At 39.2% G+C, this 57,671-nt stretch carries 43 protein-coding genes and 1 tRNA gene; 20 read left to right on the top strand and 24 right to left on the bottom strand.

All coding sequences use genetic code 11. The features are described 5' to 3' along the window. Positions 1-131: 131 nt before the first annotated feature. Positions 132-2,924 carry a leucine--tRNA ligase gene (gene leuS / locus BLR27_RS13260; RefSeq protein WP_090705632.1) on the bottom strand — a complete coding sequence of 931 codons (2,793 nt, stop codon included), beginning with the start codon at positions 2,922-2,924 and terminating at the stop codon, positions 132-134. Positions 2,925-3,122: 198 nt separating this feature from the next. Here leuS and BLR27_RS13255 point away from each other — a divergent pair, with 198 nt between their 5' ends. Genes BLR27_RS13255 through BLR27_RS13235 form a run of 5 tightly spaced genes read left to right on the top strand, consistent with a single transcriptional unit; the run spans position 3,123 to position 6,737 of the window. After that, complete coding sequence (locus BLR27_RS13255) at positions 3,123-4,001, top strand: cell division protein FtsX (protein WP_090705630.1); 879 nt, start codon at positions 3,123-3,125, stop codon at positions 3,999-4,001. Next, entirely contained in the window at positions 4,001-4,237 is a 237-nt protein-coding gene (locus BLR27_RS13250) for a DUF3098 domain-containing protein (RefSeq protein WP_090705628.1), read from the top strand. The genes BLR27_RS13255 and BLR27_RS13250 overlap by 1 nt, the downstream gene beginning before the upstream one ends. Further along, entirely contained in the window at positions 4,237-5,031 is a 795-nt protein-coding gene (locus BLR27_RS13245; protein ID WP_090705626.1) for an undecaprenyl-diphosphate phosphatase, read from the top strand. The genes BLR27_RS13250 and BLR27_RS13245 overlap by 1 nt, the downstream gene beginning before the upstream one ends. Continuing rightward, positions 5,031-5,756, top strand: coding sequence for a tRNA pseudouridine(55) synthase TruB (gene truB, locus BLR27_RS13240; RefSeq protein ID WP_090705624.1), 726 nt, complete (start codon positions 5,031-5,033; stop codon positions 5,754-5,756). The genes BLR27_RS13245 and truB overlap by 1 nt, the downstream gene beginning before the upstream one ends. A gap of 36 nt (positions 5,757-5,792) precedes the next feature. Further along, the gene (locus BLR27_RS13235) at positions 5,793-6,737 is read left to right on the top strand and encodes a bifunctional riboflavin kinase/FAD synthetase (protein WP_090705623.1); all 945 of its coding nucleotides are present in this window, start codon (positions 5,793-5,795) and stop codon (positions 6,735-6,737) included. Positions 6,738-6,827: 90 nt separating this feature from the next. Here the strand turns inward: BLR27_RS13235 and BLR27_RS13230 are convergent, their stop codons facing one another. The 11 genes from BLR27_RS13230 to BLR27_RS13180 form a co-directional block, all read right to left on the bottom strand. Then, a complete protein-coding gene (locus BLR27_RS13230; RefSeq protein WP_090705621.1) occupies positions 6,828-7,367 on the bottom strand; it encodes a YceI family protein in 540 nt (179 codons plus the stop codon). Between the two features lie 228 nt (positions 7,368-7,595). Then, on the bottom strand, positions 7,596-8,015 hold the full coding sequence (locus BLR27_RS13225) for an OsmC family protein (RefSeq protein ID WP_090705619.1): 420 nt from the start codon (positions 8,013-8,015) through the stop codon (positions 7,596-7,598). Between the two features lie 782 nt (positions 8,016-8,797). Continuing rightward, the gene (locus BLR27_RS13220; RefSeq protein WP_176767705.1) at positions 8,798-10,051 is read right to left on the bottom strand and encodes a sulfate adenylyltransferase subunit 1; all 1,254 of its coding nucleotides are present in this window, start codon (positions 10,049-10,051) and stop codon (positions 8,798-8,800) included. A gap of 1 nt (position 10,052) precedes the next feature. Next, the gene (cysD, locus tag BLR27_RS13215; protein ID WP_090705616.1) at positions 10,053-10,958 is read right to left on the bottom strand and encodes a sulfate adenylyltransferase subunit CysD; all 906 of its coding nucleotides are present in this window, start codon (positions 10,956-10,958) and stop codon (positions 10,053-10,055) included. Between the two features lie 49 nt (positions 10,959-11,007). Next, the gene (locus BLR27_RS13210; protein ID WP_090705614.1) at positions 11,008-11,706 is read right to left on the bottom strand and encodes a phosphoadenylyl-sulfate reductase; all 699 of its coding nucleotides are present in this window, start codon (positions 11,704-11,706) and stop codon (positions 11,008-11,010) included. Between the two features lie 10 nt (positions 11,707-11,716). Further along, on the bottom strand, positions 11,717-12,886 hold the full coding sequence (locus tag BLR27_RS13205; RefSeq protein ID WP_090705613.1) for a trans-sulfuration enzyme family protein: 1,170 nt from the start codon (positions 12,884-12,886) through the stop codon (positions 11,717-11,719). A 74-nt stretch (positions 12,887-12,960) separates the two neighbouring features. Beyond that, on the bottom strand, positions 12,961-13,644 hold the full coding sequence (locus tag BLR27_RS13200; protein WP_090705611.1) for a precorrin-2 dehydrogenase/sirohydrochlorin ferrochelatase family protein: 684 nt from the start codon (positions 13,642-13,644) through the stop codon (positions 12,961-12,963). A 6-nt stretch (positions 13,645-13,650) separates the two neighbouring features. After that, entirely contained in the window at positions 13,651-14,442 is a 792-nt protein-coding gene (gene cobA, locus BLR27_RS13195; RefSeq protein ID WP_090705609.1) for a uroporphyrinogen-III C-methyltransferase, read from the bottom strand. Between the two features lie 2 nt (positions 14,443-14,444). Next, positions 14,445-16,538 (bottom strand): HEPN domain-containing protein, encoded by a 2,094-nt coding sequence (locus BLR27_RS13190; RefSeq protein WP_090705608.1) that lies wholly within the window; start codon positions 16,536-16,538, stop codon positions 14,445-14,447. A 208-nt stretch (positions 16,539-16,746) separates the two neighbouring features. Next, positions 16,747-17,190: an RrF2 family transcriptional regulator gene (locus tag BLR27_RS13185; protein WP_090705606.1), complete on the bottom strand. Its 444-nt coding sequence runs from the start codon at positions 17,188-17,190 to the stop codon at positions 16,747-16,749. A gap of 166 nt (positions 17,191-17,356) precedes the next feature. After that, positions 17,357-18,610 (bottom strand): MFS transporter, encoded by a 1,254-nt coding sequence (locus BLR27_RS13180; protein ID WP_090705605.1) that lies wholly within the window; start codon positions 18,608-18,610, stop codon positions 17,357-17,359. A 181-nt stretch (positions 18,611-18,791) separates the two neighbouring features. On the opposite strand from BLR27_RS13180, the gene BLR27_RS13175 reads away from it, so the two are divergent. Further along, positions 18,792-19,889, top strand: coding sequence for an SGNH/GDSL hydrolase family protein (locus BLR27_RS13175; RefSeq protein ID WP_090705603.1), 1,098 nt, complete (start codon positions 18,792-18,794; stop codon positions 19,887-19,889). A gap of 635 nt (positions 19,890-20,524) precedes the next feature. On the opposite strand, the gene uvrA is transcribed toward BLR27_RS13175, so the two are convergent. Then, the gene (uvrA, locus tag BLR27_RS13170; protein ID WP_090705601.1) at positions 20,525-23,329 is read right to left on the bottom strand and encodes an excinuclease ABC subunit UvrA; all 2,805 of its coding nucleotides are present in this window, start codon (positions 23,327-23,329) and stop codon (positions 20,525-20,527) included. A gap of 239 nt (positions 23,330-23,568) precedes the next feature. Between uvrA and BLR27_RS13165 the strand changes: the two genes are divergently transcribed. The 4 genes from BLR27_RS13165 (at position 23,569) to recA (ending at position 26,405) form a co-directional block, all read left to right on the top strand. Further along, on the top strand, positions 23,569-24,165 hold the full coding sequence (locus tag BLR27_RS13165) for an RNA polymerase sigma factor (protein ID WP_090705599.1): 597 nt from the start codon (positions 23,569-23,571) through the stop codon (positions 24,163-24,165). Positions 24,166-24,231: 66 nt separating this feature from the next. Then, entirely contained in the window at positions 24,232-24,423 is a 192-nt protein-coding gene (locus BLR27_RS13160) for a hypothetical protein (RefSeq protein ID WP_090705597.1), read from the top strand. 86 nt (positions 24,424-24,509) lie between these two features. After that, on the top strand, positions 24,510-25,262 hold the full coding sequence (nth, locus tag BLR27_RS13155; protein ID WP_090705595.1) for an endonuclease III: 753 nt from the start codon (positions 24,510-24,512) through the stop codon (positions 25,260-25,262). A 132-nt stretch (positions 25,263-25,394) separates the two neighbouring features. Next, complete coding sequence (gene recA / locus BLR27_RS13150; protein WP_090705593.1) at positions 25,395-26,405, top strand: recombinase RecA; 1,011 nt, start codon at positions 25,395-25,397, stop codon at positions 26,403-26,405. A gap of 60 nt (positions 26,406-26,465) precedes the next feature. On the opposite strand, the gene BLR27_RS13145 is transcribed toward recA, so the two are convergent. Together BLR27_RS13145 and BLR27_RS13140 are read right to left on the bottom strand one after the other, a co-directional pair. Further along, the gene (locus BLR27_RS13145; protein WP_090705591.1) at positions 26,466-27,770 is read right to left on the bottom strand and encodes an acetylxylan esterase; all 1,305 of its coding nucleotides are present in this window, start codon (positions 27,768-27,770) and stop codon (positions 26,466-26,468) included. Positions 27,771-28,247: 477 nt separating this feature from the next. After that, positions 28,248-30,092, bottom strand: a complete 1,845-nt coding sequence (locus BLR27_RS13140) for an outer membrane protein assembly factor BamB family protein (RefSeq protein WP_090705590.1) — start codon at positions 30,090-30,092, stop codon at positions 28,248-28,250. Positions 30,093-30,209: 117 nt separating this feature from the next. On the opposite strand from BLR27_RS13140, the gene BLR27_RS13135 reads away from it, so the two are divergent. Then, positions 30,210-30,500: a hypothetical protein gene (locus tag BLR27_RS13135; RefSeq protein ID WP_090705588.1), complete on the top strand. Its 291-nt coding sequence runs from the start codon at positions 30,210-30,212 to the stop codon at positions 30,498-30,500. A gap of 55 nt (positions 30,501-30,555) precedes the next feature. Here the strand turns inward: BLR27_RS13135 and BLR27_RS13130 are convergent, their stop codons facing one another. From BLR27_RS13130 to BLR27_RS13120, 3 genes are all read right to left on the bottom strand, one after another. Beyond that, entirely contained in the window at positions 30,556-32,460 is a 1,905-nt protein-coding gene (locus tag BLR27_RS13130) for a SusD/RagB family nutrient-binding outer membrane lipoprotein (protein WP_090705587.1), read from the bottom strand. A 17-nt stretch (positions 32,461-32,477) separates the two neighbouring features. Next, positions 32,478-35,588 (bottom strand): SusC/RagA family TonB-linked outer membrane protein, encoded by a 3,111-nt coding sequence (locus tag BLR27_RS13125; RefSeq protein ID WP_090705585.1) that lies wholly within the window; start codon positions 35,586-35,588, stop codon positions 32,478-32,480. 128 nt (positions 35,589-35,716) lie between these two features. After that, a complete protein-coding gene (locus BLR27_RS13120) occupies positions 35,717-36,820 on the bottom strand; it encodes an ROK family protein (protein ID WP_245704514.1) in 1,104 nt (367 codons plus the stop codon). Between the two features lie 679 nt (positions 36,821-37,499). Here BLR27_RS13120 and BLR27_RS13115 point away from each other — a divergent pair. Next, positions 37,500-37,910: a hypothetical protein gene (locus BLR27_RS13115; protein WP_143007750.1), complete on the top strand. Its 411-nt coding sequence runs from the start codon at positions 37,500-37,502 to the stop codon at positions 37,908-37,910. Between the two features lie 178 nt (positions 37,911-38,088). Here BLR27_RS13115 and BLR27_RS13110 read toward each other — a convergent pair whose 3' ends face one another. Both BLR27_RS13110 and BLR27_RS13105 read right to left on the bottom strand, forming a co-directional pair. After that, positions 38,089-38,346 (bottom strand): GIY-YIG nuclease family protein, encoded by a 258-nt coding sequence (locus BLR27_RS13110; RefSeq protein ID WP_090705581.1) that lies wholly within the window; start codon positions 38,344-38,346, stop codon positions 38,089-38,091. A 126-nt stretch (positions 38,347-38,472) separates the two neighbouring features. After that, positions 38,473-38,546 (bottom strand) — tRNA-Met (locus tag BLR27_RS13105). A gap of 633 nt (positions 38,547-39,179) precedes the next feature. Between BLR27_RS13105 and BLR27_RS13100 the strand changes: the two genes are divergently transcribed. The 3 genes from BLR27_RS13100 to BLR27_RS13090 all read left to right on the top strand — a co-directional run bounded on the left by BLR27_RS13100 (position 39,180) and on the right by BLR27_RS13090 (position 42,384). Beyond that, complete coding sequence (locus BLR27_RS13100; RefSeq protein WP_090705579.1) at positions 39,180-39,560, top strand: START-like domain-containing protein; 381 nt, start codon at positions 39,180-39,182, stop codon at positions 39,558-39,560. 27 nt (positions 39,561-39,587) lie between these two features. Continuing rightward, the gene (locus BLR27_RS13095; RefSeq protein ID WP_090705577.1) at positions 39,588-41,012 is read left to right on the top strand and encodes an LptF/LptG family permease; all 1,425 of its coding nucleotides are present in this window, start codon (positions 39,588-39,590) and stop codon (positions 41,010-41,012) included. A gap of 166 nt (positions 41,013-41,178) precedes the next feature. Further along, a complete protein-coding gene (locus BLR27_RS13090; RefSeq protein WP_090705576.1) occupies positions 41,179-42,384 on the top strand; it encodes a bifunctional 3,4-dihydroxy-2-butanone-4-phosphate synthase/GTP cyclohydrolase II in 1,206 nt (401 codons plus the stop codon). A 3-nt stretch (positions 42,385-42,387) separates the two neighbouring features. Here the strand turns inward: BLR27_RS13090 and BLR27_RS13085 are convergent, their stop codons facing one another. Next, entirely contained in the window at positions 42,388-46,836 is a 4,449-nt protein-coding gene (locus BLR27_RS13085) for a translocation/assembly module TamB domain-containing protein (protein WP_245704513.1), read from the bottom strand. 92 nt (positions 46,837-46,928) lie between these two features. On the opposite strand from BLR27_RS13085, the gene tsaD reads away from it, so the two are divergent. Both tsaD and BLR27_RS18545 read left to right on the top strand, forming a co-directional pair. Then, entirely contained in the window at positions 46,929-47,930 is a 1,002-nt protein-coding gene (tsaD, locus tag BLR27_RS13080) for a tRNA (adenosine(37)-N6)-threonylcarbamoyltransferase complex transferase subunit TsaD (RefSeq protein WP_090705572.1), read from the top strand. 57 nt (positions 47,931-47,987) lie between these two features. Beyond that, positions 47,988-48,158 (top strand): hypothetical protein, encoded by a 171-nt coding sequence (locus BLR27_RS18545; RefSeq protein WP_176767704.1) that lies wholly within the window; start codon positions 47,988-47,990, stop codon positions 48,156-48,158. Positions 48,159-48,329: 171 nt separating this feature from the next. On the opposite strand, the gene BLR27_RS13075 is transcribed toward BLR27_RS18545, so the two are convergent. Both BLR27_RS13075 and BLR27_RS13070 read right to left on the bottom strand, forming a co-directional pair. After that, positions 48,330-49,637, bottom strand: a complete 1,308-nt coding sequence (locus BLR27_RS13075; RefSeq protein WP_090705571.1) for a hypothetical protein — start codon at positions 49,635-49,637, stop codon at positions 48,330-48,332. Positions 49,638-49,850: 213 nt separating this feature from the next. Further along, positions 49,851-51,926, bottom strand: coding sequence for an alpha/beta hydrolase family protein (locus BLR27_RS13070; RefSeq protein ID WP_176767703.1), 2,076 nt, complete (start codon positions 51,924-51,926; stop codon positions 49,851-49,853). A 451-nt stretch (positions 51,927-52,377) separates the two neighbouring features. Between BLR27_RS13070 and BLR27_RS13065 the strand changes: the two genes are divergently transcribed. From BLR27_RS13065 to BLR27_RS13055, 3 genes are all read left to right on the top strand, one after another. Then, positions 52,378-52,938: a hypothetical protein gene (locus BLR27_RS13065; RefSeq protein WP_090705567.1), complete on the top strand. Its 561-nt coding sequence runs from the start codon at positions 52,378-52,380 to the stop codon at positions 52,936-52,938. A gap of 224 nt (positions 52,939-53,162) precedes the next feature. Then, entirely contained in the window at positions 53,163-54,143 is a 981-nt protein-coding gene (locus BLR27_RS13060) for a hypothetical protein (protein ID WP_221406341.1), read from the top strand. Between the two features lie 2 nt (positions 54,144-54,145). After that, positions 54,146-55,699 (top strand): phosphatase PAP2 family protein, encoded by a 1,554-nt coding sequence (locus BLR27_RS13055; RefSeq protein ID WP_090705566.1) that lies wholly within the window; start codon positions 54,146-54,148, stop codon positions 55,697-55,699. Between the two features lie 106 nt (positions 55,700-55,805). On the opposite strand, the gene BLR27_RS13050 is transcribed toward BLR27_RS13055, so the two are convergent. Then, positions 55,806-57,443, bottom strand: coding sequence for a S8 family peptidase (locus tag BLR27_RS13050; protein ID WP_090705564.1), 1,638 nt, complete (start codon positions 57,441-57,443; stop codon positions 55,806-55,808). Positions 57,444-57,671 lie beyond the last annotated feature (228 nt).

The raw sequence follows: 57,671 nt of genomic DNA, 5'->3' as shown, positions 1-57,671 counted from the left end.
CTCCTCATTATTGGAAAATCCGAAAGGCTGCGTTTAAACTGTACAGCTAATTACGGTTGTACTTACCCATCAATTTTGGTAATCGGTGGTAACTCTACCAGTAGGGAATGATCCTATAAAAGTAAAGAATATTAAACCACGATATTAATTATTTTACCCTTTACGAAAATAATTTTCTTTGGAGTTTTATCGTCTAAATATTTCTTCAGATCAGTGTTTGCCAGTACGATCTCTTCGACTTCTGCCTGACTTAAACTCAGAGAAATATTCAGGTTCATTCTGGTTTTTCCATTCACAGAAACCGGATAAGAGAATTCATTTTCCACCAGGTATTCAGGATTAAACACAGGGTAAGGAGTTACAGAAAGTGTTCCCGGAGCGTTTCCAAGCAGGGTCCATAGCTCTTCGGTAATATGAGGAGCATAGGAAGCAAGAACAATGACCAAATCCTGAATGATCTTTCTCTTATTACATTTAAGATCAGTTAATTCATTCACGCAGATCATAAAACTTGAAACTGAAGTATTGAAAGAAAAGCGTTCAATATCTTCTTCTACTTTCCGGATGATCTTATGCAATGCTTTATATTCTGCCTTTGAAGGTTCATCATCAGAGACATTAAAATTAAATTCATCGTCGTGGGATAGCTTCCAGAATTTGCGGAGGAACTTAAAGACTCCTTCAATTCCATTTGTATTCCATGGTTTACTTTGTTCCAGCGGACCGAGGAACATTTCGTACATCCTTAGGGTATCGGCGCCATAACGTTCTATAATATCATCGGGACTTACGACATTGAATTTAGATTTCGACATCTTTTCAACTTCTACCCCGCAGATGTATTTGCCATTTTCGAGAATGAATTCCGCATCAGCAAATTCAGATCTGAAAGCCTTAAACTTTTCGAGGTCAAGTATTTCGTTAAACACGATATTGACATCAACATGGAGTGCTGAAGTAGTATATTGAGATTTCAAGCCATGAGAAACGAAGGTATTTGTTCCGCGCCCATCTTCATCAATGATTCTGTAGACAAAGTTAGACCTTCCCTGGATCATGCCCTGGTTGATCAATTTTTTGAAAGGCTCTTCTTCCACTACATAGCCCAGATCCTTTAAAAATTTATTCCAGAAACGGCTGTATAGCAGGTGACCGGTTGCATGTTCTGATCCGCCAATATAAAGATCGACGTCTTTCCAGTACGAAATTGCATCAGCAGGAGCGAAAACGTCCTGCTTTCTGTCTTCCTGTGAAGCCATGTAACGATACCAGTACCAGCTTGAACCCGCCCATCCCGGCATGGTGCTCAGCTCATAGTCAAGCTCTCCTTTATATTTCCAGTTTTCAGCTCTGCCCAATGGGGGCTCTCCGCTCTCTGTAGGTAGATATTTATCAACTTCGGGTAAAACAAGCGGCAGGTCTTCCATCGCGATAAGGTGTGGAAGTCCCTCTTTAAAATAAACTGGAACCGGCTCACCCCAGTAACGCTGACGGCCAAAAATAGCATCACGCAAACGGTAATTCACCTTCGCTTTACCAGCGCCAAGCTCTTCAAGTTTAGCAATCATAACCGATGTTGCTTCCTTATATTTCAAGCCATTGATAATTCCTGAATTGATATATAAGCCATCTTTTGTGGGATCGGCCTGAATATCCAGATCAAGCTGCGCATCCGAGATCGCCACAATTGGCAATCCGAATTTTGTAGCAAACAGCCAGTCGCGCTGATCACCGGAAGGAACAGCCATAACGGCACCTGTTCCATAACCTGCAAGAACATAATCTGCAATCCAGATTGGAACCGGAGCTCCACTGATCGGATGTTTAGCATAACTTCCCGTAAATGCACCTGATACAGTCTTTGTATCGGCCATACGGTCAAGCTCGGTTTTCTTTTTTGTCTGATCTATATAGTTCTGAATTTCCTCAATATGGTCAGGAGTAGTTAAACCTTCAACAAGTTCATGCTCTGGTGCCAGTACAAGAAAGGTAGTTCCATAAAGTGTATCCACACGGGTAGTGAACACTTCAATAAAGGCTCCTGAATTTAAACTAAATCTCACCAACGCACCAACACTCTTCCCGATCCAGTTACGCTGCATCTCTTTTAATGGATCAGGCCAGTCGATGTTATCCAATCCCTGAAGTAAACGATCAGCATAAGCCGTGATGCGCATACTCCACTGCATCATTTTCTTTTGCTCAACAGGGTGTCCGCCACGTTCTGAATAACCATCCTTAACCTCGTCGTTTGCAAGAACAGTACCCAAAGCAGGGCACCAGTTCACTGTACTTTCACGCAGATAAGTAAGCCGGTATTTAAGAAGTTCTGTTTGCTTATCTGTATCCGACTTCAGCTTCCATTGTTCCGCAGTAAAAATTTCGGCATCATCATCAGAAACAGCCTTAATACCAAAAGAACCTGAATTTTCAAATTTTCTGATCAGTTCTTCAATACTTTCCGCTTTATTAGTTTCCAGGTTATACCATGAATCGAATAAAAGCATGAAGATCCACTGGGTCCATTTGTAGTATCCAGGATCACTGGTTCTAACCTCTCTGCTCCAGTCGTATGAAAAACCAAGGTTATCAAGCTGCTCGCGGTAACGGTTTATATTTGTTTCAGTGGTGATTGCCGGATGCTGACCAGTTTGTATAGCATATTGTTCTGCAGGCAAACCAAAAGAATCGTATCCCATAGGATGCAAAACATTAAAACCTTTCAGACGCTTATAACGGGAAAAAATATCAGAAGCTATATATCCCAGCGGATGACCAACATGAAGTCCGGCACCGGATGGATAAGGAAACATATCCAAAACGTAGTATTTTGGCTTTTCTGAATTATTATCTACCTTAAAGGTATGATTCATGGCCCAGAATTTTTGCCACCTCTTCTCTATATCTCTGAATTGATAATCCATCTTCAAACTGAATAAGTTGCGAAAATACTAAAATCCGCGGTTTTTTAGAACCACTGGAGACAGCAAATTCCTTTATAAACTTGTTCAGAAGGCAGAAATAAAATTTTAACAAAGTTTAACTGCTAAATACAGGCAGATAAACGCATATTATTTACCTTTACAGCTGAAATCTTTATTTTCGTAACATAAAATTTGCTCATGGAAGAATTTGAAAGAAGTACCTCATCAGGAAAAACTAAAACTATTTACGTTTCAACGGTGATCAGCATTGCTCTGGTTTTACTTATGACGGGACTGCTGGGACTGATTCTGGTGCACGCTAAAAATCTTTCAAAATATGTTAAAGAGAATATTGTACTTAACATTATTGTAAATGAGGGTGCAAAAGAGGTAGATGTCACTGCGCTTCAAAAACAGCTGGATGCTAATCCGTATGTTCTTAAAACGCAATATGTTAGTAAAGAGCTGGCTGCCAGAAATCTAACCAAAGATCTGGGAGAAGATTTTGTTGATTTCCTGGGATATAACCCTCTATTATCATCTATTGATGTTTATTTAAAGGCCGATTATGCTAATAATGCCAGCATTCAAACATTCACAGCCACCGTCAACAAAAACCCACTGGTAAAAGAAGTAGTATACCAAAAATCATTGATTGACATGGTCAATCAGAACATTAAGGGCATTGGTTTGGTTATCCTTGCATTTGCTTCAATATTACTGATCATTGCAGTTGCCCTGATCAATAATACGATCCGACTGGCTATTTATTCACAGCGATTCCTGATAAAAAGTATGCAGCTAGTTGGTGCGACCAAAAATTTCATTCGCAAGCCCTTTTTAACCTATGGTGTTCTTCATGGGTTATTGGGAGGCTTAATTGCCGTTATTTTATTACTTCTTACCTTATATTTTGCACAGCAGCAGGTCCCGGAAATGATCATTCTTCGTGATTGGTTTGAGTTCAGCCTTGTGTTTATCGGGGTTATCGGAATTGGAGTCCTGATCTCGGGCTTAAGCACCTACTTTGCAGTAAGCAAGTTTCTTCGTTTAAAAATTTACGACCTTTATAAATAATGGCACAGAAAAATACACCTCTAAAGGAAACCCAGCATGAAGCATTTGTGTTTGGAAAAAATAATTACAGACTACTGCTTTTAAGTATTGCTCTGGTAGTTTTGGGATTTATCCTGATGGCCGGCGAAACTGACATCTATGAGTTCAAAAAGATCGTCCTTGCCCCTATAATTGTTTTAGCCGGCTTTGCTGTTGGTTTTGTTGCAATCCTTAAAAAACCTGCCCATAACAACTAATGACTATATTTCAGGCGATCATTCTGGCCATTATTGAAGGCCTGACTGAGTTTTTACCGGTATCATCTACCGGACATATGATCATTGGATCGTCCCTCATGGGTATACAATCAGATGAATTTGTGAAGTTGTTCACTGTAGCCATTCAACTGGGAGCAATATTGTCAGTGATTGTCCTCTATTTCAAGCACTTTTTTCAGTCTTTCGGATTCTATTTTAAACTATTGGTCGCTTTTCTTCCGGCAGTGTTTTTCGGCCTGCTTCTCAGTGATAAGATCGACCAGCTTTTGGAAAGTCCCCTGGGAGTTGCAATTGCGCTCCTGCTGGGAGGTATCATCCTGCTATTTGTAGATAAATGGTTTAAAGATGGAGAGATCGACAACCATAATGACATTTCCTATAGCACTGCCTTTAAGATCGGATTGTTCCAGTGTATTTCAATGATTCCGGGAACTTCAAGATCTGCCGCAACAATTGTTGGTGGAATGTCGCAGCGCTTATCCAGAAAAGCGGCTGCTGAATTCTCCTTTTTCCTGGCTGTTCCAACGATGTTTGGAGCAACAACGAAGAAACTCTACGACTTTTACAAGGATGGATTTGTGATAAGCGGAGATCAGGTCAACCTACTGATCATTGGAAATGTTGTGGCATTTATTGTAGCCATGCTTGCCATTCGCTACTTCATAACATTCCTTCAAACCAAAGGCTTCAAAATTTTTGGTTGGTACCGGATAATCGTGGGTGGCATCATTCTATTGCTGCTTGTTTCGGGATATGATCTCCACGTCATCTGATGAGCGAAAATAAAGGAAAAGTATTCCCCGAGTTTAATTTTACCGACGGCGAAATGCTGCTCATCAATAAACCCTATACATGGACTAGCTTTGATGTAGTTGGAAAGATCAGAAACTCCTTCAAACCATTGAAGTTAAAAGTTGGCCATGCAGGCACTCTGGACCCCTTAGCGACCGGATTACTGATCATCTGTACTGGAAAATTCACAAAAAAGATCGATGAATTTCAGGCACAGGAGAAAGAATATACCGGAACAATGATACTTGGAGCCGGCACACCATCCTATGATATGGAGACAGAGGTCGATGAAACATTCGATATCAGCCATATTGATGAAGAAATGATCCGAGCGAATACTTCACAATTCATTGGCGACCTGGATCAATATCCACCGGCACATTCCGCAGTTAAAGTTGATGGTGAAAGATTGTACATGAAGGCCCGCAGGGGAGAAAATGTAGAGTTAAAAACACGAAAAGTCAGTATAAGTCAGTTTGAAATAACCCGTATTGAGCTCCCTGAAATAGACTTCAAAGTAGTTTGCAGTAAAGGCACTTATATCCGTTCACTTGTGCATGATTTTGGAAGATCACTGCAAAATGTGGCCTATCTAAGTGCATTGCGCCGCACCAAAAGCGGCGATTATGATGTCAATAATGCTTTTGAAGTAATGGAACTGGTTAATCATATCCGGCACTTGAAAGAGCAGGGAACTTTAAAATAACAATTAATTTTTAATTTTGCCTCTCTATCCCCGAAAATGAAGGTCTATAACCATATTGACGAATTCAAGCAGATCAAAAACGCTGTGGTTACCATAGGCACATTTGACGGTGTTCATATCGGGCATCAGAAAATAATCAGCCGCCTGCAGGAAGTAGCCCGGCAAAAAGGTGGCGAGACCGTCATTCTGACTTTTTTCCCGCATCCGCGAATGATCCTTCATCCTGATGATCTGAACATAAAGCTGATCAGCACCATGGAAGAAAAAGCTGAACGTCTTGATAACCTGGGAATAGATCATTTAATAATTACTCCATTCACCCGCGATTTCTCAAATCTGAGTCCGCAGGAATATATCAGAGAGGTACTTGTTAAAAAGATAGGAACTACTCAGATCATTATTGGCTATGACCACAGATTTGGAAAAGACCGTAGCGGAGGATTGAAAGAACTACAACATTACTCATCAGAACTTGGGTATGAGGTTGAAGAAATCCCGGAACAGGATATTGATGATGTTGCGATCAGCTCCACAAAGATCAGAAATGCAATCCTGAGCGGTGATGTCAAAACAGCTGAATCTTTTCTGGGATATCCTTTTCACCTCACAGGAAAAGTGATCAAGGGGGATCAGATTGGAAGAAAACTAGGCTATCCAACAGCTAATCTATTCATTGAAGAAAGTTATAAACTTATCCCGTCTGATGGTATTTATGCAGTAAGTGTAGATTTCAGAAATGGAGAAACAAAACTAAAAAGTGCTAAAGGAATGACCTATATTGGCCATCGCCCTACAATAAATGGCATGAGCCGCAATATTGAAGTGAATATATTCGACTTTACAGAAGATATTTACGGACAAACGATTCGCATAAATTTTCTGGAATATATGCGTGGCGATGAAAAATTCAATTCACTGGAAGAACTAAAAGAACAACTGGGCCTGGATGAGGTCAAAGCCCGGGGCATCCTATTTCCATAAAATCTTTCCATTATTTATGGGGAGATAAAAAAGAAAGACAAAAAAAGCCATTCCTTTCAGAATGGCTTTCTCATGTATTATAATTGGTTATTATGCTTGTTTAGCAAGTTGAAGGTTAATATTCAATTTGATATCGTCACCAACAACAATGGCTCCGGCTTCTGTAATTCCGTCCCAGGTAAGTCCGAATTCTTTGCGGCTTATCTTTCCGGAAACTTCAAAACCTGCCTTTTCATTTCCATAAAAATCAGTAGCAATACCGCCAAATTCAACTTCCAACTTTACTTGTTTAGTTACATTCTTAACTGTAAGATCACCAACAAGAACAAAATCATCACCGTCCTTTGTGAATGAAGTAGATTTGAAAGACATTTTAGGGAATTGCTCTGCATCAAAGAATTCTGCTGATTTCAAATGTACATCACGCTGCTCCTGATTGGTATCAATGCTATTCACATCCATTGAAAATTCAATTGATGCATCTTGAAAATCTGAATCTGATGTTTCAAGTGTTCCTTCAAAAGATTTAAAAGTACCTGTAACGGTTGAAATTACAAGATGCTTCACCTTGAAATGCACCTCTGAATGCATTGGGTCAATAACCCATTTTGTTTTTACTGCTGATTCCATTTTTATATTTTTTTTGTTTTAGGTTCTGTTTAGATTACAAAGGTATAAAATTACATGTTTAAACATGTAATTTTAAAGTCATAACAGAAAATGACGCAAAAAAGCCTTATACATCAGTATAAAGACCTTTTACTCCAATATTAAAACGGATTTTTTTGGGTGGCAGTCCCGAATATCATGATTAATCTCAGAATTTACACCTATTCTGAAATGTCCTGATACTGCGTACTATTTTACAATTTCGATTGAGTAATTGATTTCAACCCCACCTGCAGAAAGCATATCATGTACTGAGCAGTATTTCTTTACGGCCAACTCTGCTGCGCGTTCCGCTTTGGCAGGATCAATTTCCCCTGTGAGGTTAAAATGCATATGGATCTTTGTGAATACCGGGGGAGTCTGCTCCCTGCGTTCTCCCTCTACACTGACAGAAAAATCTTTCAGATCCTGTTTTTGTTTTTTAAGAATAGATACCAGATCAAGTGAACTGCAAGACGCCAGGGCCATAAGTACCATTTCCATTGGCCGAACACCAAGTCCCTGACCACCAATTTCAGGTGAACCATCTATATGAACCTTAACTGTTGAAGAGGGGGCTGAGGCTTCAAAATGCACGGCATCATTCACCCTTTTTAGTTCTACTTTCACGCTAATTATTTTTATGCAATTTAGGTATTACACCGCTTAATTTCAAGGTATAATAATGTCACCCCTTCGGGGTTAACTCGAAATATGAATCTATTCTAAAGTAATGACACCCCTTCGGGGTTTGTTAAGCTAAAATTTGAGTTTACCAAAAAATACAGGATTGAAATCATTAGACCAATGGAATAGATAAAAAATCAGAATGGCCAAAAAACAATAGAAATAAAAATATTATTACCAGAATCATAAAAGGGTGACATCATTATAATCCAAGAGCAAAAAACAAAAACCCCGAAGGGGTGATATTATTCACGCAAAGATAACCCCAAGCATTTAGCATTCTATCACCACAAGAACCCCGAAGGGGTCACATTATTAAAGAAGAGTAACCCCAAGCATTTAGCATTCTTATCACCACAAGAACCCTGAAAGGGTGACATTATTAAAGCAAAGAATTAACCCCAAGCATTTAGCATTCTTATCACCACAAGAACCCTGAAAGGGTGACATTATTAAAGCAAAGATAACCCCCAAGCATCTAGCATTCTTATTACCACAAGAACCCTGAAAGGGTGACATTATTAAAGCAAAGATAACCCCCAAGCATCTAACATTCCTATCACCACAAGAACCCTGAAAGGGTGACATTATTAAAGCAGAGATAACCCAAAGCATTTAGCATTCTATCACCACAAGAACCCTGAAAGGGTGACATTATTAAAGCAAAGATAACCCCAAGCATTTAGCATTCTTATTACCACAAGAACCCCGAAGGGGTGACATTATTATTCTTCGGCATTTGCACGAAACATCAAAGCTCCAACCGTTAGGTTAGTCCGGGGATCGATCAAAATAGCACCACCATTCAGTTTATTATCCTGATAAAGATCAAAAGCAAGAGGTTCCGCTGTTCTAATTACGATCCTGCCGATATCATTTAACTGGAAAGTATCCGTTTCTATTTTTTCAAGGGTATTGATATTCACCTTATGCAGAATATCTCTGATCTTACATTTTGTAACCTTGCTATTATGCTGCAACAGGTACATGATCGAAGTATCCAGCGGTTTGGTATCCATCCAGCATAGATCTGCTTCAATAGACTGTGAAACAATAGGTTCATGAGAAGAATTAACGAGAATATCTCCACGACCTATATCAATATTATCCTTCAGGTGAAGAGTGACCGAAGTTCCGCTATAAGCCTCATCCTGTTCCTGCATATTGGTCTCGATCTTACTGATCTCAGACCTTATGCCTGAAGGTAAAACTGTGATCTTATCATTCACACGAAAACTTCCGCTTAAAACCCTGCCTGCATATCCGCGATAATCATGCAACTCATCTGTCTGAGGCCTGATTACCCATTGTACCGGCATGCGTGCCTGGACTGATTTTTCATCCTCATTTACCTCAATGGTTTCCAAATGATCAAGAAGGCTTTTACCAGCATACCAGGACATATTCTGGGATCTGTTGACAATATTATCTCCCTTAAGGGCACTTACCGGGATATAGGTTACCTCTTTAAGATGAAGTTTCCGGGCAATTTCTGAATAAGCTTTATGGATCTTATTGAATGTATCTTCGCTGTACTCAACCATATCCATTTTGTTGATACAAACCACCACATGTTTCAGCTCTAAAAGTGAAACAATGAATGAGTGTCTGACGGTCTGTTCAACTACCCCATTTCGGGCGTCAACAAGAATAATGGCCAGGTCAGAATTCGAAGCTCCGGTAACCATATTTCGGGTATATTGAATATGTCCCGGGGTATCGGCAATGATAAATTTCCTTTTGTCTGTTTGAAAATATTTATAGGCAACGTCAATAGTAATTCCCTGCTCACGTTCTGCTTTCAGCCCATCTGTTAAAATAGCAAGATCAATAGTCCCGTCATCATTTTTACGGTTTGACTGCTGCAAAGCCTCCAGCTGATCTGCAAGAATGGATTCACTATCATAAAGAAGACGGCCAATCAATGTACTCTTGCCATCATCAACACTTCCGGCGGTAAAAAACTTAAGTAAATCCATATTAAAAATAGCCCCCCTTTTTGCGGTCTTCCATTGCAGCCTCTGATACTTTATCATCAATACGGGCTCCCCTTTCACTAATTTTTGACATTTTAATTTCTTCGATGATATCATCGATCTGATCTGCATCCGACTCAACAGCTGCGGTACAGGTCATATCTCCTACTGTTCTGAAGCGAACATTCCGACGTTCGATCTTATCATCTGCATCCATATTAAGACAATCAGCAGCTGCCATTAGCTGCCCATTACGGGTGATCACATCACGCTCATGTGCAAAATATATCGATGGCAATTCTATTTTTTCTCTGCGGATATAATTCCAGACATCCAATTCTGTCCAGTTACTGATCGGAAAAACCCGAACGTTTTCGCCTTTATGAATCTTTCCGTTATAAATATTCCATAATTCAGGACGCTGACGTTTTGGGTCCCATTGACCGAATTCATCACGAACTGAAAATATTCTTTCTTTGGCTCTTGCCTTTTCCTCATCTCTGCGGGCACCACCAATACAAGCATCGAACTTGCCCTCAGCAATGGTATCAAGCAAGGTAACAGTCTGCAAAGCATTCCTACTGGCATTCTTTCCCGTTTGCTCAATAACTTTTCCCTGATCGATAGAATCCTGAACATGTCCTACGATTAATTTTTCACCGATCCTGGCAATCATATCATCTCTGAAACTGATCGTCTCAGGGAAATTATGGCCGGTATCAATATGAACCAGCGGAAAAGGAAACTTACCCGGTCGGAAGGCCTTTTCTGCCAGCCTAACGAGTGTGATAGAATCCTTCCCTCCGGAAAAAAGAAGGGCTGGTTTTTCAAACTGACCGGCAACCTCACGCAAAATAAATATTGCTTCGGCTTCCAGCTGGTCTAAATAAGTAGTGTCTTGTTTATTCATAAATTAATTATCAAAAGCGCATAAATGCGTAAAATTGTCATTGTCGTTATCAGGAAGAGTGCAGGCCACATTCTTTTTTATCCTGGTCTTCCCACCACCAGCGTCCAGCTCTGAAATCTTCACCTTCCCTAACTGCTCTGGTACATGGAGCACAACCTATACTCGGAAAACCCTTGTCATGCAATGGGTTATATGGAATATTATTCTCCTTAATATAGGCTTTAACCTGGTCCAGCGACCAGTCGAAAATTGGATGAAACTTATGCAGCTGATTAGATTCATCCCATTCAACAGCATTCATATCCTCCCTGTTCATTGATTGCTCAGCGCGTATTCCGGTGATCCATAATGAATTCCCGGCAAGTGCACGTTTTAAAGGCTCTACCTTTCTGATTCCGCAGCATTCTTTTCTGTTCTCCACCGACTCGTAAAAACTACTCGGTCCTTTTGTACTAACCATCCGCTCAACCGCCTCTGTATTAGGATAATATGCATGTACCGGCATTCCATACATTTCAATGGTGCGGTTCCATACGTAATAGGTTTCAGGAAAAAGCCTGCCTGTTTCAAGGGTAAAAACTTTTACGGGCAGTTTGTTTGAAAAAATAATATGAGATATGACCTGATCTTCCCAACCAAAACTGGTTGAAAAAACCACTTTCCCAGGAAATCGATTGACTAGCATTTCAAGGGATTGTTCTATACTTAACCCCGCAATTTCCTGTAGTATCTCAGCCGACCTGTTCATGTTATCAATATCAGTTTATAGAATTATTAAGTGCTTCGGTCAGGTCTGTAAGGATATCATCAATATCTTCTAAACCGACAGAAATCCTGATGCTTCCCGGGAATATTCCAATCTGCGCACGTTCCGCATCACTTAATTTGGAATGCGTTGTTGAGGCTGGATGTGTAGCTATGGAACGGGTATCACCCAAATTTGGCGACAACATGATCATTTGCAGGGCGTCCATAAAACGCTTTGCACGCTCAAAACCACCTTTGACAATAAATGTAACTATTCCACCACCCTGTTTCATCTGGCGTTTTGCCAATTCATATTGGGGATGCGATGGAAGGAAAGGATATCTTACTACTTCTACTTCGGGATGCTGTTCAAGCGTTTCTGCTACTTTCAGGGCATTACTGCAATGCCTGTCCATACGAACTGCAAGGGTTTCAAGACTTTTTGAAATGGTCCATGCATTGAAAGGAGACATCGCCGGACCAGTATGCCTGATAAAAAACATCAGTTCTTTCATCAGATCTTTACGGCCCACTACCACTCCCCCAAGTACTCTGCCCTGTCCATCCATATATTTAGTGGCCGAATGACTTACCAGGTCGGCACCAAACTGAATTGGTTTTTGCAGATATGGCGTTGCAAAACAGTTGTCAACATTCAGGATGAAATTATGTTTCTTCTTTAAATTACCTAACCATTCAAGATCTACCAGCTCTAAACCTGGATTTGAAGGAGTTTCCAGAAATACCATTTTAGTTTCCGGACGTAAAGCTGCTTCAAAATCTTCTGGCTTTGAGGCATCCACATAGGTTGTGGTAATTCCCCATCGCGGTAGCAATTGAGTAAAAAGCTGATGTGTAGATCCGAAAATAGAACGAAAGGCAACAATATGATCACCACTACGAAGTAAACCTGCTATGGAAGCAAATACAGCTGCCATCCCCGATGAAAAGGCTAAGCCAGCTTCTGCACCTTCAAAATCACGAACTTTCTCAATGAATTCGCTCGTGTTTGGATTAGAATAACGTGAATAAATATTCCCTTCAACCTCATCGGCAAACATCGCTCTGCCATGTTCTGCATCATCGAAAACAAAACTGGATGTCAGATATAAAGGCACAGAATGTTCTCTGTTTGATGATCGTGGCGCCTGAGTACGTATAAGTTTAGATTGTTCTTTCATTTTTTGTGGAGGTTTCGGCAAAAATACTTAATTAAATAAAATTAATCAGGTGCATTTATGACTCAAATCTCGATTTATTGGTATTTAAACATAATCACTATCAGGCTAAGACCAGCAAATACTGCAGCCACTAATTTCCAGCTGATTTCTCTGCTAACCGGCTTCTCAATTGAATTTTCGACCAATGATGCCGTTGCCTTATTCAATTCCTTAACTTTATGTGCAAAATCCCCTCCCAGGGTGTTTCTCAGTTTACTCATTTGCTGCAATGTCAGATCCAGCTCATCAGGCAAATTATTCTGAAAGATCTCCTTCAATCGTTTCGCAATTGTGGGCGATTTTCCATTTGTTGAGATCCCAATTTTAAGGTCGCCCTTTTTAACGATCGATCCCAGATAAAAATCACATAGATCAGGCTTATCGGCAACATTGATCAGTAAGTGTCGCTGACGAGCTAAATTCCTGATCTCAGTATTCAGCACATTATCCCCGCTTGCAATGATCACCAGGTCATGCCCTTCCAGATCAGCTGCGTCAAATCTTTTTGAATGCAGTTTTACCTTAGGATAATCTTTTACCAGTTCAATAAGTTTAGGCAAAAAGGTTTCAGCAACAATATCAATCTCCGTTTCGGGACTGTTGGCCAGAACTGCCTCCAGTTTTTCAAGTCCTATATTACCGGCCCCAACAAGTAAAACCTTAAGTTGATTTAACTTAAGGAATACCGGAAAAAGCTGATTGCCGTTACTATTTTCCATTTTGTATTATTCTTGTTCTGAGAATTCATAAAATGCCTTTATTGGCTGGAACAATGAATGCAAGCCAACTACCTCACCAAATACTATCAATGCAGGAGAATCTATTTTCTGATCCTGGGCAGATTCAAATATTGTTCCGGCAGTAGCTACAACAAGTTTTTCGTTCTCCATTGTACCATTTTGAATAACTGCAGCCGGCAGGCGGTGCTTACCCTCTGCAATAAATATATCTGCGATATCCTTCAATCTTTTGATACCCATTAAAACCACTACTGTTGCATTTGACTTAGCTGCAGCATAAAGATCTTTAGAAATCTCTCCGGAACTGGTGGTCCCGGTAATTACCCAGAAACTTTCACTGGCACCACGATGTGTTAATGGAATCCCTTGCAAAGCAGGCACAGAAATACTGCTGGATATCCCCGGAACAACTTCGGCTGGTATACTGTATGATGCTGCCATCTCAAGTTCTTCAAATCCTCGTCCGAAGACAAATGGATCTCCCCCTTTTAAACGAACCACATGCCCATAGTTCAGAGCATAATCGATCATTAACTTATTGACTGCTTCCTGAGAATAGGAATGATCACCTGAACGCTTACCTACAAATACTTTTATTGCATTTTCACGAGCAAATTCCAATAATTCACTATTCACAAGTGCGTCATAAAGAACTACATCCGCAGATTTAAGGATCCTTACACCCTTAAGGCTGATCAATTCAGCATCACCAGGACCTGCACCTACCAGTGTGATTCTTGGTTCTTTAAATGAATTTTTTGTTTGAGTAAGTATCATAATTAAATTGACTCCTTTTCTGTTTTAATTCTTTTAATAAAATCGACAGTTGAACCCAAATAGGCACGGGCAAATTCTGCTGATGGTTCATTCTTATTTATTTGTAATACCAGTTCACTGAAGCTTTCCAATCCATTAAGGATCTGACTGTCTTTATATTGTTCATCAAAATCACGAATGATTCCAACCTGTGTACTGCTATTGATCCCTTTATCCAGCAACAAGGCTTTAGCACTGCTGATAAATACACTGTAGGCATGATATATCGAATCGGAATATGCATTTGCTTCAATCGATTCAATAGACCATTGTAACTTTTCTTCTGCCTCAAGCAGGAGTGTTGAAACCAGGTCGATCATCACACCCGCGCACTCTCCAACACCAATTGCCGTTTCGAAGATCTCTTCATGGCCCCAATCAACAAATTCATCCGGAGTTAATGTACTGAGATCAGCAAGCGGTTTTAACAACTGGTAAAAATGGTCTTTACCGAATCTGTCATAAAAGTCATTGAACAATTCATCCCCATTTTTATTCTTGCTGTAGTTATCCAAAATAACTCTGACTACATCCTTGGTTCTTTTAGAAGGCACCTTTATGACTTTATCTGCAGCGCGTCCGACACCGTCGCCAACTGTACCGCCACCTAATAGAACCTGAGCTGCTGGCACTACCTTTCCAGCTGCTTTTAGGGAACTTCCATGAAATCCGATATGCGCCAGACCATGTTGTCCGCAACTATTCATACAGCCACTAATCTTTATTTTAATATCCTGATTCTCTATAAGTTCATCATATTCTTCTGAGATCAGATCTTCAAGAACACGGGCAAGTTCGGTGCTGTTCGAAATGCCGAGGTTACAGGTATCCGTTCCGGGGCAGGTTGTGATATCACTTACACTGTCGAACCCTGGTTTTACAAAATCAAGTTCCTTCAATCGCTCAAACAAAACAGGCAAAGCTTCTTTCCGAACATATTTCAGAAGCAAGCCCTGATTGATCGTGATCCGAATCTCATCAGCAACCAATCCGCTGATCGCTGCAATAAATTTCCTCGCTTTGCTTGTTGGAATATCACCTGTTGTAACCTTGATGTAAACACCATGAAAACCAGCCTGTTTCTGTTCAAAAACATTGGTATCCAGCCATCTTTGATAAAGAAACTGATCTGAAATAAGTACTTCAGGCAGGGCTATTTTATCAGGGATCTTTGGAAGATCAACCGCATCGCGATCAATAGTGAATTTTTTAGAACGGTTAGCCACTCTCTCCTCCGCAATCAGTCGTAATACTTCATCAAGACCTAGTTTTGCGACAAGAAATTTCATCCTTGCTTTATTTCTGTTGCTACGTTCTCCATGTCTGTCAAAAACACGCAAAGTCGATTCAATATATGGGATCAGCTCATCCTCAGGCAAAAATTCATTCACCATATGAGCGATGGATGGCTGTGCACCTAAGCCCCCGCCAAACAAAACTTTAAATCCACGAATTTCTTTCCCATCTTTTAAAATAAGCTTTGGAATAAAACCAAGATCATGGATATAGGTAAATGCAGTATCCGCATCACTTGAAGAAAAAGCGATCTTGAACTTTCTGCCCATCTCCTGACAAATCGGATTACGCAGAAAATATTTGAATGTTGCCAACGCATAAGGTGATACATCAAATGGCTCATTCGGGTCAATACCTGATGTTGGCGATGCCGTTACATTTCGTACGGTATTACCACATGCTTCCCTAAGAGTAATATCATCCTGCTCCAGTTTAGCCCAAAGCTCAGGTGTACGGTCAAGGCTTACATAATGGATCTGAATATCCTGACGGGTAGTTAAATGAAGATTACTGCTTGCATACTCATCTGAAATATCAGCGATACGCAAAACCTGCTTGAAACTTACTTTTCCGAATGGCAACTTGATCCTGATCATCTGAACACCAGGCTGCCTCTGACCGTAAATTCCACGGGCTAAGCGAAGACTTCGGAACTTCTCATCATGTATTTTACCATCACGAAATTCTCTGATCTTCTTTTCCAGATCTATAATATCCTTTTGTACGATTGGGTCTTCTAATTCTGTTCTGAAACTATTCATTAATCTTTTGCAAAAAATAACCTCTTCTACCGGGGGGTGAAGAGGTTCATATAAATAAATCTTTATCTGGTCTTCTTCAATGTTTTGATATACCCATATAACAACATTTGACTGTTATTTCATTCATCATATGGACGCTAAAATTTTTCATTGGCCAAATATAATACAAAGTATATAGAATTAGTAGTCTTTTATTTAAAATTTTTTTTTACACCTCCATATTTTCAATTAAAAGACCTTCACGGCGGATAATATCTGCGATACTTGTTTCACTTAAGATTTTCAATGTTGCATTTCTTACATCCAGAAATACATCTCTTACACCACAGGTAGCTTCACTTATACATTCATCGCACTTCTGATAGAAATTCAGGCTCACACATGGCAATAGTGCAACAGGTCCGCCCGTAAGGCGCAAAACCTGAACCACAAAAATCTCTGCAGGATCCTTCACCAGACCATATCCGCCACCAGCCCCTTTCTTGCTATAAAGTAATCCGGCATTCCTGAGATCAAGTAAAATTTGTTCAAGGAATTTTTTTGGTATATGTTCTTCAGAAGCAATTTTTGAGATCTGCATAGGTGCCTCCCCAAAATTTTTACCCAAAACCACCAGGGCTTTTATTGCATATCGCGTCTTTTTTGAAAGCATACTTTCTATGGGTATTTATAGTTAAACAAATTAACGCAAATTCTTTCTTAAAATATTTGATAAAATCTATTCCCTGAAATTGAGAATGATCTTTAAGGAAAGCAAAATATAATCAGCTTAAAGATTTTGAAAAGTTCTGTAAACTAAGCATTCATCAATGGCAATTTTAGTGCGGATCTAATTCTGAGGATTTAATAAGCTTACTTACCCTTAATATTAAAAATATAGAAACAATGGAAAGAATGACGATAATATAACCCAATGTATCATAATGTTCAAGAGGACTAAACTTATCTTTTTGCACAACGATCATGCCTCCCAACGCTGCCGCAAGTCCGCCTGCAATTTGCTGCAATGAAGAATTGATTCCCATGAATGCACCTCTGTCCTGCTTTTCGGGCAAAGCTGAACTAAGGGCCACGGCCGGAACCATCCTGCTCATAATCCCAATCATAAAACCTAAATTCATAAGTAATACTACCCAGAAAGCAACAGGGCCAAGGTTTGTATAAATGATAACAACGATACTAAGCCATACTGATGCAATAGTGAATATGGTAAACTTGTCAAATCGGTCACTTAATTTTCCGATAAAAGGCATAATAAGCAGGGCTGTGATGCCTGATGCCATGTATAAAAAGGGAAGCTGCTGAGGAGTTACATGCAGATTGTTAATTGCAAAAGCGCTACCCCATGGCATCATCATAAATCCCCCAAGGGAAAGGAATGCTGTAGCCAGAAAACCAATTCTGTATTTTCTTTGAGCCAGAGTATGCCATAAATGACCGATTGCATTTCGTTCCGACCTTATTTCAAGATGCTCCTTTACAGGTTTCAGCTTCAGAACGATAAACAACCAGATCAGACTGGCTAATACTACGATCATCAGGAATGGTGATTGCCAGCCCCAATGATTAGCTATATATAAACTGATAGGTATTCCAAGAACCTGGCTGCCACCAAAGCCCATCTGCAGATATCCGATAACTCTACCCCTCTTTTCTATTACAAACATGTCGGTAACGATGGCCATCGAAATGGATCCAATAACTCCGCCAAATATTCCGGTAAAGATCCTGGCTGCTAGAAGCAATGGATAAGTATCAGCCAAACCACAAAAAAGAGTCCCGGCAATAAATCCAATATAAAAAAAGAGCAATAAACTTTTCCGGTCAAAACGATCAGCAAAACCCGCAGTCAGTAAACCCGAAATACCTGCACTAAAGGCATAGGCAGAAACACATAAACCAAACTGTGTGGTACTCAGATCCATGGATTTCATCAGCATGTCACCCAGCGGAGACATAACCATAAAGTCAAGAACCACAGTAAATTGTGTTAATGCCAGTAACAGGATTACAAAAACTTCATAGGAGGAAAATTTTAATTTGATCGGAGAATTTTCCTTGTTAAAGGCCATAATAAAATTTCTTGCCTGTCCAATTGGATTGCGGGCGCAATATAAGCTTTAAAATGCTTTTTATAATTCCCTTGCCCTTCCCAAAATCTATTTATGTTCATAAAGTGTAAACTCAAAAACGATTTTTCCACCCTTTGTCTGAATGAATTGTTCTGTTATCTTTACTTAAAACATATTGATCATGAATAGATTTATCTGCCTCCTGCTATTGACCTGCCTTAGCAGTTCTGTTTTCTCACAAGAAACAAGCACCAAAAAAGAAAATGTCACATATTATGGCAAAGAGCACTTTTTAATTGAGGGAACCGGTGTAGCAGAAACAGAGAAAGAAAGTCCTTACGACCGTTTACCTGCCTCTTACAAAGATAAAGTAAGAAAACCTGTTTGGGGCCTGTCAAAAAACTCTGCTGGAATATCCTTAAGATTTAACAGCAACTCTACTTCTATAAAAGTGAAGTGGTCACTCCTGAATGATACAAAGATGAACCATATGGCTGAAACCGGCATAAAAGGTGTTGATCTGTATTGCAAGCTTAACGGAGTATGGACATACGTAAATACAGGCCGGCCGACAGCAAAAGAAAATGAGGCTGCTCTCATCAGTTCTCTCAGCCCGGTCGAAAGAGAGTATAAGCTTTATTTACCACTTTACGACGGGACCACAAAAGTGGAAATAGGGATAGACAATAGCAGTGTGATCACTAAGCCTGCAGCTGACAAGCAGCTTCCCATTGTTTTCTATGGCACCAGCATCTTGCAGGGAGGTTGTGCATCAAGGCCCGGTATGGTATTCACAAGTATCATCTCCAGAAAATTAAATGTGGATTGTATTAATTTCGGATTTAGCGGAAACGGTATGATGGATCCGCCAATTGCAGAGCTTATTTCCGGCATAAAGGCTTCTTTTTATGTTATTGACTGTCTTCCGAATATGACAGCAAAACAAGTAACAGATAGTGTTATTCCATTAGCTACAGCAATCCGGAAAAAAAATCCAAATACTCCCATTGTTTTTGTTGAAAACGTAGAGTACACAAGAGCAATTTTTCAGGCTAATCTGAAAAAAAGCATGGATGAGAAGAATCAGGCCTTGAAAACAGAATTCGACAAATTAGTGCGTGGGGGCATGAAAGATCTGATTTACATCAGTGCCACTGGCTCAATCGGCACAGATAATGAGGGTACTGTCGATGGAACCCACCTGACCGATCTGGGCTTTATACGTTATGCAGATTATTTGATTGAGAAGTTTAAAGAAAACAAGCTGGCGATTAAATAACAGGGGGTAAACTACTGATTTTTGTCTTTGCTGAAGCATATCAGGATAAAATACTGAATTCAGGATAAAATTTCTCTTGTGAAAAGCAATGTCTGTGTTTATAGGTTTCTTCAATCGGGCTCTGCGCTCTAGCTTTTGCCATTGAATAAAATTATAAAAGTGAAAATTTCATCAGGCAAAAGGCTGCTGCTTCGATCCCGTTTAGTTGGCAGGGACAGCGCTGCTATCTGTGGAGGTTAAAATTCTGGAAGCAATGAAATTATTCTTTTTATTAAAACTCTGCAAAAATCAACAAAAGAGCTACTATCCAACATGATAAACCGGGGCGGCAGCGTTAGCTTTTTTGCTATCGGGATATATTTAATTTATGACTGTCTTTTATGGCAAAAAACTATAGCAGAGCACCGGACTGACAGATAAAAGGAAATAAGCAGCACCTATCCAAAAATTCAATTAAAGCTTCCATCAATCCTTACACTACAACAATATTTTATTCCTGTTTGAAAAATATCAAATACAAAGATATGCACTACCCATCGATTCATAATTCGCGCAGTAAAGGCCGGCTCCGCTCTTAGCTGGAGTCTATATTATATCAATTCTATCGGAAATTAAGATTAAAACCTCAAAAAAACTCAATCTACAAACCTCTCCTTCAAAAAGCTGCCGGTATATGATCCTTTCTCCCTGATCAGGTCCTCAGGTACTCCTTCAAACACAACGTTCCCACCTCTATCACCACCTTCGGGACCAATATCAATAATCCAGTCAGCACATTTGATCACATCCATATTATGTTCTATAACAATGATGGTGTTTCCCTGATCAATTAAGGCATCAAATGATTTAAGCAATTTTTTAATATCATGAAAATGGAGTCCTGTTGTTGGCTCATCAAAAATGAACAGGGTTTTACTGCTATTGTTCCCTTTTACAAGGAAAGAAGCCAGTTTAATCCGTTGAGCTTCACCACCTGAAAGCGTGTTTGATGATTGTCCCAGGTGTACATATCCTAAACCCACATCAGCCAAAGGTTTGATCTTTGCAGCAATTTTAGGTTCATTTTGGAAAAACTCAAGCGCTTCATCAATGGTCATGTCCAACACCTCAAAGACATTTTTTTCTTTAAAGGTTACATCCAGAACATGCTGCTTAAAGCGCTTTCCATCACAAGCTTCGCATGGCAGATAGATATCAGCCATGAACTGCATTTCGATCTTTACTTCACCTTCGCCCTGACAAACATCACAACGCCCCCCTTCCACATTGAATGAAAATGCTGATGGCTTCAGTCCTGATGCCTTAGCAGCACCCTGAGAAGCGAATAAATTCCGTATCTCATCCCATGCCTTCACATAGGTAACTGGATTGGATCTTGATGAACGGCCAATAGGATTCTGATCTACAATTTCAACCTGCTCAATTTTATTAAAATCTCCATCGATAGAATCATAAGCTCCGGTTTGCTCTCCCGAATAGTTTCCAATTGCTTTCTGAAGTGCCGGTTGTAAGATCCGCTTCACAAGTGATGTTTTTCCGGAACCGGAAACTCCGGAAACCACGCTTAACACATTCAGCGGAAATTTAACATTAACATTATTAAGATTATTTTCCCTTGCGCCTTTTATCTCTATAAAATCACTCCACTTTCTTCGATGCTGTGGTATCGCGATCGCTTGTTTACCGCTCAGATATTGCCCGGTAAGACTCTCCTCTGCTTTCAATATCTCAGAGTAAGTTCCTGTAAATACCAGTTTACCGCCATGAGTACCGGCTTCAGGGCCAATATCAATGATATGATCGGCAGCCTTCATGATCTCTTCTTCATGCTCAACAACCAGCACCGTATTTCCAACATCTCTCAGGGACATTAATACTTCAATCAGACGCTGAGTGTCCCTTGGATGAAGTCCGATACTTGGCTCATCCAGCACATATACTGAACCAACAAGCGAGCTGCCCAATGAGGTAGCCAGATTGATCCGCTGTGATTCCCCACCTGAGAGGGTGTTGGATAGCCTGTTCAAGGTCAGGTAACTCAAGCCCACGTCATTCAGAAATTTGATCCGGTTGGTAATTTCCATTAATAGACGCTTAGCGATCTTCATCCGAACAGGGTCAAGTTCTAAACCCTGAAAAAACTCCAGTGCTTTATCCAGAGGCATCAAAACGATATCCGTAATAGAATGATCGGCGATCTTTACGTTTGAAGCATCCTGGCGGAGGCGACTGCCAAGACATTCCGGACAATTTGTCTTACCGCGATACCTGGAAAGCATCACTCTATATTGAATTTTATAAGTTTGTGTCTCAAGTTCCTTGAAAAAATCGTTAAGTCCGCTGAAGTACTCGTTTCCAGACCACAATAATTGTTTTTGCTCAGCTGTAAGCTGATTATAGGAACGATGAATAGGAAAATCAAATTTTAAGGCATTTTTGATCATTTTATTCAGCCATTCGCCCATTTTTTCACCCCTCCAGGGAGCAATGGCACCATCATAAACCGACTTGCTTTTATCCGGGATGACAAGGTCCTCATCAATGCCGATGATCTTACCATATCCTTCACAACGCTTACAGGCACCAAAAGGATTGTTGAAACTGAAAAAATTAGGAGATGGTTCCTCGAAACGAATGCCATCCAGTTCAAATCGATCGCAAAACACATGAATCTGGCCATTAGCTTCTAAGTAGCAATCACCCCTGCCCTCAAAAAAAGCAGTTTGGACTGAATCCGCAATACGGCTTAAGGTTTCTTCATCATCAGCCACTGAAACACGGTCAATAACGATCTGAATTGCAACATCACTGCCAGATTTAATGTTGCCTGTTGACTGATCATCCAGAAGATCTTCAATTTTAGATAACTGATCATTGATCAATACACGCGTAAAACCTTTTTGCAGAAGCACTGCCAGCTCCTCCTTAAGTGAGCGGTTATTGTGGGCATGCAAGGGACAGGAAACCGTTACGGATGTGCCTTCAGAAAGGCCAGAAATAAAATTTATAACATCTGTAACAGTATCCTTTTTCACTTCTCTGCCTGAAACAGGTGAGATCGTCTTCCCAATACGGGAAAACAGCAATTTCAGGTAATCATATATCTCAGTTGAAGTACCTACCGTTGAACGGGGATTACTTGTAATAACCTTTTGCTCAATGGCAATAGCCGGAGCGATACCCTTAATATAATCAACATCAGGTTTATTCATCCGCCCCATAAACTGCCTGGCGTATGAAGAAAGACTTTCTACATATCGCCTTTGTCCTTCAGCATAAAGTGTATCAAATGCCAGGGAGGACTTGCCTGAACCTGACATCCCGGTGATGACAACTAATTTATTTTTAGGGATTGCTACATCAATATTTTTTAAATTGTGGACTCTAGCCCCTTTTATAATAATATACTTTTTAGGATCTTTTTCCGCTTCTTTATTCATTCGCAAATTCCAAACTGTTTTATTTCGTATATACAGGTATAGCCCTATATTTCGAAATGCAAAAATACGGCTATAAGTACTTATTACAGAAGAATGATTAAATATTATTTGATTTTGGCAAAATTATTGTTTGATTTGAAATTGTATTCATATAATTGCATATAACCAAAAGGGAAAAGCTATCGGATAAACTCTACTATAACATCTTTTAAGAATTTACATAAAGAAGAATTTAAAGTATGAGTGCTATAAATATTCATTCGATTAGTGACCAGGACTTGGTACAGCAATACATTACTGGCCATGAGCCCAGCCTGGAGGAACTGATTCGAAGACATAAAACCAAGATCTATACATCTATATATCTATTAGTAAAAGACTCCTACCTGGCAGAGGATATTTTTCAGGACACTTTTATTAAGGTTATCAATACCCTGAAAGCTGCGAAATATAATGAGGAAGGAAAATTTCTTCCCTGGGTGATCCGTATTGCCCATAATCTTGTGATCGATCATTTTCGAAAAGAAAAGCGTAAACCATTAGTAACTACTGTAGAAGGATTCGATATTTTCGAGGTTATTAAATTTTATGATGAGAGTACAGAAGACAAGATCATTCGCGAACAATCCCATAAAGATTTAAGAGAGCTGATTCATCACCTCCCCTCGGATCAGAAAGAAGTATTGATCATGCGTCATTTTGGCGAGTTAAGTTTTAAAGAAATTTCAGACATAACCGGGGTGAGTATTAACACCGCACTTGGCCGTATGCGCTATGCGTTGAATAACTTACGCAAGATGATGTTAACCAGAGAATTAAGTTTAAAGAATATCTAAAAATATTTTATTATAAATAAAACATTCCTATATTAAGTACGTTTAAATTAAAAACTTAAATTGCTTATGATAGAAACCTCTACTCCGAAAACAAATTCTTTACAAAAAACAGAAGTTAATAAAGATATTAACGCAGAAGATCTTAGCGAAGACGAGCAATCTTTCTATTCTTCGATCAAGCCCTGTTTAAATGCAATGGTTACTGATCCTAAACAGGAAACCATTAGCAAACTTGTAAATTATTCAAGATCTGTTTAAAAATCTTTCAAAAAAACCAGTCTCAGGACTGGTTTTTTTGATGATTATATAAAGATAATTATACTATTCAGGCATATATTTGTGAGGTGCTAAGAAAAGACAGATATAAAGCCTTTGTAGACTATTTCTCTTCCCATCAGCCTGAAGCGGAAACAGAACTGCATTACGAAAATCCCTACCAGCTATTGGTGGCAGTTATTTTATCTGCCCAATGCACAGACAAGCGAATCAATCTGGTTACCCCCAGACTGTTTGAACGCTTTCCCACACCACAAAGCCTTGCCCAGTCTACTTCAGACGAAGTATTTGAATACATACGCAGCGTAAGTTATCCCAATAATAAAGCAAAGCATCTGGTAGGCATGGCAAAAAAATTGGTGCATGATTTTAATGGAGAAGTACCTTCTTCCATAGAGGATCTTCAAACGATGCCAGGGGTTGGAAGAAAAACTGCGAATGTGATCGCTTCTGTAATTTTCAGTGCCCCGGCTATGGCGGTTGATACACATGTATTCAGGGTTTCAAATCGGATTGGCCTTACAAGAAATGCAAAAACACCTCTGGCTGTAGAGAAACAACTGGTAAACTTCCTTCCTGAAGAAAAAATTCATATCGCTCACCATTGGCTCATTTTGCATGGCAGATATGTTTGCTTAGCGAGGAGTCCCAAATGCACTATCTGCCCTTTAACACATATTTGTAAATACTATGCACAAAGCCAGACAGAGGGAGCTTTACGCAAAGCAGAAAATATGCAGTTAAAAAAGTCGCGCGAGCTAAAAAAGAAAAAACAGGCAAATAAAATTGCAGGCAAATTGAAAAAATTTGAAGTTAAGTAAGGCAGCACTACCATAAATTGATATAATTAATTAATATATTCAGAATCTGAGAAAACATTAAAAATATTTTTTGATAATATTTTTAGTATTTTTAAATATTAATTTTACTTTTGGGAACAATAAACTAAAATAATGAGCAACGCAGATAAATTAAAAGCTTTACAGCTAACGCTGGATAAACTTGAAAAATCATACGGAAAAGGCACCGTTATGAAATTGGGTGATAATGCAGTAGAGGCAATTGAATCTATATCAACTGGCTCAATAAGCCTTGATATTGCATTGGGAATTGGTGGACTGCCTAAGGGTCGTGTCATTGAGATCTACGGTCCTGAATCTTCCGGTAAAACTACGCTTGCCATTCATGCGATTGCTGAAGCACAGAAAAAAGGAGGCATTGCTGCATTCATTGATGCTGAACATGCTTTTGATAAATTTTATGCCAGCAAACTTGGTGTTGACATCGAGAATCTGCTGATCTCACAACCAGACAATGGAGAACAGGCTTTAGAAATTGCAGATAACCTGATCCGCTCGGGTGCCATTGATATTATTGTTATTGACTCCGTTGCTGCCTTAGTACCTAAAGCAGAGATAGAGGGTGAAATGGGAGATTCCAAAATGGGTCTTCATGCACGTTTAATGTCGCAAGCCCTGCGTAAATTAACCGGTACTATTTCAAAAACAGGATGTTGCTGTATATTCATCAACCAGCTTCGTGATAAGATCGGAGTTATGTTTGGTAGTCCGGAAACAACGACAGGCGGTAATGCACTTAAATTTTACGCATCAGTACGTTTGGATATCCGCCGTATCTCTCAAATTAAGGATACTGATGAAGTTTCAGGAAACAGAGTAAAAGTAAAAGTTGTCAAAAACAAATTGGCACCGCCATTCCGAATTGCTGAGTTTGATGTTATGTTCGGACAAGGTATTTCCAAAGCCGGAGAGATCATCGATCTTGGTGTTGATTTTGAGATCATTAAAAAAGCAGGATCATGGTTTAGTTATGGAGATACCAAGCTAGGTCAGGGCCGTGATGCTGTAAAACAGCTATTACTTGACAACCCCGATCTGATGGATGAACTGGAAGCTAAGATAAAGGCAACTGTTACTGCCGACAAACTCGAAGAAAAAGCATAAACATAAAAAAACCCGCTCAAAAAAAGCGGGTTTTTTTATGCGCTAAATAGTATTAATTCTCTAGTTCACTTTTAGCTGTTTTTGCAACCAGCTATCCATATTTTCCCTTTGTTCAGGATACATCCAATGACCTGTTTCCAATGCCAAAAACAATGATTTTGGTGCAGTAATAACATTGTATGCAGCATGCATGGATGTTGGCGGACAAGTTTCATCATTGAAACCCCAGCTATACATACCCGGTACCTTAACAAGTTTCGCAAAATTCACTACATCATAATAACCTGTAGTTTTTACCTTGTCAGGAGTACTTCCGGTGTTCACATTATCCTTATTAAATAAATGCGGCCATCCGCCTGCACGACCAAGCATAAATCCGGTAAGATCACTAAGCGCAGGGTAGTAAGCCCCCAAAAACTTTACTCTTGGATCCAGTGCAGCAGTAACAATAGACAACGCTCCTCCCTGACTGCCACCTGTAACTCCAAGATTGGAACCGTCAAACTGAGGCAGGGATGTTAAAAAATCATTTGCTCTCACACATCCCATATAAACCCTCTTGTAATAATAACGTTCACGATCTTCCAGGTTTGAGGCCTGATAACCAGACAATGCTCCCGCAGCCAGATTAGCATAAATGCCAGGTTCCATCGTTACAGGAACACCATGAATACCTATCTCCATGGTGATCACACCCTTTTCTGCAGTAGCTACATCCCCATTATATGGCCTTACACCAGCACCAGGAACTCTAAGCAAAGCCGGATATTTTCCCTCCTTTTTTGGAACGCATAAAATTCCGTAAAGCCTGCTCCCCAAACGAAAATTCTGAAGATTAACATGATACACATTAACCTTTTCCGTAGAACGCTCAGGCAATAAGGTCATGCGAGCATCCATTGGTATTTTTGCAAGATCGGCCTTTGCACCATCCCAAAATTGAATAAAGTCTGCCGGACTGCTGGCTGCTGCAGGCTTAATTTGGTTTGCATCAAAACCAACAGTAGCCAGGCCTCTATATTTCTTGCCATTTACTTCAGCGGTAACGATACAACGATAAAATCCCGGGGTTTTCATTGTACCAGCATTAATTGTATAAAGACCAGCTGCCAACTGCATGGAGTCTCTCATCTCGGGAGCCATTCTTTCAGGACCCAGTTCATACTTCACTTTTACGTTCTTAAGAGGGTTGCCATACTGAAGCACAGAAACATTGAACTTAACCTTTTCTCCTGTTTTATACTGCCAATCAGTATGATCAGGTGCCACAATTACCTTCACATTCTGTTCTACTGGCTGGGCAAAGCCCTGTATGACAGCCATAAAAAGTAGAAGAAGGAACAAAAACGATTTGATTTTTTTCATTAGTTTTTTAGTTTTTTTAACGAAAGGGAAACATTGCTATTTGGCCTAAGCCTGTCTCCAATTCCTTGATGGATAAATAATTAAACGATTTCAAATTCGACAATAATAGAGTTCAAACCAAATTTATTTTCAGTTGCTAAAATGCCTAATTTAATGAACTGATTCCAGGTATATCACCAGCCTTTACTGTTGTTTTGTAACTTAATGAACTTCTTCTATTGTTAATTTGGCTTTAGTTTCCATAATTCCTTGATTTAATAATGGAACTCAATCATGCTTTAAGAATTGTAAACAATAACTTAGATGAATCCAGTACATTATTTCAAAACTTACAAATATAAACCTTCAAGATTATGGAACATCTATTTTCGGCTCATTTAGCTATTTAAATGCCTGAATAAATACTCCTGAGGAATCTTAGTGAACGATCAAATAAATGCGGTGGTATAATCTTCAATCTCGCATCAGCGGTTCAGATCACCTGGATCCGTCGGCATTCAGAATCGTTATCTTACCATCCATGGTGGCTGCTATAATACGGTTCCGGCCAATCACATTCACCGTATTCACCATGGAGTTGTCAATCTTGTATGCCCAATTGATTTTTTGTGTGATAGGGTCGATGGAATAAGCCACTCCGCTTTTAGTCCCAAAATAAATGCTCCCATCTTTTTCAATCAGCATGGAAGGCACATGTTCATATCCAAACCCTGCATTCATCCTCCAGGCAATTTCCGCCGAGGATTTCTGGGCCCGGAAAGCCACAATCTCATCATTCATGGTTTTCCCGTAAATGAATTTCCGATCTGCAGAAATACCGATTGATTCTCTGATTGATGCCGAATTGCTTCTCCAGAATTCGATTCCTGTCTGACTGTTTATCGCAGTAATGTACTTGTCGGGTGCAACGATATATACCACCCCGTCTGCTGCAACAGGGTTTACCATAGCCGGAGCAAAATGCCGTACGCCTTTCCCATTGTTCCATTTCCACAACAGGGTTCCATCCTTTTGATTCAAAGCGTACAGGTTAGTGTCCCATGAGCCAAAAATCACCTTGCCTTCATAGATTAGGGGTTTGCTGACCACCGGACCATTCAGACCCTTAAATTCCCATACAGATCTGCCATTTCTAATGTCGATAGCTCTGAAGGTGTGATCACTTCCACCTACATATGCAGTATTATTTTCAATAGTAACTGCTCCCAGTACAGAATGGCCGGTTTTGACCTTCCAAAGCAGCTTTCCGTTTTTAATATTCAAGGCGTAAATATATCCATCCCCGGAACCGATAACCATCCGCTTGCCGCTGACGGCCGCTGATGAATAAATGCCTCCTCCCGTTTTGTATTTCCATTTCAACGAACCATTCTTTTCCGAGAGCGCTTCAACGGTTCCGACACTGTTTCCATAAAGTACCAGGCCCTTAGCATAGGCAGGTGTGGAGACCACATTTGCGTCTGAATGGAAAGTCCACTCGGGCTTAACATTGGTATACTTTCCGTTAATCGTAAAATCCGGACGGGGATAACTTCCGGTTTCATAAGTTTTCATTCCCAATGGTAGTGCACGCCATTTTTTTTCGCCCTCAATACCAGGTTTTCGTTCTGAAAAAATTACTGAGTCGGCGCGCATTTCCACGATATTATAACCTCCAACCGGGTTCTTAGCTCTTAAATTTGATCTTCCGTGAGTGGCTGGTATACCTTCGAAATCGGCAGCTTTGTTGCGATGGTGATGTCCAGCCAGGGCAAATTGGGTATTGTATTTTTTAAGCCTGTCTGTAACTTCATACCAGTTGTCGAGTTCCGGGTTTAGCGGGTAGTGATTCAGGAATATAAGGGGTTGTTCTTTCGGAGTTTGAGTTAAAACTGAATCCAACCACATCACCGCATCCCGGGGAATATGCCCGTCTGACATCCGCACATAGGGGCCTGATGCGCATCCGATAAAGCGATAACCCTTATGATCGAATACAAATTTATCATAACCGAACTCTCTGATAAAACTGACACCGCCAGATTCAGACCATCCAGTATCATGGTTCCCCGGAAGAATATAAAATGGAATCTTCAGTTCTTTGTAAATGTTTTTTGCGATTCTTATCTCCTCATCAGTACCCATTTCCGTGATGTCTCCTGTGATGACCACGAAATCAAGATCCGTACGTTTATTTAGATCCGCAACTGTCTTTCTCAAATCCTCTGCAGGTTCACCCGGATCGGTTGCGATATGAGTATCACTTAGAAAAGCAAATTTGAAAGTCTGGGCACTAAGGTTAAACGAAGAGAGTACTATTAAAATGGTAAGAAGAGTCTTCATGATTGAATATCGGGCAAAAAATACAGTTCGGCTTTCCGGTTAAAGACCATAGTCTTATCCGGATTAAATGTTTATCTGATTCAAATGTATGCTTTTCGAAGGTGAAGACCAGATCAAATGTATTTTTTACACAAACCCATTCCTCTTTCAGCGAGCGAAACAGCTTCCATGAATAAATATTTTGGCGACTTTGCGGCTAAGTTGAGAACAGAGCCCTTAAAAACTCCGTTAAACGTAGACGGAACCGGCGAGATGTCGAAATTTTACGAAATATTCAACGAATTGAAGGATTGCAATTTTGACAGCTTTGAAATAGAACGGAAAACAAGTGAAATTCCAATGATCGATGTGGAAGTGAATGATTTGAATTTTCTTGCAGGTAAAATCGGAGCTGCTAATTCAGGCTAAAGAAAAAGGCCGCTAAAACTATATTTTAGCGGCCTTTTTCAATATGAATGCTTAACTATTTCTTAGCCCACCAGAGTGGAGTAAGTACGCCATCTTCGCCCCCTAAAAATCCTACCGCCTGGTTATATCCGGTAGCATTACTGTTTTTCAAACCAGAAGGATATCTTAATCTTTGCGGGAAATTTTTCACGCTAGTAGTCATAAAGTTACCTGCTGTTAAATTTGGCAAATTAACCAATGGGTTTTCAACAGCTGGATTTTCAAAAAATGGAAGCCCAAGTCTACGATGATCACTCCATGTTTCTAAAGGTAACCAGGGTGTTTGCGCAATAAATTTCTGCGTTATGATTTTAGTTAACAGATCATTCTTTACCGCACCAGATTTATAGATTGTATTGTCTGGATATTTAATCTGAACTGTTCCATCAACATCTGTTAAACCATCTTTGTAGTTCATTGTACGCGTAGCAGGTGGTTCTGTTATATGATCCCAGCTTACAGAAGTCCCAGCGTTGTTATAGGCTGTAGAAGTTAAATACGCAGTACTTTGCGCACCAACTCCCCAATAATCCAAATTAGCTTTTACACCAGCCTCATAGGCAGCCTTTGCTGACATAGGAGTGGCCCAGCCTCTCACAGCTCCTTCAGCCAATAAGAAATACGTCTCCCAGTTGGCAAGAAATATTCTTGAACTTGCACTAGTCCTAAATTCGTTCGAGGTACGTGGCATGGTACCATTAAAAGCTCTCACGTTATTTTTGGATCCTGGAACTCCCCAATCGCCACTGGTAAACCCATTCCATGAGTATTTAGCGTCGATTGTTTTTATTGCAGTTGTTCCATCCGTCAGGGTACGAACAGTAGTTTTTGCAGTATTATCCCAGGATGGATAGCTATTGAAGTTGCTATTGTTGAAATCTCCAGGGATAATAAATGCTTTAAATGCTCTTGGATCTATCTTGCTTGGTAAGCCATCTAACCAATATCCTGCAAAAGGATCATTGGTTTTCATCGTGAAATGATCTTGCAGACGCAGGCCTATATAATTATCTGGTTTTACAAAAGATTGTATTCCTGCACTTACCTGTGTAGCAGATGATATACCGCCCAGATTAAAGGTTAAATTACGATAAGTAGCACTCATAATTTGAGCATTCCACTCTCTGCTCATCACGCCTGTTAAAGCGTCCCATCCTCCACGCTCTGCAACTTTGAAAGTCTGATCAGCAGCTGTTAATAATTCACCACTGGCAGCTTCTTCGAAGGCCGTTTTAGCTTTAGCAGCATCTACCTCAGATAAACGCATGGCCAATCTCAAACGCAGAGTGTTTGCATATCTTTTCCATTTATTATAATCATATTGAAAAGCGGGATCTTGTTTTTTAACAGCATCCGGATTTACAACAGTCACATCTAATTTTGAAGTGGCGTCTTTCAACTCATCAAGTAAATGATAATAAACATCTTTCACACTTGCAAATTCAGGATTTGTGCCTTGAAAACTATTGATTGGAATAGGTCCGAAATTATCAGACAACTCACTCATCAAATAGGCTCGCCATATCCTTGCAACTTGTATTAAGTTTTTAGTATACAACTTACTTGTACCCTTAGCGACTTGATCATTCCCAACTTGTATAGCAGAATTTGCAGCGTTTAACCAACCAGACATGTAACTGCTATAATAATCAGACGACCATCCATCGTTGTAGCCTCCACTCGAAATACCTCCGCCCATTTGCTGGTGACCTGCTGTTTTCCAGTAAAGTATAAAAACCCGTTCCGCAATATGTGGATCCATTTGTGAACCTATGATACTGTTATTGATAAAATAATCTACCTGTACCTGATCGGCACTTGCCGCCAGTGGGTTGGTATTTATTTCGTCGAACTTTTTACATGATGATGCCATTACTAAAACTGTAATCAGCATCCACATTCCTGTATATTTATTTTTCATCGCTTTATTTTTTAATGTTAAAATCCTAATGCCAGGTTAATTAAGAAAGTACGCATAGTTGGTAAACCTGCATTTTCGAACCCGGTTGCATTACTGTTAGTTGCATAAACCGACTCAGGGTCGATACCATTCATGTGACTTTTTATCAACCAAACATTGTTGGCTGAAACTCCAAACTTGGCGCTTTTAATCGGAGAATTAGCCAAAAGCTTACGAGATAGTGAATAGCTTAATTGAACATTTCTCAAACGCACATTGCTTGCATCATACATGTTCGCCTCTGTAATCCCTAAATTATTAGCAGTTGCCACTGCTAACCAGTATTCCTGAGGAGTAACCGTTTTGGTGTTAGCAACATAGCCACCAGTGCCATTGCTCACCACGCCCGGAGCTACAAAACTCGCTCTCAAGCCATTTGGCGCAGTCACGTTTGATGTACCATTAGCCTGCATCGCAACGTGTGTAGCAGAAAATATTTCGCCACCAATTCTTGCATCAACTAAGAAAGAAAGACCAACACCCTTATATTCAAAGTTATTGGTAAAACCTATAAGTGCTCTGGCTTGTTGATTCCCTAGTTTAACAATTTCCGGGTCGCGGGTTGGTACTCCATTTGCATTTAACAGGACCTGACCAAAAAACGGACTAGCCTGGTCTTTTACTCTCGAGTACCTTGTACCATAAATCTCTCCATATTTCTCACCAACTACTGCCAAAACAGCTACATCATCGAAGCCACCAAGACCGTATCTGCTAACACCTTCTGATAATTCTTCTACGGTATTGTTGTTACGGGAATAATTAAAAGAGGTAGTCCAGTTAAGACCGTTTGGTTTACCAAGCACTCTGCCGTCGATTACCAACTCAATACCAGTGTTTTGTATATCACCTGCATTTACTTTCTTGGCTGTATAACCACTCAAAGCATCCATAGGTAAATCAATCAACTGGCGGGTAGCATTAGTTTTATAATAAGAGAAGTCTAATCCAATACGACCTTGAAGAAATTTCAATTCTGTTCCCAATTCAAGTGATTTGATAAGCTCACTGCGAACGTTTGGATCTAATAGTACAGTATTTCTTCCTGCCGTTGTATTTCCATTAGGATCTTTACCGATGTTAAACGTGTTGTACAATTGATACGGAGCAAGGTCATTACCAACTTGTGCATAAGATGCTCTTAACTTACCGAAATCAAACCAATTTGGCATTTGAGCACCCATATTACTTAACATATCTGAGAATACATACGATAAACTAACCGAAGGATAGAAGAAAGAACGATTTTCTCTGCTTAAGGTTGATGACCAATCATTTCTGAAAGTAGCATCTAAATAAAGATAACCATCATAACTAATTTGAGCACTACTATATACAGAGTTTATACTACGTTTTGAAACCCCTTCACTAACACCTGCCGGACTTACACCATTATTAAGTGAAAACAGGTTAGGCACAACTAATAATCCAACGCTGGAACTTAATGAAGAAAAATTCGTTTGCATTAAGTTACCTCCGACAGAAAGCATACCTCCGAATTTACCAAAAAGATTATCTTTTCTGGCTGAAAGCAATGTACTAAAGTTGGTTTCCGAAAAAGTCTGTTTTCCCAATCCGTAACGGCCTGTAGAAGCTATCGGGCTTCCGCTATATACATTAGATTGGGTATTGGTAGTATATAAATCGGCTCCACCTTTTACCTCAGCATTTAACCATTTGTTAAAATTATATTTAACTGAACCATTCACAATAAATCGATCTCTCGAATCTTGGTTTAAATTATTTTGGTTGCTCCAATATGGGTTAATCTGACTTCCAGCACCCGGAAACCATAGCATATTGCCTGCATTATTTTTTGCAGCCTGGAACTCAGTAATATCCATCGAACGAGGCAACAAATAAAGTGTATAAGCGCTACTATTGTCCCTGCCGCCGATTGGCCTGTTATTAGCTTTTGTATTGCTATACTGAATTTTGGTATCCGTTACCCAACGATCATCTGAACCAAATTTACTAATAGCTCTTGCAGTAAGGTTATTACGCAAAAGCTTGGTTCCAGGTACAATACCTTCATCTTCCAAACGGTTATATGAAGTATAAATAGAGGCACCTTTGTATAATTGCTGAAAAGAAATGCTATTGTTGATATTGGCACCTTGTTGCATATAATTATCAACATTATTGTAGGTAGCTAAACCAATTTGTTGACCATTCCAATTAGTTACCATCTGACCATCAGCTTTTGGTCCCCAGCTGGCAGTAGAAGTAGCGTTATATACACCAGTATTTCCCTGACCAAATGAGTTTTGAACCTCTGGATTGGTGAAGATATTAGACATACCATAAGAACTAGATACGGTAATCCCTAATCCGTCTTGTGCGCGGCCAGATTTGGTAGTGATTAATATTACCCCGTTACCAGCTCTGGAACCGTATAATGCCGCAGCCGAAGGACCCTTTAATACAGAAAGCGTCTCAATATCGTCGGGATTAATATCAGCGATCCCGTTACCCATATCTAAGGATCTGTTCCAATAACCATTATCCGGTGCACCGGTAAAGTTATCAATTGGCACACCGTCTACTACAATTAAAGGCTGGTTACTTCCTGTAAGTGAATTACTTCCACGAAGCAATATTTTAGAAGATCCAGCTGGTCCATCACTAGATCTAATTACCTGTAAACCAGCGATTTTTCCAGTAAGCGTATTTGCCAGGTTAGGTTCTTTAGCCGAAACTAAAGTCTCGCCCTTAACCTCCTGCACCCCATATCCCAACGATTTTTTCTCTCGCTTAATACCTAGTGCGGTTATTACAACTTCACCAATTTCACTTTCTGAAAAAGCTAGTGTTACATTAATTGTTTGCTGGTTTCCCACTACTATTTCCTGCCTGGCAGATCCTATCATGGTAAAAACGAGTATGTCCGTTGGATTGGCCGAAATTGAAAATTTTCCTTCAGCATTTGTCTGGGTTATTTTTGTTGTCCCTTTTACAGCAACGGTAACCCCGGGAACCGGTGTCGAATTTTCCCTTACCGTTCCGGTAATGGTTTTTTGTGCAAATGCAGTAATGCTCAACAATGTTAGCAGTAGCACACTTAAACACCTTAAGTAGTTTTTTTTCATGTTGTTGTTTTTAGTTAGTTTTTGTTTTGTTGTTTTTGTTGTTTTTAGATAGTTAGATAGTAGTTATTGTTTTTAGTTGATAATCTTTAACTCAGTAATTTTGGTTCGTTTAAATTTTTTGATAAATTTTATTCAAATTGGCTGTTTTCTACGACCAAACTGGCAGCAGCTAATAACTCTGCGTTATCTGCCAATGTTGATAATGTAATAGTTGTTTGGTCTGCAATGCGGGGTATACAAAATTCATTAATGGCTTGTTGTATTGATGGAAGTAACATTTTACCCGCCCGTGCTCCTCGTCCACTTAGTACGATACATTCCGGATTCAGAATATGAATTAATGTGGACAAGCCTTTTCCTAACTGAAAGCAGCCGGCAGACAAAATTGATATTGCCAAAGGGTCTTGTTGAATAACTGCATCTAAAAAATGATCGCCGAAGTGCTTTGATTTATCCTTAAAAAGCTTCTTCATACTCGATTCGACTCCCTCTGCCAATGCTGCTTTTGCTTTTTCAACCATCACCCATAAGGAGGTATCTACTTCCAGGCAACCTCTTTTGCCACATGAACATAGATTATTGGTTTTTGAAAGCGGAATATGGCTAAATTCTCCTGCATAGCCGGTACTGCCCCGATACAAACTCCCTTTAATAATCATTCCCAAACCTGTTCCCCATCCTACATTCACCACTAAGGCATCCTGCATCCCCTCTGCCTTTCCAAAATGAAGCTCGGCTAAGGTGATTAAACTTGAATCGTTATCGATAAAAACTGGCAAGTTTAAATCTTTCATCAGGTAATCACCTAAATTAGCCCCATTAGGTGTAGGTAGATAAGAATTATTAATCCCTTTTTCGGCATTTACGAGCCCGGGCGTACCAATTCCAATACCTATTAAAGAGGTTCTTTCGAAACCGGATTTTTGAATACTAGAGTTTATAAAAGTGATGAGTTTACCAACGGCCTGTTCATCTTCGCTGATATTCAAATCGAGCAGCTGAAGCGGCAATACAATCTCATTGGCAAGATTGAAAATCACCAGTTGGGTGATAAGCTGATCCATAGCCACAGCAACAATATATTTTTGTTTAGCCGGATTGATTAAAAACATTAAGGGTCTGCGTCCACCTGTTGAAGGGGCTAAACCTTTTTTTTTAATGTATTTATCGGCAATTAATGAATTTACTGTAGAAGTAACCAATGGCAAACTCCGTTGAGTAAGCTTACTCAAATCGGGTAAAGAAAGTGCCTTTTTGTAATGAAGGTATTTAATTATATCAGCTCTGAGCCGCTGATTATTTCCAATTTTTACTGACATTCCTGGTTCTTCTTAAACAAACTTAATAAAATAAATTAAAAGAAAACAAATCTTTATAATAGTTTTATAAAGTTGGCTAAAGATCCATTAATGCATAAAAAAGCAATATTAATTTCGCTTTATCGAGTATTTGTAGAATAAACAAGAGGTTTTTTACCCCAATCTAACTTCTGCAATTTTTAATGCTTTAGGTATTTAGTTTTTTTTTGCGATCTAAAATCTTATCGCGATTAAAAGACCGGTTAAGTAATTTCTAAATAAATACCTGGCTCTTTGCTTGAATTCCGGGGCCTGAAATTACCGTTAATCCATTTGTTAGAGATTCAGGGCAATGCATTAAATAAATGACTGCTGTCAAATCTGCATTTTCTATAAGCTTCTTTGGTATTTAAATATTATTTGTTTTATAAAATGCGTGTGCAGCAAATGTGTTTGAACAAATAGAGAGCTTGGGCAGGCTTGTTTATGAGTTATTTCTCAATAGTACTATGTATTGCATGGTATTATAAAATTTATATATTTGTACCGAAGTATTAATCGGTCAATAAGTTTGAAATCCTTAAAAAATTTAAACAAGCAGAAAATTAAAAATATGAAAAGTATAATAATCACCTTATTTATTTCCCTTACAGGGACATTAAGCACTTTCGCGCAATGCGAAGAGAATGCAATGCTAAACACATCAAAAACAAATCTGGCAGATCCATCCGGAGAACCGATTGGGGTAAAGGATGAAAGAACCGTACTCAGGTTTTCTAAGACAGCTATTATGCTCAATATAGACGGTGTGGACAGGGGTGAACTGAAGATCGTTTCTCAGTCCTGCAATTGGACGGTACCTTATAAAGAAGGAAAAAGCGTAATTAAGGCAAAATTGAATGATTGGGATTACACACTTACCATTGAAGGAAAAGAAGGCAGGGTTAATCTCCACGTTGTAAAAAATGAGTCGGATGACAGTATTCTCTCAATGACGGTGGATAAATTCGAAAAAATGAATTGAAGATCTGCTGGCTGGTTCTTTAATAAGGGGTTCTGTGTGCCTTTCTGGCCCCTGGTTGGTGGCAAATTAGCTTAATTATAAAAGTTCCTGAAAAGGGTCTTCAGTATTAGCGGGGAGTAGTCCCGATAGCTATCGGGAGAAAGCTGTCCGCTCTGGGTGGGTATGAATCATGGGATTTTTAATTGTCTTTCCGCAGCTTAATCATATTCCAAATCTCAGCACGTCCTTTTGCACCCTTAAAGTTTTTTTCTCTTTTCATTGCTTCAGCTTTACTTGTATATTCTTCTGTGTAAATCAAGACCCATGGCCTGAACTTTATAGTCCATCCTTTGGACGCAAATATGTTGTGTGATTTCAACCTGCTCTCCAGATCAGATGTAAACCCTATATAGATTTTATTATAAGATGGGCAGTGCAGTACATAAACAGTAAACATAAATTAAATCTACCTCTGCAAACTGTAATATAATTATAGTGGAATTCTTAAATATTAGGTTTGGAGAATAATTGGCGCACAAGAAGTAGCTTAAACTAAGAAAGGCCCAAAAAGGGCCTCTCTACGTAGCGGGGAGCAGGATCGAACTGCCGACCTCAGGGTTATGAATCCTGCGCTCTAACCATCTGAGCTACCCCGCCGTACTATATTTATTTCACATCAATTATCAAACTCCGTCAGCCCCGGGCGGATATGAATCCTGCTCCGCCTTTGGGCGGATACCCCGCCGTACTATATTTATTTCATATCAATTATCAAACTCCGTCAGCCCCGGGCGGATATGAATCCTGCTCCGCCTTTGGGCGGATACCCCGCCGTCTATATTTATTTCATATCAATTATCAAACTCCGTCCGCCCCGGGCAGGATATGAATCCTGCTCCGCCTTTGGGCGGATACCCCGCCGTACTATATTTATTTCACATCTATTATCAAACTCCGTCCGCCACAGGCGGATATGAATCCTGCTCCGCCTTTGGGCGGATACCCCGCCGTACTATATTTATTTCACATCAATTATCAAACTCCGTCAGCCCCGGGCGGATATGAATCCTGCTCCGCCTTTGGGCGTATACCCCGCCGGATTTGTCTTGTTTGCTGTGTATTAATGATTTATCTTAGGTCGGATCCGGAAATTAATCCGAATGTTTTTGCCGTTAGATAATTCAAACAACGCTGCCTTTCAAAACAGAGTTGCAAATATAGAGGAAATTACTTTTCTTTAGAAACTAATGCTAAAAAAAAGTCGCCAAGCGATGTAAAATAAATAAAGGAATGGCAGAAAAGATAAAGTTCAATGTCGAATATGAGGTAAAATCATCTCCTAAAATATTGTTTGGCTTTTTAAATGAGCCCAATGGCTTGGCTCAATGGTTTGCAGACGATGTAACCTACAGAGATCAGGTTTATACATTTACCTGGGATGGGGATCAGCAAAAAGCAAAATTGCTATCTATCAAAGAAAATAAACTGGTTAAGTTTAAGTGGCTGGACGATGAACCTCATTGTTATTTTGAGATGGAGATCGTTCAGGACGAACTAACCAATGACGTTGCTCTTTCAATAACTGATTTCGCACCTGAAGATGCAATTCAGGACCGTAAACTCATATGGGATAATCAGATTCAATATTTGATTAGCGTATTAGGGGCATAGAGATAAATTTTCTCTATTTTTATACCTGTGAAGAAAGTACACTTATTAGTGTTTAAGGCCTTTATAAGGCCTTTTATTGTTACATTTTTCATTGTCATGTTCATTTTGTTGATGTTATTTTTATTTAAATACATCGATGATCTGATTGGAAAGGGCTTTGAGTGGTATGTAATTCTTGAGTTGCTGATGTATGCATCAGCAACGAACGTTGCTATGGCGCTTCCTCTTGCCATACTTCTATCCTCAATAATGACATTTGGCAGCCTCGGTGAAAATTACGAGCTCGTGGCCATTAAATCTGCAGGCATCTCCCTGCAAAGAGCGATGATGCCTCTAATAATTGGCGTGAGTATGCTGAGTGTGGGCGCCTTTCTCTTCTCTGATTATATGCTTCCTGTTGCCAACCTGAAAATGGGATCCTTATTATATGATGTCCGTAATCAAAAGGCCGCCTTCCTTATAAAGGAGGGAATCTTCAATAACAGTATTCCCGGATATTCAATTCGTGTAAAGAAAAAAGATCCTGATCAAACCCTGCATGACGTTCTTATTTATGAACGAAATACAACCAGCGGTAATGTGAATACGCTGATGGCCAAAGAAGGTCAAATGTTTATCACAGATGATGATCAGCTTCTTGTTCTGAAGCTCAAGAATGGGAAACGCTATGAGGAAACCCCCGGAACTGCCGGAACCTATAATCCCAGACAAAGACTAATGCGGACGGAATTTAAGGAAACAGAGCAAAAATTTGATCTGTCGGGTTTCCAGTTAAAGCGGACTGACGAAGACCTCTTTAAATCAAATTATGCCATGCTCAATTTAAGGCAGCTTAATTTTTACAGGGATTCTTTTGAATTGAAAGGGGATAGTAATTTGAGGTCAACTTATAGAGATCTTACTATGCTTGCCCGAACTTACCGTACCGACTCTTTGAATCCGAAAGGACCGGTAAAAATCATTAAAAAGTATAAAAATGTTTTAGAACTGGTTCCTGTTGATAAAAGAATCCAATCAGTTCAGACAGCAAAGGATCAGATCAGATCTATTAAAGATATTTTAAGCCGGAAGGAATTGTTTATTGATGATAATGAGATACGCATGCGGGGTTTTTTAATAGAATTAAACAGAAAATTCACACTGGCTATGTCTTGTCTCGTTCTTTTCTTTATCGGAGCACCATTGGGCGCTATTATCCGAAAGGGAGGCTTGGGATTGCCTGTTGTAATGTCAGTATTATTTTTCCTGCTCTATCATATCATCTCAACCATTGGAGAAAAATCAGTTAAGGAAGGTACCCTTACCCCATTTATAGGAATGTGGATCGCCATCTTTGCCTTGACACCTTTAGGGATTTTTCTTACTTATAAGGCAACTGTTGACTCAGCACTTTTTGATCTTGATTTTTATAAGCGCTGGTTCAAACGACTTTTCGCAAAGACCCAGGAATAGATAGATGAATTTTTATTGCAAAGCATTGACGTATTTAGGTCGATATGAAATCTTAGGTGCAAAAAAATACTTAAATTTGCGGCCTGATTACAGCGGTCGCATTGCTCAGATAATGATTAATTTTTTTTATCCATTCTGAAACCGCCTGCCAAACAAGCCAAAAATTATGTTTAATACAATTGAAGAAGCAATAAACGATATTAAAGACGGTAAGGTTATTATTGTTGTTGATGATGAGGACAGAGAGAATGAGGGTGATTTTTTAACAGCAGCCTCTAACGCAACGCCGGAAATAATAAACTTTATGGCTACTCATGGCCGGGGATTGATCTGTGCTCCTTTAACTGAAGAGCGGTGTAAAGAGTTGAGACTGGACCTGATGGTTGGCAATAATACTGCAGCTTTTGAAACAAACTTTACTGTTTCTGTGGATCTGATCGGGCATGGATGTACTACCGGTATCTCAGCTTCGGATCGTTCAAAAACTATACTTGCACTTATCGATCCTAAAACCAGTCCTGAAGAACTGGGCCGACCTGGTCATATATTTCCTTTAATAGCCAAGCATGGCGGAGTTCTGCGCAGAGCAGGGCATACTGAGGCAGCAGTTGATCTTGCTGCTATGGCGGGGCTTGAGCCTGCAGGTGTTTTGGTTGAAATATTGAAGAATGATGGAGAAATGGCAAGATTGCCGGATCTTCTGATCATTGCAAAGCAATTTGACCTTAAAATAATAAGTATTAAGGATCTGATCTCTTACAGGTTAAAAACAGAGTCCCTGATAAAAAAAGAAGTTTCTGTTAAATTACCTACTCAATGGGGTGATTTTGAAATGGTTGCTTATACTCAGATAACTACCGGTGACCAGCATCTTGCCTTGATAAAAGGTAGCTGGGAAGAAGATGAACCGGTTCTTGTAAGAGTCCATAGTTCATGCATTACCGGTGATATTTTTGGTTCATGCCGTTGTGATTGTGGCCCTCAGCTTCATAAAGCAATGGAGATGATCGAGAAAGAAGGTAAAGGCGTGATCATCTATATGAATCAGGAAGGTCGTGGTATTGGGCTTATCAACAAGCTGCATGCTTATAATCTTCAGGAAAACGGAGTGGATACTGTAGATGCCAATTTGCAATTGGGATTCCCAATGGATCAGCGCGATTATGGGATTGGGGCACAAATATTAAGAAGTCTTGGTATTAAGAAAATGAGGCTGATGTCAAACAATCCTACCAAACGTTCCGGTTTGATTGGCTATGGCTTAGAGGTGGTTTCCAACATTCCGATTGAAATAAAGTCCAATATCCATAATGAGCTTTACCTGAAAACAAAACGGGATAAGATGGGTCATACCATCATGAAAAACATTTAATTTTTATTCTTTTTTGAGCTCTGGCTCTTCAGGTTTAATAGCATTGATGTCCTGAACAGGTTTTTCATCCGCCTTTTCGCGTTCTTCTTTTCTCTTGTTTCCAATAAGAATACCAAGGAGTTCCTTAAAGCTATCGAAATCCCTCCGATAAACCAATCCTATTGCGCTAACGTAATCATTATTAGAAAGGTTGCTCAGGAAACTTCGGTTATTAAGTCTGTTTGATGCCCGGAGTACAAGGTCTCCATTCTTTTTGATCAGATATAATGCTTCAACATCACGGGCAACTTCTGTTCCTCCTCCAATTACAGAAAAGTCGGAAAAGGTCCTGGTATTGTTTGTTCTGTCAGTAACACCACCTGTCAGAATCAAACGGTCATTCAAAAAGCGGAAGGATGCACTGGCTTCATTAAAAGAACGAATATTCAGATCTACAAAATTCAGGTTCAAGGATTGAGTTAGAATGGTATTGAGCTGATTAAAGAATAATTCAGATCCAGCGCTGATAAATGTTGAGGTAGCAATACCTCCAATGCCATCGCTTTGCTCTGAACTTCCTGCAAATGAGCGCCTTACAATTAAGCTCAAAGCCTGCTGATTGGTATTGTTAACATCACTCAGATAGGATTGAAGTTCATCTTTGATGTACGCATTTGCAGGGAAATTTATGTCGAATGCAATATTAGGAGTTAGTAGTGGACCGCTTAGATTCATTACCGCTTCTGCAGCAACTTTTTGGTTATCTTGGGTTGGCCGTCCTGCAGCTAAATATAGCGGGCCAATACTTGCACGAACCTCGTAAAGGGCCTTCAGATTAATAGCAGCTTCCACAGGATTTCCTGTCCATCGGATAGATCCTCCCTCACTGATCTTAAAGAGTTTATTAATAAAATCCTGGGCAGTAAACTGGAACTTTCCGCTGCTGATCAGGTAATCTCCATACATCTCAAAGTCACCAAGACTTGTAATATTCAAACTGAGCTGCGACTGTCCGCGTCCGGATAACCTACCCAGATCCGTAAAAATATTAACCTCTGTATCTTCATCAACCTGCAGATCGAAGTCCATCGTAAGTCCTTTAAAGGAAGTCTCTTTTGGCTTGTTTAATGATGAATCCTTAGCTACAAAAGTTATAAAATCAGTTTTACTAACCGTAGCAGATGAGTTAAGGGGTATGTTAAAAATTGTTCCGGCCTCAGTTTTAGCGTTTATTATTATCCGCATATCATTTGTGGGGCCATTAAAGCTAAATGATCCGGTACCAAAAGCCACTCCATAATAAAGTGGATTGTCTTTGGAAGTAGTATTTAAGGCCATGAAGTTATTAGCCTGAAGGTTTATATGGATCTCCGGATTATTGGGATTGGCCATATCAACAGTTCCATTGGCAATAGCCTCATTATTATTAATGTCTCTTAATTTGAGGTTTGTCAGTTTGATCACACTGTTCTCAACTTCAACTTTGTCTGTTATTTTATAAGGAGTTTTCAGGTAATTCACGGTCATTCCTGCTTCATTTAGAGACAGGCCTCCGTTAATCTTTGGATTATTAAGTTTTCCAGTTACTGTAAGTTCAGCTGATACCTTGCCATACATGTTTGAAACCAGGTTCTTCAATAATGGTTGAAACAGAATTACCTCATTATCGTTCATCTGAACCTTCATGTCGAGACTATTCTGGTCACTATTTGCATTATAAGTGCCGTCTATATCAAGAGTGGTTTTGCCCTGATTCACAATGTCCATTTTTACGTTGATGAGCTTTGTTGAATTATCAAGCCCTGCAGTCATATTCAGGTCTCCAATGGCTATTTTGTTATAATTGAGACTATCGATCTTGATCCCGGCTTCTAAATTGGGCGTTCCTCCCAGTCCTGAAAGAGTTGCTTCTCCGTTCAGGGTACCTCCTAATGTAATCCCCATAGGTTTAGTTAGGGAATTGAATGTAGTTAGCTTGAACGTATTGAAACCTACCAGCAATTTATCTTCAGGGTTTTTAGATATTATCCCATCAATGGTCAACATCTGATTGTCCTTGAAAAGCTCAAAGCCGGTAATTTTTGTCCTTCTTAATAAACTAAATGCCTGGTCTTTTTCTCTTCCTTCGTCGAAGCTAAAACTAACTTTTTCCTGTATTTTCCAAACCTCCCTGTTAATAATTACATCAGAAGGTAAAACACTTAAGCGAATCCTTTCTTCTCCTTCCGTTTTAAATTCAACCAATGAGTTTAAATCCAGCTGGTTAGTAGCATTTTTGTCAGAAAGTTTAATGTTGAGGCTTAAGCTATCATTTCTTAGGATATTCGCAATGTTGACATTTTTGATATACAGGCTGTCGGAAATATCAATTCTGTCAGAGGTAATGAACAGGTTCATGGCATTATCTGTTGTTCCTTCATCTATGATCAGGTCATTGATCTTTATTTTTTTGTATTGAATCAGCTTAATAAATCCATTCAGATTAGCAATGTTCTCAGATGACACAAATTTTCCATTAAAGTTTGCCTGTTCCGGAATCTTCAGGTCAGGAATCAATAACATACTGATCGGATCAAAATACTTGATGTTTAAACTGAATTCAAAATCCTGCTTTCCCGGAGTTACGTATTTTAATCCCAGTGAGGGGATATACCTGTTGGCAACTGATTTAAAATAGGACGGTAAGGTTTTCAAATCATATTGTCCCTTGATGCTGGCATCGAGTATATCAGAACCTATATTTAGCGAACGCTGTGATCCGGTTCCGATAGCCCTCAAATTGACAGAATCAACAATGAAAGAATTTTTGGGATTAGTTAACTGAATTCTGTTGATCGCAACAGTACCTTCAATGTTTTCAAGATTAGAGCCTGAAAAATTAGTATTTAATTCTGCATCTATCTGAACGGTATCCTTCACGAAATTCAGCTTGTGCAGATTTGCACCCCTGACTACCGCATGAAAATTAAAGATGGGCCTTTCTGGATTAAGATTAATATTGCCGTCAAAATCAAGATCCAGATTGCTGTCGTCAACCTTGATCTGCCCATTGAATATCTTATTGATAAAGCTGCCATCTACATCTATATTACTGTACCGGTATCCATTATAGTCAAAATATTTAATGTCTGTTTTAATCTTTTCCTGCAAGCTGTTGAACTTAAATCCCTTACCGGAAATAGTTGCTGAAAGTGTAGTTCTCCCAAGATCACTGCGACCAAACACATCGCCGATGTTGAAATCATAAGCCTTTATTGTTCCATTATAGGCAGGAACAGAATTTTTACCGATCTTCATGTTGATATCAGTTACCAGTCGGCCAGCTTTTGTTTTAAACTCGCCGAAGGATATGAAATCATTGATAAATCCGGTAAACCTTCCTTTGAAGTTAATGGTGCCTAATTTGTTTGCAAATTCAGGAATAATAGATTTTTTTGAACCTGTTGCACGGGCCAGAATTAAATCAATATCCTTCTTATTTGTTGATACCTGCTCAAAATTCAGGTCCATTAATGTTTGTTTCATTAATGGAAGGCCCTTTATTGAAAAATCTCCTTTTACATAGGTTGCCTGTCCGCTTTGAATGATCAGCCCCTTCGCCTTAAGGTCATTTACATATCCGGATACCTTACCGTTAAGCTGCAGAATAACGGATGATTTTGCCAGATTCGGCGAAAAATAGGCTATGTCAGAACTGTTTAATTTGGTATTCCTGAAATCTGTTTTCAGATAAACTTTACTGACGAACTGCCCGAAATCTTTAAAAGTTGAATACTTTAACTGTAAATAATCACTTAGTTTACTGTCTGGTGTTTCAAGCAAAAGATCCCTGAACTCCATTTGATCTTTATCTATTGTCGCATTGGTAGTCAGGCTCTTCAAATAAAAGCCGCTTTTTTCTCTGAAGGTCATGTTTTTTACCCCCATTTTAACCAAATGCTTTTTGGTATCCAGATCAAGAACTGTACTGCTGAAATTACTTAAATAGATATCGTTAAAATTTATTCCATTGACAGGCTTGGTGTTATTGAAGTTCTTGTATTTGAAAGCGATATTGTTAAGTACAATTTTATTTAAAATAACATCAAAGGGTTTACCTGTTTTCTTTTTAGGTGTTTTTTTGCCGGTATCGAAATAATTGATAATGAAAGCGAGATTTGTGGTTTGGTCCTTATATTTCTTCAAATATATTTTCCCATTGTCCATTTGTATGGTATTAACCGAGATCTTTCTCAGTTTCAGGGATACGAAATTCAGATCCACAGTAAATTTGGGTGAGAATAACAGGGTGTCTTTTTCCCGATCTTCAACATATAAAGTGTCGAGAACCAGCGATTTGAATGGTTTAATATATAACCCTCCAACATACACTTTTGTATTCAGCTCTGTGGAAAGGTATTCCGCTGTTTTTTTAGCAATATAAGTTTGTACAGGCTTATATTGCAGAGAGAAAATAAGTAGAATGAGCAGCAATAAAAATGTTGCCAGTATCCAAAGGGTTATTTTTAGTGCTTTTTTGATAAATTTGTTTTTTATATGATCTATAACAATCTTACTCTATAGTTTTGGCAATCATCTTAGGCATTGAATCTTCCTGTGACGATACCTCTGCAGCAATATGTGTTGATGGCAAAATTCGCTCCAATATTATTGCCAGCCAGCTTGTCCATCAAAATTATGGCGGTGTAATTCCTGAATTAGCCTCCAGGGTTCATCAGCAAAATATAATTCCCGCCGTTCATCAGGCAATTTCTGATGCAAAAATACATAAAAATGAGATTGATGCTGTAGCTTTTACCCGCGGACCTGGATTATTAGGCTCTCTTTTAGTGGGTACATCTTTCGCAAAGGCTTTTGCACTTGCAAGGGGGCTTCCGTTGATTGAGGTAAATCACATGCAGGCACATATTCTTGCCCATTTTATTGGTGAGGATAAACCTTCTTTTCCATTTTTATGCCTAACTGTTTCAGGAGGACATACGCAGATAGTCCTTGTCAGAGACTATTTTGACATGGAAATCGTGGGTCAGACAACTGATGATGCCGCAGGGGAAGCATTTGATAAAACAGCTAAACTTCTTGGTTTACCTTATCCGGGTGGTCCACTAATTGATAAATATGCTAAGCAAGGGAATAAACATGCATATAAATTTCCTGAACCACAGATCCAAGGACTGGATTTTAGTTTTAGCGGACTCAAAACATCGATCATGTATTTTGTGCGGGATAGGATAAAAGAAGATCAGGATTTTTTAAAGAATAATCTTTTCGATGTTTGTGCTTCTGTACAGGAAAGGATCATTTCCATATTATTGAATAAGCTTAAGAAGGCATCTGCTCAATATAATATACACAGTATCGCAATTGCAGGTGGAGTATCTGCTAATTCCGGGCTAAGAACGGCCTTAAATGAGTCAGCCGCTGACCTAAACTGGAAAGTTTATATTCCAAAGTTTGAATATTGCACTGATAATGCAGCAATGATTGCAATTGCGGGGCACTATAAATTTATTAAGCAGGATTTTGTTGGTCAGGATATTGCTCCTTTGGCCCGAATGCAGTTTTAATTATTTTCATTCGTTGTTATAAATTATAAAACACGAGATTTACGATCTACAAAAATTATGAGCGCAGCAAGTATTATATTCTTTTTAGTCTTCTTAATACCTTTAACAGGATTATTGATCTGGGTGATGCGTCAGGATAAACGCAAAGGCAAAATTGGACTTTATGTCCTGGCTTTTATCGTGATAGTTGGTATCTGGTTCATGTATCTGATGACAAAAGGAAAATAATCGTACTCAAATAGCCTTGTTTTTCCTATTTTTTTTCTGATCTTCTGTCGCTTTTTAACTGAACGTATATTTGTCGCAGCGTTTTTACCTAAAATAGGTAAGCCCTAAAAACTGCTATCCGACATCCTTTGCATAAAATATCGAACAGCAGATTTTAATCAAAGTTCTGAATTACTTTAGTCTCGACTGAAATTCAGAAATCACATCTTTATATGTATTCAGGATTCTGTCCCATGGCGTAAAAGATTCGTCTTCCTTCACACTTGTTTTTGCATTACCACTGTATTCGCTGACTAATTTAATCGTGTATTTTAATGGTAATATGTCAGCCTGCTTCACTATTATTCTTGTTCTGATTGTATTGTTCAAGAAATTTTTCACGTTCCAACTAGTCCGAACATACCCTGTCTCTCTGTCTGCCAGTTCAATATTATCAAAATAGTTCATTGTAATCTGGCTCAGGATCTTCCAGGCCTCTTCTTCAGGTCTGCCGGTTTCAATTGTAAAGTTAATATTAGCCTGATCGCTTTGAACTGAACTGGTAAATGCCTCATCAACAGCTAAAATCAAATGTTCTGAAACGGGCGGAGGCTGAACTCCATCTTCATTACAATAGTTCTTTTTTGATGGAACAAATCCTGCTTTTTCAACAATTACCTCCACACACTGCCCAAAAGGTATCCTAACTTTGTATTCTCCCGTACCCATCACACGGCCATCTATTTTTATAGTAGCATCCTCAGGTGTTGTTCTAACCGCAACAAGACGGTCTTTAAGTATTATATTCTCAGTTAAAGGTGGTAAAGGCTGGCCATCCTTGGCACAATATTGCTTCTCAATGGTAACAAATCCTTCCTTTACATATTGTACAGTTATGCAGGTCTGCACCGGAATAACGACTTCAGCATTACTATCCCCAATTGCCTTACCATTCACAATCACCTGAACATCAGACGGAACAGTCTTGACAAACATAGACCTGTCAGTAAGAGCAATTACTTCATCTATCGGCGGCACATCCATACCCTGTCTGTTATGGTAGGTTTTAAACTTGGTAAAAAAACCAGGCTTCTTCACTTCTACGGTTACAGTGGCATCTTTTCTAACCTCAACCCAAGCTGTACTGGCAGACTGAACAGCCCCTTCAATATATATCTTTGCATCATAAGGCTGTGCATTTACCCGCACGAGCCGGGTATCCAGAACAATGCGATCCTCCTTAGGCAGAGTGACACTTTTAGAATTTATATAGGTCTTGGAAAAGGGCTTATATCCATCCAGACGAACCACAATTGTAATCGGCTCATCTTTATCAATCTTAATCATGGCACTTCCTGTTCCTATATTTATTTCCTTTTTATCAGAACCCACTTTATAAATTGTAGCTTCACTCGGACTGCAAATAATTGTAAGACTTTTATCCGCCCAAGCTTGAACGGTAAAGAGAAGGAATACAAAAATCAAGTAAAGATGTTTCATAAATTCTATAATTAAGAAAAAGTTTAATTTCTAAAGAAACACGGTATTTTTTTATTTTGCAAATATTTCATCCATTATATTTATTAAGCAGATAAATGTAAAGGAATTAAAAGTTTGAAAATCAGTAGGCTAATAGAATAATCACAACTTTATCTAAGCATATAATTTCACTGGAGGAGTATTTAACCTCTTTCCTAAGAAATAATGAAACGGTTAAGACACACCCACTGCTCCCATGGATTCAATTTGAATCAATTTTTTCCGGCCAAGCTCACGATAACAATCAGGAAGATCGAAGTGTTTCAGAACTCCCGGCAGCAAGGTTGAAAGTGGCCAGTTAAATTCTTCATTTTCTGCAATTTCGGAATAACTGCTCAACGCATTTTTAAAGGTGACCTGTTTAACATTTTCTGATATTACAGCAGCAAATGTTGCAGGAATTGTGCCCCAGCCCTTCGCTGCAAGGTGTATTTCTTCATGTCCGCAGGAAATAAGCCAATCAATGATACGAAGCAGATCGAATGTTTTTTGTCCGGTATATGGAGAATTCAGCATGATGCCATGCGCTGCATAAAAATAGTCATTGCCATAGGACCCGAAAAAATCATCGCCACAGGTATTTGGTTTAGATTCTCCTATCCCACGTACATCGCATGCATAAACCGCAGAAGCTGGTTCTGAAAGTATAAGTTCTCTCAAAAAAGACTCCTGACGTAATTCATTATCAGCCGAAAGATGAGAAACGTACAGAACAGCCCGTTTAATACCGGCAGGAGGTCTGGAGATCAGTTCAGTATCAGATAAGCGATAAACAGGTAAAGTTATCCCTTCCTCAGTCTCAACAACATAGGTAGCAGCATATTTTTTCGGGTAATGGCGTCCTGAATCTGTCCTTAGGATCCGATACTCCGGCGTACCAATTCGGGAAGGAAGTTTTAGAGCTGTTTGAATGAGCTTTTTCAAGCCATCTCCCCTGGGAGTTCCTCTCCTGGCATTCAAAGACTGGGAAATTTCTTTTGTAAAGGAAGCAAGCGTTCGCGGACCGGACTCTCCAACCTGACCATGAGATGTACACCAGAGCAATTCAATTTCTTCCAGTTTTAGATCAGGTTCTGATTTAGCATCAGATATTCCGGTTACTTTATTGAACCAGGAATACATGGCTTCCCGATTATGCTTTGAGAAACCATGGTATTCGGGACCGGCAAAAAATTGAATATTATCTTCGGCTCCGAGTAATTTATAGAGTTTTTTGAGCTTATTATATGATTTTTGTGCTCCACGCACATCAAAAAAATCCTTTTCCTGACTCAGTAGAATGACTGGTTTTGGCGCCATCGCAGCAATAAAATCAAGGTGATCAAGTCCCAGACTTATTGCCCCCGGAGGGCATTGTTCTATATCTGCCGGCAATTCATTTTTCAGATTCTGCTCAAAACCAACTACAAAACAGCTTGGTGCTGCCATAGTCAACCTTGGCTCTGCTCCGCATAACCAGGTAGCTTGAGTACCACCGCCTGAATTCCCTGTTACCCCAATATGTTTCGAATCAACTTCAGGCCTGCTCAGTAAATAATCAACACAGCGAATACAGTCCCACGTAAACCATGAGCTTAATGACTCTCCGTTAAGAACCATTTGCTTGCCGGAATAATTATGTTCAGAAACCCCGATCCCATGAATTGGCTTTAGGTCTTTAGTCAAATATTGAACACGTTCTCCCTGGCCGATCGGATCAAAAATCAAAACCACATAACCCTGACGTGCAAGTCCTTGGGCAAATGATTGATATATCGGTGTTGCCTTTCCAGGATCGCCATGGCCACAGGTCCCGATCACTCCGGGAAGCGGAAACTTTCGTCCTTTAGGAACATATAAATTAGCTGTCACTGGAAAACCAGGCCGACTATCAAAAACAATTTTCTCTATTCTATAGGTATCCCGTTCAATAATGCCAGTTATTCGGGCATTTAATGATGTTTTTTCAGGCCAGGGCCCAAAACATTGAGCGATTTTTGATCGTACGTCAAGAATATATTTCTCAGCATCTTGTTTTGTCTTCAGGGAAGCACGCTTTCTCGCAGAATTTTCTTCAAAAGACCCTACTCTTTTTTCAAAATGATCCTGCATCATCCTGGGGAAACGATTGAAAGGCTGAATAACTTCATCCGGCAATGTGTTAATCTCCGAACCAGCAATTTCTGCATTAGCCGGAAGGATATTTACTCCGGTGAAACCCAAACCTGCCATTCCTGCAAGCCTGATAAAATCTCTGCGATTGTTCTTCATTTTAAAAATCGAATACTAACTGAATCTTCCAATATAAAACCAGCAAAAAATACCATTATTAACACGTTGTAACAAGAGCATTCCTGGTAGTTCAATTTACAAGTTTGTTAAATATTTTCAGAACTAGATTAATTTTCAATCTTATTTTCGCTGCTATAGTTAAGATTTTGATAATAAGTCTCATCATTTTTGCAGATATTATATACTGCTGAATTCCTGCATCAGGCAGATTTCTCTATTCGCTTCCCTTAATCAGGAAACAATATCTCATTCTGATAAATATTTCATTCCGTCCTTTCATTCAATCACATAGAAAACAAAATCAGACATTTCATCAAAAAAATCTATTTAAAAAATTTAAACATTTCTAACAATCATTTTTTATATTGCATTAAAAAGTGATCTATATCACTTTTTTTAATAGCCTGAAAAGGCATAAAAAATATTATAAATGCTGAAAAGCCTTGCTGCTTTATTTCTCATTAGTGTTCTCAGTTTTAACTGGTATGGCTTTGACCTATTGGTTAATATTCTGGAAACCCATTATGATCAGGAATTAGAGAAGGCATTGGATGAAAATGACTATGATACAACCCAGATCATAGAGCTGGATGCTAAAGTCATTTTACCGTATGTAGCCGATATGACTGACTTCGAAAGGATTGACGGTGAGGTCATGATTAATGGGGTTTATTATAAATTTGTGGAACGCAAATATGAAAATGGCCGGATCATTTATCGTTGTATACCGAATACCAATAAGATAAAATTGCACCATGCCAGATCCACTTTCATTGAATTAATGAATGAAATACAGGCAGCTCCTGAAAACCACAAACAAACTTCCAACTCATTGTCAGTTAAAAAGACGATAAGTGATTATGAATTACAGCACTACTCTAAATTAATCTGCAGTTTCCATGAACTTTTTTCAGCTGCAAGAAAGATAACCTCAATAACTAATACTGTTGCTTATTACAGTATTACTTCCCCTCCCCCCGAATTGGTTTAAATTCCTTTCAGAAATTGTATGCAACTATTGATGTGTACACCAAAAATTAATGGCTTCTGTTTTTATACTTAAAGTCTGCAGATCATTTTTTCAATGATTAATATGAATTCATAGATATTCATATTTCATGAATTGTGGATTTGATTGGTAATTCCGACCCTACAACTGCCCTATCAGTAAAAACAGAAGCTGATTTAAACTAATTATTTATTTTAATTAATGTTATGTTTTACCAAATAAAACAGACTTACCTGCATACGCATATTGCTTATAGCTGTAAGCTCATACTATTTATATTCCTATTATCAGGTTCTCCGCTCTTGATTTCTGCGCAAACTGAGAATGATGCCATCATGATGGGCAAAAACCTTTTTTGCACCGGAATTGTGTACGGCAACAGTAACTGGAACGAATACTGGGAGGGCACTCTCAAAAGAGAAAATGCAAATCTGGGAACGGTTTCCACTAATATGATCGGCCCAATGGGCAGTCTGGGTGTCAGTTCAAAGCTAAATGTGATCTTCAATTTACCATATATCAAAACACAGGCATCTGCAGGGCAATTGAAGGGTTTCAAAGGAATGCAGGATCTTTCCATATGGCTCAAATGGAAACCCGTTAAAAAGCAAATTGGGAAAGGGACCATGTCATTATTCGGAATAGGAGGATATTCAATCCCAAGCTCCGATTATGTTTCAGATTATCTGCCATTATCCATCGGACTGAGAAGCAGGAATCTTTCATTACGTGGCATGGCCGATTACCAGGTGGGAGTCTGGACTGCAACTGTTAGCGGAACTTATGTGCATCGTAGTAACATAGAGATCGACAGAAGCTCATACTATACTACTGAAATGCATTATTCCAATGAAGTTTATATGCCAGACGCGGCACAGGTAAACCTACGTATGGGATACAGAGGCAAATACTGGGTTGTTGAAGCTGTGGCTGATAACTGGACTACCCTTGGTGGTTTTGATATTACGCGTAACAATATGCCATTCCCGTCTAACCGCATGAATATGACACGCACTGGGATCAATATGAAATATGAGCCATCTTACCTAAAAGGTTTAACATTGATCGGTGGAGCCAATACTACTATAAGTGGCCGAAATGTCGGTAAATCGACCAATGTTCAGGCAGGTTTATTTTACATATTCAATCTGTCAGCTAAAAAATCTGATAAAAATCAAAAGAAATAATTATGAAACAAATATACATCCTATTCACTTTTGCTGCTTGCCTGCTGCTGGCAGCTTGTAGTAAAGATATTGAAGAAACCAATCTTCTTGCACCTGCACTCAACCCTACAAATGCTGATGCCAATGCTGGCAATTGGAAACCAATTTTACTAAGTTCTACAAGTGAAATTGCAGTTCAAGCGCCTATAGCAACCACTTCCCCTGACTATGTAGCTCAAATCAATGAGATCAAAGCCTGGCAGGGTAAGCTGAGCGAATCCGAACAAAAATCTATCAACTACTGGAGTGCAGGAGCCGTTTTAAGATGGAATGAAATAATGCGCGAGCTTGTAGCCAAATACAATTTGCCACCTGTATCTGATACAAATGGCGTATATCCATTACCAAATGCCAATAATCCGCTTGCATATCCATTCTTTCCATTCTCAAATCCACCTTATGCAGCAAGAGCCTATGCTTATGTGAGTGCGGCACAATATGATGCGTTAATCTCGGCTCATTACTATAAAACAAGGTATAAGCGCGACGCTCCATATGTAGTTGATCCACGAATTAGTCCGCTAACTAATAAAAGCACACTGTATTCATACCCTTCTGAGGATGCTGTGGTTATCGGTACAACAGTGGAACTTTTAAAATTACTATTCCCAGGTGAGCAGGATTTTATCCAGCAAAAAGCTGAAGAGCATCGCAGAGTCAGACTTATATCCGGTGCAAATGTCCGCGATGAGCTTGAAGCCGGTGAAGCATTAGGCCGAGCAGTAGCATTAAAATATGTACAGCGTGCCAGAACTGATCGTGCAGGAGCGGCTGCAGGTATTGTTAATGGAGTAGATGTTTGGAAAGAGTTTGAACTAGCTGCCATTCAACAGGGAGAAACCCCATGGATTAGCCAGGAAACGCCTATTCGTCCTCCAATGTTGCCATATTTTGGACGAATCAAAACATTTTTATTTGATTCACTTACTGTTGTGACGAAGATCAGACCAGCAGCGCCGCCATCAACCAAATCTGAAACTTTCAGGAAGGAGTTGGAAGAAGTACTTTTTTACAGCAAGAACCCTAACAGAGAACGTATACGAATGGTACATTTATGGGGAGATGGAGTTGGAACTTCCACTCCTCCGGGACACTGGAATGCAATTGCAGCCGAACACATGATCCCATTAAAATTAAGTGAAGCACGCTGGGCAAGAAATCTCGCTCTGTTAAATATGTCTCTCATGGATGCAGCAATAGTATGCTGGGATGCAAAGTTTACTTATTTTAATCCGCGACCTTCGCAACTCAATCCCGAAATTAAGACACTTACGGGACTGCCCAACTTCCCATCCTATATTTCAGGACATTCAACTTTCAGCGGGGCAGCCGCAACTATATTAGGTCACCTAATCCCTGAAAAGTCCAATATTTTTAATGAGATGGCCCTGGAGGCATCATTCTCAAGATTATATGGAGCAATACACTATAGAAGTGATTGTGAAGTTGGACTGGAAGTTGGTAAGAAAGTAGGCAATTATGCGATCCTACGAGCACAAAATGATGGTGCTAATTAACAATTGAAAATAGCTTCAATAAAAAATCCGGTATCCAATAAGGACACCGGATTTTTTACATTAAATCGGTTAACAGATTATTTAATAAAAAGTTTAGAAGAATGATCTATTTTGACTTTACGTTTGCAGTTGAATTAGTCTTTTCAGCTAACACTAAGGCATTATAAGCATTAACAACACCACCAGACACCGAAATTTCGCTAAGCAAGACTCTTTTGTTATCGCCCTCCTCCTTTATTTTGACCTTCTGTTCAACCTTGGTTACAGAATTCATGATGATATCCTTTACCTGCAAAGCTGTGAATTGGGGATAATGCGACCATATCAAGGCTGCTAATCCGGAAACAACCGGAGCAGCCATACTGGTACCATCATTTTCTTTATAGGTTGAACCTGGCATTGTTGAATTAATTTTCACGCCCGGGGCAAATACATCCACAGTTTTACCACCGAAATTAGAGAATGTAGCTACAAGGTCTTCATCATTTGTCCAACCAGTTGCTCCTACTTCTATCCAGCCCTCAGCAGTACCCATATTCACTCCAGTACTATCAGTAAACAAGCGGGTAGGAAAATTGTCTTCTTTTTCGGTATTCTTGGAATCATTTCCGGCAGCATGAACCAGGAGAACACCTTTAGAAACCGCATATTTTACGGCCTCATCTACAACCTTCTTATCCCAGGCATAGGCTTTACCAAAACTCATATTCAAGATCTTAGCACCATTATCAACTGCGTAACGAATTGCATTTGCTACATCTTTATCACGTTCGTCTCCATCAGGAACTGTACGAACTCCCATAATTTTAACACTATTTGCAACACCTCTTATTCCAATATCATTAGTTCGTATAGCTGAAACTATACCTGCCACATGGGTACCATGCTCAGCATCGGGACCTGTAATATCATTATTACCATAAATACGCTCATTACTATTAGAATAATCATCCCCAACTGAATCCTTCCTGGGATCAAAATCAACATTTAAATGATATTTAACCTCGGCATCATAATATTTAATGCCGTCTAATAATTCCTTATAAAACTTCTTGAAATCATCCTTCTTAAGCTCAGGCTTAATAAACTTAATTACCTGACTTTGCATATCATTAGATGGTTTATAGGTATTCAGGTCATCCACAGAAGGATTAACATTGTTCATACTGGATGTGATCTCATCGAGGTATTTTTTTATCATGGTTGTATTCTGCAATCCCATCTGAGCTGACTGTAGTTTAGCCATATAATCAGTAACTAATTTCTGATACAATTGAAATTCCTTACGCTCCTTTTCATTAAATGGAGTTGAATTTAAGGCAGAAGCATATTTTGGTTGATATTTATTTATCAAACGAATCAGCTCCATATTATCATGGTGTACATTGGTCTTAGCGGATCCAATAAAATTCCATCCATTGATATCATCAACATAACCATTCTTATCATCATCAATTCCATTCGCAGGAATCTCTTTGGTATTAACCCACATGATCTTTTTGAGATCTTCATGCTCCTCGTCTATACCACCATCAATGATAGCTACAATAACAGGAGTAGACTTCTTTCCTTTAAGTAGTTCTTTGTAAGCTTTTTCTGTACTGATTCCGAAAACACCATCATCTTTAAGATCAAGATTTTGCCAATTATCTTTTGGCTTTTCATCTTTGTCACTTTGTGCCAGGGCAAACAGTGGAAGAGTCAAAAGAGATGCGGTGTATAATATTTTACTGATAAAATTCATAATTCACTTTATAATAAATAATTCTAAGCTCAATATAACGAATAAATATACGCTACGGTATCTGGATATAGTATAAAACCAAAATATTACATATCCTGAATTCGTCAGGAGGACATTCCTTTCCTGATTTTCATTATAATGACATTGATTATAACTTATTGATTTTCAAGCAACTTTTATATGTAAAGTGCAACCCATTTTTTCTGCTTCTTTTTGCAGACGGGCAAT

It is taken from the genome of Daejeonella rubra (genome assembly GCF_900103545.1).
In the GTDB taxonomy this organism is placed as follows: Bacteria; Bacteroidota; Bacteroidia; order Sphingobacteriales; family Sphingobacteriaceae; genus Daejeonella; species Daejeonella rubra.
This window is presented reverse-complemented; position numbering and strand designations above follow the sequence as displayed.

What these genes read in the sequence shown, in the direction of transcription:
- BLR27_RS13190 (WP_090705608.1), bottom strand. Translation starts at nt 16,538, where the DNA reads ATGAATAGTTTCAGAACAGAATTAGAAGACCCAATCGTACAAAAGGAT.
- cobA (WP_090705609.1), bottom strand. Translation starts at nt 14,442, where the DNA reads ATGATACTTACTCAAACAAAAAATTCATTTAAAGAACCAAGAATCACA.
- BLR27_RS13055 (WP_090705566.1), top strand. Translation starts at nt 54,146, where the DNA reads ATGAAACAAATATACATCCTATTCACTTTTGCTGCTTGCCTGCTGCTG.
- BLR27_RS13255 (WP_090705630.1), top strand. Translation starts at nt 3,123, where the DNA reads ATGGAAGAATTTGAAAGAAGTACCTCATCAGGAAAAACTAAAACTATT.
- recA (WP_090705593.1), top strand. Translation starts at nt 25,395, where the DNA reads ATGAGCAACGCAGATAAATTAAAAGCTTTACAGCTAACGCTGGATAAA.
- BLR27_RS13220 (WP_176767705.1), bottom strand. Translation starts at nt 10,051, where the DNA reads ATGGATTTACTTAAGTTTTTTACCGCCGGAAGTGTTGATGATGGCAAG.
- BLR27_RS13210 (WP_090705614.1), bottom strand. Translation starts at nt 11,706, where the DNA reads ATGAACAGGTCGGCTGAGATACTACAGGAAATTGCGGGGTTAAGTATA.
- BLR27_RS13230 (WP_090705621.1), bottom strand. Translation starts at nt 7,367, where the DNA reads ATGGAATCAGCAGTAAAAACAAAATGGGTTATTGACCCAATGCATTCA.
- BLR27_RS13165 (WP_090705599.1), top strand. Translation starts at nt 23,569, where the DNA reads ATGAGTGCTATAAATATTCATTCGATTAGTGACCAGGACTTGGTACAG.
- BLR27_RS13050 (WP_090705564.1), bottom strand. Translation starts at nt 57,443, where the DNA reads ATGAATTTTATCAGTAAAATATTATACACCGCATCTCTTTTGACTCTT.
- BLR27_RS13125 (WP_090705585.1), bottom strand. Translation starts at nt 35,588, where the DNA reads ATGAAAAAAAACTACTTAAGGTGTTTAAGTGTGCTACTGCTAACATTG.
- BLR27_RS13200 (WP_090705611.1), bottom strand. Translation starts at nt 13,644, where the DNA reads ATGGAAAATAGTAACGGCAATCAGCTTTTTCCGGTATTCCTTAAGTTA.
- truB (WP_090705624.1), top strand. Translation starts at nt 5,031, where the DNA reads ATGAGCGAAAATAAAGGAAAAGTATTCCCCGAGTTTAATTTTACCGAC.
- uvrA (WP_090705601.1), bottom strand. Translation starts at nt 23,329, where the DNA reads ATGAATAAAGAAGCGGAAAAAGATCCTAAAAAGTATATTATTATAAAA.
- BLR27_RS13110 (WP_090705581.1), bottom strand. Translation starts at nt 38,346, where the DNA reads ATGTTTACTGTTTATGTACTGCACTGCCCATCTTATAATAAAATCTAT.
- BLR27_RS13140 (WP_090705590.1), bottom strand. Translation starts at nt 30,092, where the DNA reads ATGAAGACTCTTCTTACCATTTTAATAGTACTCTCTTCGTTTAACCTT.
- BLR27_RS13070 (WP_176767703.1), bottom strand. Translation starts at nt 51,926, where the DNA reads ATGAAGAACAATCGCAGAGATTTTATCAGGCTTGCAGGAATGGCAGGT.
- BLR27_RS13145 (WP_090705591.1), bottom strand. Translation starts at nt 27,770, where the DNA reads ATGAAAAAAATCAAATCGTTTTTGTTCCTTCTTCTACTTTTTATGGCT.
- BLR27_RS13135 (WP_090705588.1), top strand. Translation starts at nt 30,210, where the DNA reads ATGTATTTTTTACACAAACCCATTCCTCTTTCAGCGAGCGAAACAGCT.
- BLR27_RS13075 (WP_090705571.1), bottom strand. Translation starts at nt 49,637, where the DNA reads ATGAAACATCTTTACTTGATTTTTGTATTCCTTCTCTTTACCGTTCAA.
- leuS (WP_090705632.1), bottom strand. Translation starts at nt 2,924, where the DNA reads ATGGATTATCAATTCAGAGATATAGAGAAGAGGTGGCAAAAATTCTGG.
- BLR27_RS13175 (WP_090705603.1), top strand. Translation starts at nt 18,792, where the DNA reads ATGAATAGATTTATCTGCCTCCTGCTATTGACCTGCCTTAGCAGTTCT.
- BLR27_RS13250 (WP_090705628.1), top strand. Translation starts at nt 4,001, where the DNA reads ATGGCACAGAAAAATACACCTCTAAAGGAAACCCAGCATGAAGCATTT.
- BLR27_RS13245 (WP_090705626.1), top strand. Translation starts at nt 4,237, where the DNA reads ATGACTATATTTCAGGCGATCATTCTGGCCATTATTGAAGGCCTGACT.
- BLR27_RS13205 (WP_090705613.1), bottom strand. Translation starts at nt 12,886, where the DNA reads ATGAAAGAACAATCTAAACTTATACGTACTCAGGCGCCACGATCATCA.
- BLR27_RS13185 (WP_090705606.1), bottom strand. Translation starts at nt 17,190, where the DNA reads ATGCTTTCAAAAAAGACGCGATATGCAATAAAAGCCCTGGTGGTTTTG.
- cysD (WP_090705616.1), bottom strand. Translation starts at nt 10,958, where the DNA reads ATGAATAAACAAGACACTACTTATTTAGACCAGCTGGAAGCCGAAGCA.
- BLR27_RS13235 (WP_090705623.1), top strand. Translation starts at nt 5,793, where the DNA reads ATGAAGGTCTATAACCATATTGACGAATTCAAGCAGATCAAAAACGCT.
- BLR27_RS13180 (WP_090705605.1), bottom strand. Translation starts at nt 18,610, where the DNA reads ATGGCCTTTAACAAGGAAAATTCTCCGATCAAATTAAAATTTTCCTCC.
- BLR27_RS13160 (WP_090705597.1), top strand. Translation starts at nt 24,232, where the DNA reads ATGATAGAAACCTCTACTCCGAAAACAAATTCTTTACAAAAAACAGAA.
- BLR27_RS13115 (WP_143007750.1), top strand. Translation starts at nt 37,500, where the DNA reads ATGAAAAGTATAATAATCACCTTATTTATTTCCCTTACAGGGACATTA.
- BLR27_RS13100 (WP_090705579.1), top strand. Translation starts at nt 39,180, where the DNA reads ATGGCAGAAAAGATAAAGTTCAATGTCGAATATGAGGTAAAATCATCT.
- BLR27_RS13130 (WP_090705587.1), bottom strand. Translation starts at nt 32,460, where the DNA reads ATGAAAAATAAATATACAGGAATGTGGATGCTGATTACAGTTTTAGTA.
- BLR27_RS18545 (WP_176767704.1), top strand. Translation starts at nt 47,988, where the DNA reads ATGAGCGCAGCAAGTATTATATTCTTTTTAGTCTTCTTAATACCTTTA.
- BLR27_RS13060 (WP_221406341.1), top strand. Translation starts at nt 53,163, where the DNA reads ATGTTTTACCAAATAAAACAGACTTACCTGCATACGCATATTGCTTAT.
- BLR27_RS13065 (WP_090705567.1), top strand. Translation starts at nt 52,378, where the DNA reads ATGCTGAAAAGCCTTGCTGCTTTATTTCTCATTAGTGTTCTCAGTTTT.
- BLR27_RS13090 (WP_090705576.1), top strand. Translation starts at nt 41,179, where the DNA reads ATGTTTAATACAATTGAAGAAGCAATAAACGATATTAAAGACGGTAAG.